This is a genomic window from Caballeronia ptereochthonis, assembly GCF_001545075.1.
Lineage (GTDB): Bacteria > Pseudomonadota > Gammaproteobacteria > Burkholderiales > Burkholderiaceae > Caballeronia > Caballeronia ptereochthonis.
Genome location: NZ_FCOB02000008.1, coordinates 114,779 through 170,978 on the forward strand (window position 1 = coordinate 114,779; position 56,200 = coordinate 170,978).

General features: G+C 65.7%; 52 protein-coding genes and 1 tRNA gene (2 of these 53 cut by a window edge). 18 read left to right on the top strand and 35 right to left on the bottom strand.

Translation table 11 applies throughout. The features are described 5' to 3' along the window. From xdhB to hemN, 5 genes are all read right to left on the bottom strand, one after another. On the bottom strand, positions 1-829 hold the beginning of the coding sequence (gene xdhB / locus AWB83_RS10525) for a xanthine dehydrogenase molybdopterin binding subunit (protein WP_087044975.1). Its footprint begins 1,556 nt before the window's first position; only the first 829 of its 2,385 coding nucleotides appear in the window; its start codon is at positions 827-829; its stop codon lies off the left edge, out of view. Beyond that, positions 826-2,352 carry a xanthine dehydrogenase small subunit gene (xdhA, locus tag AWB83_RS10530; protein ID WP_087044977.1) on the bottom strand — a complete coding sequence of 509 codons (1,527 nt, stop codon included), beginning with the start codon at positions 2,350-2,352 and terminating at the stop codon, positions 826-828. Before xdhA ends, xdhB begins: the two co-directional genes overlap by 4 nt. Positions 2,353-2,649: 297 nt before the next feature. Then, positions 2,650-3,168, bottom strand: coding sequence for a disulfide bond formation protein B (locus AWB83_RS10535; RefSeq protein ID WP_087044979.1), 519 nt, complete (start codon positions 3,166-3,168; stop codon positions 2,650-2,652). A gap of 142 nt (positions 3,169-3,310) precedes the next feature. Further along, positions 3,311-4,690, bottom strand: a complete 1,380-nt coding sequence (locus tag AWB83_RS10540) for an amidase (protein WP_087044982.1) — start codon at positions 4,688-4,690, stop codon at positions 3,311-3,313. A gap of 228 nt (positions 4,691-4,918) precedes the next feature. Then, positions 4,919-6,301, bottom strand: coding sequence for an oxygen-independent coproporphyrinogen III oxidase (hemN, locus tag AWB83_RS10545; RefSeq protein ID WP_087044984.1), 1,383 nt, complete (start codon positions 6,299-6,301; stop codon positions 4,919-4,921). A gap of 155 nt (positions 6,302-6,456) precedes the next feature. Between hemN and AWB83_RS10550 the strand changes: the two genes are divergently transcribed. The 4 genes from AWB83_RS10550 (at position 6,457) to ltrA (ending at position 10,131) form a co-directional block, all read left to right on the top strand. Then, positions 6,457-6,750: a YkgJ family cysteine cluster protein gene (locus AWB83_RS10550; protein ID WP_087044986.1), complete on the top strand. Its 294-nt coding sequence runs from the start codon at positions 6,457-6,459 to the stop codon at positions 6,748-6,750. A gap of 71 nt (positions 6,751-6,821) precedes the next feature. Continuing rightward, complete coding sequence (locus AWB83_RS10555; protein ID WP_087044988.1) at positions 6,822-7,415, top strand: DUF1439 domain-containing protein; 594 nt, start codon at positions 6,822-6,824, stop codon at positions 7,413-7,415. Between the two features lie 62 nt (positions 7,416-7,477). Further along, on the top strand, positions 7,478-8,311 hold the full coding sequence (locus AWB83_RS10560; protein WP_087044990.1) for an undecaprenyl-diphosphate phosphatase: 834 nt from the start codon (positions 7,478-7,480) through the stop codon (positions 8,309-8,311). A gap of 452 nt (positions 8,312-8,763) precedes the next feature. Beyond that, positions 8,764-10,131 carry a group II intron reverse transcriptase/maturase gene (gene ltrA, locus AWB83_RS10570; protein WP_087044992.1) on the top strand — a complete coding sequence of 456 codons (1,368 nt, stop codon included), beginning with the start codon at positions 8,764-8,766 and terminating at the stop codon, positions 10,129-10,131. A 96-nt stretch (positions 10,132-10,227) separates the two neighbouring features. Here the strand turns inward: ltrA and trmB are convergent, their stop codons facing one another. The 3 genes from trmB to AWB83_RS10585 all read right to left on the bottom strand — a co-directional run bounded on the left by trmB (position 10,228) and on the right by AWB83_RS10585 (position 11,752). Next, the gene (trmB, locus tag AWB83_RS10575) at positions 10,228-10,974 is read right to left on the bottom strand and encodes a tRNA (guanosine(46)-N7)-methyltransferase TrmB (protein WP_087044994.1); all 747 of its coding nucleotides are present in this window, start codon (positions 10,972-10,974) and stop codon (positions 10,228-10,230) included. Positions 10,975-11,053: 79 nt separating this feature from the next. Next, positions 11,054-11,128, bottom strand: a tRNA-Gly gene (locus tag AWB83_RS10580). Between the two features lie 63 nt (positions 11,129-11,191). Further along, positions 11,192-11,752, bottom strand: a complete 561-nt coding sequence (locus tag AWB83_RS10585; protein WP_087044995.1) for a YggT family protein — start codon at positions 11,750-11,752, stop codon at positions 11,192-11,194. A gap of 69 nt (positions 11,753-11,821) precedes the next feature. Here AWB83_RS10585 and AWB83_RS36040 point away from each other — a divergent pair, with 69 nt between their 5' ends. From AWB83_RS36040 to AWB83_RS10595, 4 genes are all read left to right on the top strand, one after another. Continuing rightward, positions 11,822-12,121, top strand: a complete 300-nt coding sequence (locus tag AWB83_RS36040; RefSeq protein WP_159463031.1) for a hypothetical protein — start codon at positions 11,822-11,824, stop codon at positions 12,119-12,121. 464 nt (positions 12,122-12,585) lie between these two features. After that, on the top strand, positions 12,586-12,747 hold the full coding sequence (locus AWB83_RS36775; protein WP_167354150.1) for a hypothetical protein: 162 nt from the start codon (positions 12,586-12,588) through the stop codon (positions 12,745-12,747). A 338-nt stretch (positions 12,748-13,085) separates the two neighbouring features. Continuing rightward, a complete protein-coding gene (locus tag AWB83_RS10590) occupies positions 13,086-13,391 on the top strand; it encodes a hypothetical protein (RefSeq protein WP_087044997.1) in 306 nt (101 codons plus the stop codon). Between the two features lie 139 nt (positions 13,392-13,530). Continuing rightward, complete coding sequence (locus AWB83_RS10595; protein WP_087045000.1) at positions 13,531-14,496, top strand: threo-3-hydroxy-L-aspartate ammonia-lyase; 966 nt, start codon at positions 13,531-13,533, stop codon at positions 14,494-14,496. Positions 14,497-14,506: 10 nt separating this feature from the next. Here the strand turns inward: AWB83_RS10595 and AWB83_RS10600 are convergent, their stop codons facing one another. Genes AWB83_RS10600 through AWB83_RS10610 form a run of 3 tightly spaced genes read right to left on the bottom strand, consistent with a single transcriptional unit; the run spans position 14,507 to position 17,775 of the window. Beyond that, positions 14,507-15,175, bottom strand: a complete 669-nt coding sequence (locus AWB83_RS10600; protein ID WP_087045003.1) for a LysE family translocator — start codon at positions 15,173-15,175, stop codon at positions 14,507-14,509. 3 nt (positions 15,176-15,178) lie between these two features. Continuing rightward, positions 15,179-16,177, bottom strand: a complete 999-nt coding sequence (locus tag AWB83_RS10605) for an asparaginase (RefSeq protein ID WP_087045005.1) — start codon at positions 16,175-16,177, stop codon at positions 15,179-15,181. After that, positions 16,174-17,775: a UbiD family decarboxylase gene (locus AWB83_RS10610; RefSeq protein WP_087045007.1), complete on the bottom strand. Its 1,602-nt coding sequence runs from the start codon at positions 17,773-17,775 to the stop codon at positions 16,174-16,176. Before AWB83_RS10610 ends, AWB83_RS10605 begins: the two co-directional genes overlap by 4 nt. A gap of 585 nt (positions 17,776-18,360) precedes the next feature. On the opposite strand from AWB83_RS10610, the gene AWB83_RS10615 reads away from it, so the two are divergent. Next, positions 18,361-19,521 (top strand): lytic transglycosylase domain-containing protein, encoded by a 1,161-nt coding sequence (locus AWB83_RS10615; RefSeq protein ID WP_087045009.1) that lies wholly within the window; start codon positions 18,361-18,363, stop codon positions 19,519-19,521. Between the two features lie 72 nt (positions 19,522-19,593). Here the strand turns inward: AWB83_RS10615 and AWB83_RS10620 are convergent, their stop codons facing one another. From AWB83_RS10620 to AWB83_RS10655, 8 genes are all read right to left on the bottom strand, one after another. Then, a complete protein-coding gene (locus AWB83_RS10620) occupies positions 19,594-20,787 on the bottom strand; it encodes a pyridoxal phosphate-dependent aminotransferase (protein ID WP_087045011.1) in 1,194 nt (397 codons plus the stop codon). After that, positions 20,788-21,225, bottom strand: a complete 438-nt coding sequence (gene nusB / locus AWB83_RS10625) for a transcription antitermination factor NusB (protein WP_087045013.1) — start codon at positions 21,223-21,225, stop codon at positions 20,788-20,790. Next, on the bottom strand, positions 21,222-21,725 hold the full coding sequence (gene ribH, locus AWB83_RS10630; protein ID WP_087045015.1) for a 6,7-dimethyl-8-ribityllumazine synthase: 504 nt from the start codon (positions 21,723-21,725) through the stop codon (positions 21,222-21,224). Before ribH ends, nusB begins: the two co-directional genes overlap by 4 nt. 54 nt (positions 21,726-21,779) lie before the next feature. Continuing rightward, entirely contained in the window at positions 21,780-22,943 is a 1,164-nt protein-coding gene (gene ribBA / locus AWB83_RS10635; protein WP_087045017.1) for a bifunctional 3,4-dihydroxy-2-butanone-4-phosphate synthase/GTP cyclohydrolase II, read from the bottom strand. A gap of 93 nt (positions 22,944-23,036) precedes the next feature. Further along, positions 23,037-23,651: a riboflavin synthase gene (locus AWB83_RS10640; RefSeq protein ID WP_087045019.1), complete on the bottom strand. Its 615-nt coding sequence runs from the start codon at positions 23,649-23,651 to the stop codon at positions 23,037-23,039. Positions 23,652-23,681: 30 nt separating this feature from the next. Beyond that, positions 23,682-24,803 carry a bifunctional diaminohydroxyphosphoribosylaminopyrimidine deaminase/5-amino-6-(5-phosphoribosylamino)uracil reductase RibD gene (gene ribD, locus AWB83_RS10645; RefSeq protein WP_087045021.1) on the bottom strand — a complete coding sequence of 374 codons (1,122 nt, stop codon included), beginning with the start codon at positions 24,801-24,803 and terminating at the stop codon, positions 23,682-23,684. An 18-nt stretch (positions 24,804-24,821) separates the two neighbouring features. Beyond that, positions 24,822-26,105 carry a glutamate-1-semialdehyde 2,1-aminomutase gene (gene hemL, locus AWB83_RS10650; protein ID WP_087045023.1) on the bottom strand — a complete coding sequence of 428 codons (1,284 nt, stop codon included), beginning with the start codon at positions 26,103-26,105 and terminating at the stop codon, positions 24,822-24,824. A gap of 149 nt (positions 26,106-26,254) precedes the next feature. Continuing rightward, complete coding sequence (locus AWB83_RS10655) at positions 26,255-26,788, bottom strand: hypothetical protein (protein WP_087045024.1); 534 nt, start codon at positions 26,786-26,788, stop codon at positions 26,255-26,257. 151 nt (positions 26,789-26,939) lie between these two features. On the opposite strand from AWB83_RS10655, the gene AWB83_RS10660 reads away from it, so the two are divergent. Continuing rightward, complete coding sequence (locus AWB83_RS10660; protein ID WP_087045026.1) at positions 26,940-28,151, top strand: Bcr/CflA family multidrug efflux MFS transporter; 1,212 nt, start codon at positions 26,940-26,942, stop codon at positions 28,149-28,151. A gap of 1 nt (position 28,152) precedes the next feature. On the opposite strand, the gene AWB83_RS10665 is transcribed toward AWB83_RS10660, so the two are convergent. The 5 genes from AWB83_RS10665 to AWB83_RS10685 form a co-directional block, all read right to left on the bottom strand. Then, positions 28,153-30,264, bottom strand: coding sequence for a prolyl oligopeptidase family serine peptidase (locus AWB83_RS10665; RefSeq protein ID WP_087045028.1), 2,112 nt, complete (start codon positions 30,262-30,264; stop codon positions 28,153-28,155). A 108-nt stretch (positions 30,265-30,372) separates the two neighbouring features. Then, positions 30,373-31,491: an ABC transporter ATP-binding protein gene (locus AWB83_RS10670; RefSeq protein WP_087045030.1), complete on the bottom strand. Its 1,119-nt coding sequence runs from the start codon at positions 31,489-31,491 to the stop codon at positions 30,373-30,375. Between the two features lie 35 nt (positions 31,492-31,526). After that, the gene (locus AWB83_RS10675; protein WP_167389097.1) at positions 31,527-32,384 is read right to left on the bottom strand and encodes a carbohydrate ABC transporter permease; all 858 of its coding nucleotides are present in this window, start codon (positions 32,382-32,384) and stop codon (positions 31,527-31,529) included. Continuing rightward, positions 32,374-33,312 carry a carbohydrate ABC transporter permease gene (locus AWB83_RS10680; RefSeq protein ID WP_087045034.1) on the bottom strand — a complete coding sequence of 313 codons (939 nt, stop codon included), beginning with the start codon at positions 33,310-33,312 and terminating at the stop codon, positions 32,374-32,376. Before AWB83_RS10680 ends, AWB83_RS10675 begins: the two co-directional genes overlap by 11 nt. A gap of 208 nt (positions 33,313-33,520) precedes the next feature. Then, positions 33,521-34,774, bottom strand: a complete 1,254-nt coding sequence (locus AWB83_RS10685; protein ID WP_087045036.1) for an ABC transporter substrate-binding protein — start codon at positions 34,772-34,774, stop codon at positions 33,521-33,523. Between the two features lie 619 nt (positions 34,775-35,393). Between AWB83_RS10685 and zwf the strand changes: the two genes are divergently transcribed. The 3 genes from zwf to AWB83_RS10700 all read left to right on the top strand — a co-directional run bounded on the left by zwf (position 35,394) and on the right by AWB83_RS10700 (position 39,601). Next, positions 35,394-36,854 carry a glucose-6-phosphate dehydrogenase gene (gene zwf / locus AWB83_RS10690; protein WP_087045038.1) on the top strand — a complete coding sequence of 487 codons (1,461 nt, stop codon included), beginning with the start codon at positions 35,394-35,396 and terminating at the stop codon, positions 36,852-36,854. 133 nt (positions 36,855-36,987) lie between these two features. Next, on the top strand, positions 36,988-37,698 hold the full coding sequence (gene pgl, locus AWB83_RS10695; protein WP_087045040.1) for a 6-phosphogluconolactonase: 711 nt from the start codon (positions 36,988-36,990) through the stop codon (positions 37,696-37,698). Beyond that, on the top strand, positions 37,679-39,601 hold the full coding sequence (locus tag AWB83_RS10700; RefSeq protein WP_087045042.1) for a bifunctional transcriptional regulator/glucokinase: 1,923 nt from the start codon (positions 37,679-37,681) through the stop codon (positions 39,599-39,601). Before pgl ends, AWB83_RS10700 begins: the two co-directional genes overlap by 20 nt. A gap of 69 nt (positions 39,602-39,670) precedes the next feature. Here AWB83_RS10700 and AWB83_RS10705 read toward each other — a convergent pair whose 3' ends face one another. Together AWB83_RS10705 and AWB83_RS36045 are read right to left on the bottom strand one after the other, a co-directional pair. Continuing rightward, entirely contained in the window at positions 39,671-40,555 is an 885-nt protein-coding gene (locus AWB83_RS10705) for an alpha/beta hydrolase (protein ID WP_087045044.1), read from the bottom strand. After that, positions 40,552-40,737: a hypothetical protein gene (locus AWB83_RS36045; RefSeq protein WP_143750034.1), complete on the bottom strand. Its 186-nt coding sequence runs from the start codon at positions 40,735-40,737 to the stop codon at positions 40,552-40,554. The genes AWB83_RS10705 and AWB83_RS36045 overlap by 4 nt, the downstream gene beginning before the upstream one ends. Positions 40,738-40,976: 239 nt before the next feature. On the opposite strand from AWB83_RS36045, the gene AWB83_RS10710 reads away from it, so the two are divergent. Next, the gene (locus tag AWB83_RS10710; protein ID WP_087045046.1) at positions 40,977-43,247 is read left to right on the top strand and encodes a patatin-like phospholipase family protein; all 2,271 of its coding nucleotides are present in this window, start codon (positions 40,977-40,979) and stop codon (positions 43,245-43,247) included. A 103-nt stretch (positions 43,248-43,350) separates the two neighbouring features. Here the strand turns inward: AWB83_RS10710 and AWB83_RS10715 are convergent, their stop codons facing one another. The 5 genes from AWB83_RS10715 to AWB83_RS10735 form a co-directional block, all read right to left on the bottom strand. After that, positions 43,351-44,469: a porin gene (locus AWB83_RS10715; protein ID WP_087045186.1), complete on the bottom strand. Its 1,119-nt coding sequence runs from the start codon at positions 44,467-44,469 to the stop codon at positions 43,351-43,353. Positions 44,470-44,813: 344 nt separating this feature from the next. Then, on the bottom strand, positions 44,814-45,971 hold the full coding sequence (locus AWB83_RS10720) for a porin (RefSeq protein ID WP_087045188.1): 1,158 nt from the start codon (positions 45,969-45,971) through the stop codon (positions 44,814-44,816). A gap of 555 nt (positions 45,972-46,526) precedes the next feature. Then, complete coding sequence (locus AWB83_RS10725) at positions 46,527-47,306, bottom strand: ABC transporter ATP-binding protein (protein ID WP_087045047.1); 780 nt, start codon at positions 47,304-47,306, stop codon at positions 46,527-46,529. 25 nt (positions 47,307-47,331) lie between these two features. Continuing rightward, complete coding sequence (locus AWB83_RS10730) at positions 47,332-48,045, bottom strand: ABC transporter permease (RefSeq protein ID WP_087045049.1); 714 nt, start codon at positions 48,043-48,045, stop codon at positions 47,332-47,334. A 15-nt stretch (positions 48,046-48,060) separates the two neighbouring features. After that, a complete protein-coding gene (locus AWB83_RS10735; protein ID WP_087045190.1) occupies positions 48,061-48,747 on the bottom strand; it encodes an ABC transporter permease in 687 nt (228 codons plus the stop codon). A gap of 535 nt (positions 48,748-49,282) precedes the next feature. Here AWB83_RS10735 and AWB83_RS10740 point away from each other — a divergent pair. Further along, the gene (locus AWB83_RS10740; RefSeq protein WP_087045051.1) at positions 49,283-49,981 is read left to right on the top strand and encodes a pirin family protein; all 699 of its coding nucleotides are present in this window, start codon (positions 49,283-49,285) and stop codon (positions 49,979-49,981) included. 75 nt (positions 49,982-50,056) lie between these two features. Here the strand turns inward: AWB83_RS10740 and AWB83_RS10745 are convergent, their stop codons facing one another. Beyond that, the gene (locus AWB83_RS10745; RefSeq protein ID WP_087045053.1) at positions 50,057-50,662 is read right to left on the bottom strand and encodes a Spy/CpxP family protein refolding chaperone; all 606 of its coding nucleotides are present in this window, start codon (positions 50,660-50,662) and stop codon (positions 50,057-50,059) included. A 222-nt stretch (positions 50,663-50,884) separates the two neighbouring features. Between AWB83_RS10745 and AWB83_RS10750 the strand changes: the two genes are divergently transcribed. Both AWB83_RS10750 and AWB83_RS10755 read left to right on the top strand, forming a co-directional pair. After that, positions 50,885-51,607 (top strand): response regulator, encoded by a 723-nt coding sequence (locus AWB83_RS10750; protein WP_087045055.1) that lies wholly within the window; start codon positions 50,885-50,887, stop codon positions 51,605-51,607. Beyond that, positions 51,591-52,931 carry an ATP-binding protein gene (locus AWB83_RS10755; protein ID WP_087045057.1) on the top strand — a complete coding sequence of 447 codons (1,341 nt, stop codon included), beginning with the start codon at positions 51,591-51,593 and terminating at the stop codon, positions 52,929-52,931. Before AWB83_RS10750 ends, AWB83_RS10755 begins: the two co-directional genes overlap by 17 nt. A 33-nt stretch (positions 52,932-52,964) precedes the next feature. On the opposite strand, the gene AWB83_RS10760 is transcribed toward AWB83_RS10755, so the two are convergent. The 3 genes from AWB83_RS10760 to AWB83_RS10770 form a co-directional block, all read right to left on the bottom strand. Next, positions 52,965-53,228, bottom strand: a complete 264-nt coding sequence (locus tag AWB83_RS10760) for a hypothetical protein (RefSeq protein ID WP_016344740.1) — start codon at positions 53,226-53,228, stop codon at positions 52,965-52,967. A 134-nt stretch (positions 53,229-53,362) separates the two neighbouring features. Beyond that, positions 53,363-55,048 (bottom strand): sensor domain-containing diguanylate cyclase, encoded by a 1,686-nt coding sequence (locus AWB83_RS10765; protein WP_087045059.1) that lies wholly within the window; start codon positions 55,046-55,048, stop codon positions 53,363-53,365. A gap of 22 nt (positions 55,049-55,070) precedes the next feature. Continuing rightward, positions 55,071-55,262: a hypothetical protein gene (locus tag AWB83_RS10770; protein ID WP_087045061.1), complete on the bottom strand. Its 192-nt coding sequence runs from the start codon at positions 55,260-55,262 to the stop codon at positions 55,071-55,073. A gap of 514 nt (positions 55,263-55,776) precedes the next feature. On the opposite strand from AWB83_RS10770, the gene AWB83_RS10775 reads away from it, so the two are divergent. Continuing rightward, positions 55,777-56,200, top strand: partial view of an ABC transporter permease gene (locus AWB83_RS10775; RefSeq protein ID WP_087045062.1) — the beginning only. Its footprint extends 1,340 nt past the window's final position; the window shows 424 of its 1,764 coding nt (coding positions 1-424); its start codon is at positions 55,777-55,779; its stop codon lies off the right edge, out of view.

The following is a 56,200-nucleotide window of genomic DNA, read 5'->3' on the forward strand; positions in this document are numbered from 1 at the left end:
GATCGGCGCGCAGCTTCACCGGGCGCTTCAGCCTATGCGCCGCGAGCGCCGCCACGCAGGCGAACAGCGCCGATTGCGATTCCTTGCCGCCGAAGCCGCCGCCCATGCGCCGGCATTCGCACAGCACGGCGTGGGTCGGCCAGCCGAGCATGTGCGCGACGACCTGCTGCATCTCGCTCGGATGCTGAGTCGAGCTGTGGACGAGCATGCCGTCCTGCTCCTTCGGCACGGCGTAGGCGACTTGTCCTTCGAGATAGAACTGCTCCTGCCCGCCGACTTCGAATTCTCCCGCGAGGCGATGCTTCGCCGCCGCGATGCGCCCGGCCGGATCGCCGCGCCGCAGATGCAGCGGCGGCAGCACGAACTGGTTGCGCGCCTTCGCTTCGCGCGGTGTGAGCACGGCCTCGAGCGGCTCGTAGCGCACGACATCCTCGCTCTTCGCGAGCGCGGCGGCGCGGCGGGCCAGATCGTGACTCTCGGCGACGACGGCGAACACCGGCTGGCCGAGGTACTGGACTTCGTCGGCGGCGAGGATCGGATCGTCGTGCAGCACGGGGCCGCAATTGTTTTCGCCGGGAATGTCGGCGGCCGTCAGCACCGCGACGACGCCGGGCGCCGCGCGCACCGCATCCAGATCGAGCGAGACGATGCGCGCATGCGCGTGCCGCGACAATCCGAGCGCCGCGTGCAGCGTGCCGCGCAGCTCGGGAAGGTCGTCCGTGTAGACCGCCTCGCCGCTCACGTGCAACGCGGCCGATTCGTGCGGCAGCGCCAGTCCCGCCGCGTCCGCCGCGGGATCGAAGCCGACCGGTTCACTGGCCTTGTTCATGGCTGCTCCTCGGAAGCCGCACGCGCTTCGTACGCGAAGGCGTTCACCTCGGCGAGCGCTAGCGGGGCATCGCGGCGCGTCTCCAGATAGAAGCGCCACAGCACGTTGCGCGCCACCTTGGCGCGATAGGCGCTCGACGCGCGCATGTCGGTGAGCGGCTGAAAATCGGCGTCGAGCGCGGCCATCGCGGCGCGCGCGCCGGCTTCGTTCCATTCGTGGCCCACGAGCGCCGCCTCGGCGTTCGGCGCGCGCTTCGGCGTCGCGGCCATGCCGCCGAACGCGATGCGCGCGCGCGTCACGCGATGCTCGTCGTCGAGCTGGATCGCGAACGCCGCGCACACGGCCGAAATGTCCTGGTCGTAGCGCTTCGCCACCTTGTAGGTGCGAAAGCGCACCGCGGCGACGGGGCGCGGCACGCGGATCGCCGCGACGAATTCGCCCGCTTCGAGCGCGGTCTTCTGATAGCCGAGATAGAACGCATCGAGCGGCATCGTGCGGGTCTTCTCGCCTTTCTGCAGCACCAGCTCCGCGTTCAGCGCGATGAGCGCGGGCATCGAGTCGCCGATCGGCGAGCCGTTCGCCACGTTGCCCCCGAGCGTGCCCGCGTTGCGGATGGGGCGCGAGGCGAAGCGCGTCCAGAGTTCGGCGAGCTCCGGATAGTCGGAAGTGAGTGCGGCGTAGGCGTCTTCGAGCGAAGCCGCCGCGCCGATCGTCAGGTATCGCGCGTCGCGCTCGATTTTCTTCAGCTCGTCGACGTTGCCGATGAACAGGATGTCGCCGAGATCGCGGAACTGCTTGGTGACCCACAGGCCGACGTCGGTGCTGCCCGCGAGCAGACGCGCGTCCGGATGCTCGGCGCGCAGCCGCGCGAACTCGGCGCGCGTGACCGGCGCGCGGAATGCCGGCGTGCCGAAGGCTGCGCCGCGCGCATCGGGCGCGCGGTATTCGAAGGTCTGCGTGCGACGCAGCGCGGCGAGCTTCTGTTTGATCGCGTCGGCGTCGAACGGCGGGCGCGGATAGTCGAACATGCGCTCGGCGGCGTCGAGGATCGGGCGATATCCCGTGCAGCGGCACAGATTGCCCGACAGCGCGGCGGCGATTTCATCGCGCGAAGGCGGCCCCGCGTCGCGCGGATGGTTGTGATAGAGCGCCCACAGCGACATCACGAAGCCCGGCGTGCAGAAGCCGCACTGCGAGCCGTGACAGTCGACGAGCGCCTGCTGCACCGGATGCAGCGCGCCGTCCTCGCCGCGCAGGTCTTCGACGGTGAAGAGCGCGCGGGAATCGAGCGTCGGCAGAAACTGGATGCAGGCGTTGACGGCCGTCAGCCCGAGTGCACCCGAAGCGTCGAGTTCGCCGATCACGACGGTGCATGCGCCGCAATCGCCTTCGGCGCAGCCTTCCTTCGTGCCGGTGCAAAGCGTCGTCTCGCGCAGATGCTGAAGCACCGTGCGCGTGGCGGGCACATCGCCGAACTCGCGCACGGCGCCGTGCTGAAGGAAGCGGATGGTTTGCGTTGTCATGATTCAGGAAGACATTGCGGACCAGGCGCGCGTTACGCGGTTTCCGTCCGCTTCATGGGTTGCCGTGAGAAAAACCTCGAGCTGTCTTTGAGCGGAACGGACTGCGCGCACGTAGATCGCCATCCAGACACGAACATATCACCGCAATATCCCAAAAATATTGTCGGGTACGTATCAAGATTATGCGGATGTGCTGATGCGCGAAAGAAAAAGACGCGTCGGGCGGGGAAAGCGGGAGAAAGCGGGACGGCGCTGAAGTGCCGCCCCGGAAGAACGCCTGATGCGAAGCGGCAGAAACTACCGGGTCGCTGCGCGCAGCTTGCGCTTGAAACGCAGGCTCGCCACGACCAGCACGAAGATCAGCGCGAACGCGATCAGCGACCATTGCGGCAACGAGAGCCCGAGAATCGGCGGATAAGGCGTTTCGCACAGGCCCGCCACCCTGAACACCTGCGGCAGCCAGCTCGCGGGCGGCAGGCCGTCGACGAAGGGCTGCAGCGCATCGAAGCCGCAACTGAAGCCCGGATGCGACTGCACATACACGTGACGCGCGGCCGTGGCGAGGCCGCCGAGCGCCGAGATCGCGACCAGCGTTTCCAGCAGCGCGATGCCGCGCCAGTTATTGAAGCCCGCGCCGAGGAACGCGAAGATCGCGACCAGCACGAAGAAATAGCGCTGGATGATGCACAGCGGGCAAGGGTCCTCGCGATGAAAGAACTGGAGATACAGCGCGCCGCCGACCAAGCCGAGACTGACGAAACCGAGCAGCACGAGCAGTCGTCGCTCGCGGCGCACGGCCCGGTCGCCCTGATGCATGGTGAAGTGATGTAAAGAGTTGTTCATTGTTTCGCAACGATTCGAGAAGGAAGCACCTGAGTTGCGGGATATCGCGGTAAATTCTAGCGCGAACGCCGAATGCGCAAAATCAGCCGCGCATTCGGCGCATGCGCGCGCCGTTTCAGCGCGTCGTTTCCAGCACCGCTTCGACCGCGCGGCCGATCGACAGGAGGGCGTCGTCCGCGTGCGGCGCGCCCGCGAGCATCAGACCGACGGGCGCCTCGCCGCGCGGATGGCAGGGCAGCGACAGGCCGCAGGCGTCGAGGAAGTTGAAGACGGTCGGGTTGCGCAGGATGAGCGCGTTGGTGCGCGTGAAGGCGTCGTCGTCGGCTTCCAGTTCGGCGATGCGCGGCGGCAGCACGGGCACGGTCGGGCAGACGATCGCGTCGAAGCGCTGCCAGAGCGTCGTGCGCGCTTCCTCGATCATCGCGGCGCGCGCCTCGCACAGGTCGATGTAGTCGGCGGCGCTCGCCGCTTCGGCGCGCTTGAGGCGCGCGAACACCCGGGGATCGTATTCGCTCGCGTGCTCGGCCATCAGCTTGCGATGCCACGCGTAGGCTTCGATCGCGACGAGCGGGTAGCGATTGATCTCGGGCAGACGGTCGAGCGGCGCGAAGCGCACGTCTTCCACGAGCGCGCCTGCCGCCGCCAGATGGTTGACCGCAGCGGCCACCGCATTCGCCACCGGCGTCTCGACGCCCTCCGTCACGTAGTTCGTCAGCACGCCGAGGCGCACGCCGTCGAGCGGACGCGTCGCGGGCACGCCGGGATCGCGCCCGGCGAGAATGCGATCGACGAGCGCGCAGCACGCGACCGACACGCCGATCGGCCCGAAGGAATCGAGTGTCTTCGAGAGCGGCACGCCGCCTTGCCTGGGGATGCGGCTCGCGGTCGGCTTGAAGCCGGTGATGCCGCACAGCGCGGCGGGGATGCGGATCGAGCCGCCGGTGTCGGTGCCGAGCGCGACGGCCGACATGCCGTCGGCGACCGAGGCCGCCGCGCCCGACGACGAGCCGCCCGCGATGCGCGCGTCGCCCGCCACGTCCGCGCGCCAGGGCGAGCGCGGCGTGCCGTAGTGCGGGTTGAGGCCGAGACCCGAGAACGCGAACTCGCTCATGTTGGTGCGCCCGACGATCACGGCGCCCGCGCGGCGCAGGCGCGCGACTGCCACGGCATCGGCCTTGGCGGGCGTGGCGTCCTGCAGCGCTTTCGAGCCGGCGCGCGTCACCTGGCCTTCGATATCGAAGAGATCCTTGATCGAGACCGGAATGCCCGCGAGCGGCGAAAGCACGGTGCCGGCGCGGCGCAGCGCATCGTGCGCGTCGGCGGCGGCGCGGGCGTGCTCCGCGTCGACGTGGAGAAAGACGGTCGAGCCCTGGCTCGCTGGGTCCGCGATGCGCTCGAGCGCCGCCTCGACGAGCGCGCGGCTCGTCGTGCGGCCGGAGCGAAGATCGGCGGCGAGTTGGGCGAGAGGGGCGAACTGCGGCGAAGTAGTCGGCATGGCGTCGGGCAGTGACGTGGCCGTTTGCGAAACACCGGGCGCAGGCGCTGCGCTTCGCGAACGGCGGCCCGATGCGAGGCGTGATGCGCCCCGCACCGGCGGTGAATGGGCGGGCGCGTCGTCTGGCGTGTGGCTCGGGCGCCCAGGGTGGCTGTCATTCTAAGCCAGCGCGGTAAGAAATACGCATCGCGCAAGAGGAAGCGCGCACGCGCGCCGATGAAACGCCGCTCAGATCGTCCGCGAGAAGCGTCGCAGGCTGGCCTGCCCGAGATAGCGGTCGAACACGGACGCGACGTTGCGCACCAGCATGCGTCCCGCGGGAAGCACGCGGATCGCGTCGCGCGAGAGGTCGATGAGACCGTCGTCGGCCATCGGCGCGAGGCGCGCGAGCTCTCCCGAGAACGCGGCGGAAAACTCGATGCCGTGTGCTTCCCCGACATCGTCGAAGCGCAGCTCGCCGCCGCACATGAGCCGCATGATGATGTCGCGGCGCAGCGCGTCGTCGGCGGAAAGACGCACGCCGCGCGCGATGGCGAGCTCGCCCGCGTCGATCGCGGCGGCGTAGTCGGCGAGCTCGCGGGCGTTTTGTGCGTAGACGTCGCCGACCTTACCGATCGACGACGCGCCGATGCCGATCAGATCGCAATCCGCATGCGTGCTGTAGCCCTGGAAGTTGCGCTGGAGCGTGCCCGCCTCGAACGCGCGCGCGAGCTCGTCGCCGGGCAGCGCGAAGTGATCCATGCCGATGTACACGTAGCCCGCCTCGCGCATGCGCGCGATCACGCGCTCGAGAATGGCGAGGCGCACGGCCGGCGAGGGCAGCGCGCTTTCGTCGATCTGGCGCTGCATCTTGAAGAGCGTCGGCATGTGCGCGTAGCCAAACACGGAGACGCGATCCGGCGCGAGGTCGATGATCGCGTCGAGCGTGCGCGCGAAGCTCTCGACACTCTGATGCGGCAGGCCGTAGATCAGATCGACGCTCACCGATTTGAAGCCCTGCTTGCGCGCGGCGTCGAGCACGGTCTCGGTCATCGCGCGCGGCTGGATGCGGTTGACCGCGCGCTGCACGCGCTCGTCGAAGTCCTGCACGCCGAGGCTCAGACGGTTGAAGCCGAGCTCGCGCAGCAAGGTGATGGTTTGCGCCGATGCCTCGCGCGGATCGACTTCGATCGAGTATTCCGCGCGCTCGTCGGGAACGAGATTGAAGTGCCTGGCGGTCGCGGACATCAGTTCGGCCATCTCGGCGTGCGAGAGGAAGGTCGGCGTGCCGCCGCCCCAGTGCAGCTGCGTGACGGGTCGCGCCGTGTCGAAGAGCGCGGCCTGCATCGCCAGTTCGCGCTTCATGCGATCGAGGTACGGCCGCGCGTGCGCGCGATTCTTCGTCGCGACCTTGTTGCAGCCGCAATAGAAGCAGACGGTGTCGCAGAACGGGATGTGGAAGTAGAGCGAGAGATCGGCCGTGGCGCCGCCGTTGCGCGCCGCTGCGCGGTAATGCGCGGTGTCGAAGGAATCGGTGAACTGGACGGCGGTCGGATAGGACGTGTAGCGCGGGCCGTGCGCATCGTAGCGCGTGAGCAGGTCGGGACGGAAGAGCGGGGCGGCGGGTGTCATGGCGGGCCTCTGGGGATCGACCGAGTCTAGTGCGACGTTGCGCGCCGGCGTTGCGTGATAAGGTCGCAGCCCGCCCGCTCCGATTTGACGAAGCGCAAAGGCGAGGCATGGGACAATGCGGGTTTGGTCCGTTGTCTCTGCCGTTCAATACCGTCATGCCGATCGATTCCTCGCCTCATGCCTGCCGCGAGGGGTGCGGCGCGTGCTGCATCGCGCCTTCCATCTCGAGCCCGATTCCGGGGATGCCGGATGGAAAGCGCGCGGGCGAGCGCTGCGCGCAGCTTGGCGACGATTGGCGCTGCAGGATTTTTGGCGATCCGCGGCGGCCCGCTTGTTGCAGCGGCTTGCAGCCTTCCGACGATATGTGCGGGGAGACGCGCGAGCATGCGCTGGTGTGGATCGAGCGGCTGGAGATCGAGACGCAGCCGCGCGCGACGCAACTGTCATGACGATCGACGGTCCAAATCCCGAACCGCGCCGCCCGGCGCCGACTTGAAGAAATAGCACTGGAGGATCACGCATGACGGAACCCGTCGCGCCGCTGCGGCGCCGGTTCGTGCTGGCAGGGCTGACGGCGCTGCCAGCACTCGCACTCTCATCGACTGCCCATGCCGCGTCGAACTCGATATTCCCCTTCATTCCGGACCACTACACATTTTCGACGCAGCAGGTGCAGGCCGCGGTCGCCCGCAAGTTCCCGCTGCAACGCACCGCCTCGCAGATCTTCGACGTCGTCCTGAGCAACCCCGTCGTCGGCATGGCGGCGGAGCGCAATCGCGTGACGGTGCGCGTCGATGCGCGCCTCGCGACGCCCTTCATGCCGAATCCCGTGAGCGGCGCATTCACGCTCTCGACGCAACTCGGCTACGACGCGCCGAGCCGCTCGGTCATCCTCGTCTCGCCCACAGTCGACGACGCGCAATTCGCCGGCGACGCCGCCCCGTACAACCAGCAGATCGCTTCGGTCGGCGCGCAACTCGCGGCGCAACTGCTCGATCGCTATCCGATCCACACCTTCAAGCCCGAGGAACTCCAGTTCGCCGGCGTTTCTTACGAACCCGGTACAATCACAGTCCTTACAAACGGCATACGTGTGCAGATCGTCGAGAAGTAACTCGAAATCTCCGCGGGCGGTGCTCCAAAACCAACGGCTACAACGACGAACAAGGGCTGCGGATGGACTGGATACTGATGTTTAAGGCGCTCATTCTGGGCATCGTCGAGGGGTTGACCGAATTTCTGCCGGTCTCGAGCACCGGACATCTGATCGTCGCGGGCAGTCTCCTGAACTTCACCGATGCGCAATCGAAAACGTTCGACGTCGTCATCCAGTTCGGCGCGATCCTCGCGATCTGCTGGGAGTACCGCGCCAAGATCGGCTCGGTGGTCACCGGGCTGCCGGCGCGTGCCGATGCGCGGCGCTTCACGCTGAACGTGATCATCGCGACGATTCCGGCCATCGTGCTCGGGCTGCTGTTCGAAAAAAGCATCAAGACGGTGCTGTTCTCGCCGGTGCCGGTGTCGGTGGCGCTGATCGTCGGCGGCATCGTGATTCTCTGGGCGGAGTCGCGCCAGCGTGATCGCGCCGCGGCGCCGCGCGTGCAATCCGTCGACGACCTTTCCTATTCGGATGCCTTCAAGGTCGGACTCGCGCAATGCTTCGCCCTGATTCCCGGCACGTCGCGCTCCGGCTCCACCATCATCGGCGGCATGATCTTCGGGCTCGAGCGGCGCGTCGCCACGGAGTTCTCCTTCTTCCTCGCCATCCCGATCATCTTCGGCGCGACGCTCTACGAAATGGCGAAGTACTGGCGCACGCTCACCGTGAACGATCTGGGACTCTTCACCATCGGGCTGGTGGCGGCGTTCGTGAGCGCCTTCGTCTGCGTGCGCTGGCTGCTGCGCTACGTCGCCTCGCACGATTTCACCGCGTTCGCGTGGTATCGCATCGGCTTCGGCTTGCTGATCCTGATCGTCGGGTATAGCGGCGGGTTGAGCTGGGCCGACTGATTTGTCGCGCCCCATGACGAAACGCCACGGCTTGCCGTGGCGTTTTCGTTTGTGCGCCCAGCATGGGCGCACTCCTGCGGGTGCAAGTCCCGCCATAAGCTGGTCGCAGCGAATGAAGTGAAGCGCAACTGCATGAGGGCGACCGAGTGTTGGGGAGGAAGCGTGGAGCGTAAATCGCGAGCCGATGAACAAGAACTGCATAGAAGGCGCTGTCAAGCAGGGTGAGCGGGCAAACAACCGCGAAACTCTCGTGACCAAGGCGAGACGGCGTAATTGCGGCGGTTGTGCGATGAAGGAGTGCGTTCTTACCTGGGGAGATCTCGCCTCATGCCTGAAAGGGTGACGGCGTCGAGTCGGAGCGAGAAGTCAGCAGAGGTCGTAGTAGTCACAGGACAGGTCGATGAGACCGGAGCTAGTGACGAAGGGCCGAACGAGAAGGAGTGTCCAGCGTCATGTCGATGCGGCAGGCAATGCGTCAGATGCCCGCGCAAGCGGGGCGAGCGGGAGGCACGCGCGGTGAAGCTGCGTCTACGCCCATGAGCGACGAAGCCTGTTGCCCGCGCCATGAATCCGGGGACACAGGGTCATCGCTGCTGCAAGCGGCGCTGACGAGAGAGAACCTGAAGCAGGCGTTCAAAAGGGTACGGGCTAACAAGGGAGCTGCTGGCGTGGACGGTCTGGATCTTGACCAGACTTCGCGCCATCTGGTGACGGCGTGGCCGGCGATCCGGGAACAGTTGCTGAAGGGGACGTATCGGCCCAGTCCGGTACGGCGGGTGACGATCCCGAAACCTGACGGAGGTGAGCGCGAGCTTGGCATCCCGACGGTGACGGACCGGCTGATCCAGCAGGCGTTGCTGCAGGTGCTGCAACCGGTTCTGGATCCTACCTTCAGCGAGCACAGCTACGGTTTCCGGCCCAGACGGCGTGCGCACGACGCGGTGCTTGCCGCGCAGTCGTACGTGCAGTCGGGTCGGCGAATCGTGGTGGACGTCGATCTCGAGAAGTTCTTCGACCGGGTCAACCACGACATCCTGATCGACCGTCTACAGAAACGTATCGGAGACCCCGGGGTGATCCGGCTGATCCGGACGTATCTGTCGAGCGGCATCAAGGATGGCGGCGCAATCCAGCAGCGCGAACAGGGCACGCCGCAGGGCGGGCCGTTATCGCCGCTGCTGGCCAACGTGTTGCTCGATGAGGTGGACAAGGAACTGGAGCGGCGCGGCCACTGCTTCGTGCGCTATGCCGACGATGCGAACGTCTATGTTCGCAGCCGTCGTGCTGGCGAACGGGTGATGGCGCTGCTGCGTCGTCTGTATGGGCGACTGCGATTGAAGGTCAACGAGACCAAAAGCGCGGTGGCCAGTGTGTTCGGTCGTAAGTTTCTGGGCTACAGCCTGTGGGTAGCGTCCGGCGGTGTGGTCAAACGCAAGGTGGCGGCCAAAGCGCTGCTGGCGTTCAAACACCGGATTCGTGAACTGAGCGGCCGAAGTGGCGGGCGGAGCATGAAGGACGTGGTGGAACGATTACGGCCCTATGTGCTGGGCTGGAAGGCGTACTTCCGATTGGCGCAAACGCCATGGGTCTGGCTCGTTCTCGACAAGTGGATGCGTCACCGGCTGCGTGCCATCCAGCTTAAACAATGGCGCCGCGGTCCGACCATCTACCGGGAACTGCGTGCGCTGGGCGCACCGCCTGCTGTGGCACAACAGGTGGCGGCGAACAGCCGTCGCTGGTGGCGTAACAGCGGCAAGCTTCTGAATAGCGTGCTGAGCCTTGCATACTTCGCTCGGCTGGGCGTACTTCGACTCTCTTAACCTCAACTTCCCGAACCGCCCGGTGCGGACCCGCATGCCGGGTGGTGGGGCAGGGGTACGGTCTCATGGCCGTCCCCTATGCCGATTCCCCCGCGCTCAGCGGCGGCGGAACATCAGGTCCCACACACCGTGTCCGAGCCGCAATCCGCGCTGCTCGAACTTCGTGACCGGACGGAACTCCGGGCGCGGCGCATAGCCGTCGGCGGTGTTTTCCAGCGCGGGCTCCGCCGCGAGCACTTCGAGCATCTGCTCGGCGTAGTTCTGCCAGTCGGTCGCCAGATGGATGTAGCCGCGGGGTCTCATACGCGAAACGAGCAGCGCGACGAACTTCGGCTGAATCAGGCGGCGCTTGTGATGCCGCGACTTGTGCCACGGATCGGGGAAGTAGATGTGCACGCCGTCCAGGCTTTCGGGCGCGATCATGTGCTCGAGCACTTCCACGGCGTCGTGCTGAAGGATGCGGATGTTGCCGAGCCCTCGCTCGCCGATCAGCTTCAGGAGCGCTCCGACGCCCGGCTCATGCACTTCCACGCCGATGAAGTCGTCGCCCGGCCGGGTGGCGGCGATTTCCGCCGTGGTCGCGCCCATGCCGAAGCCGATTTCCAGCACGCGCGGCGCCTGGCGTCCGAACAGCGCGTCCCAGTCGGCGAGCTGCGGGGCGTAGGGCACGACATAGCGCGGACCGAGTTCGTCGATGGCGCGCTGCTGGCCCACCGAGACGCGGCCCGCGCGCGTGACGAAGCTGCGGATACGGCGATGGTGCAGCATGGATGCTTCACTTTCGGCGGGGTGGCCGACGGGGTCGTTGGTGTCGGCGGCGTCGTCCTGGGAATCGTGGTTCATGGCGAGGCGATGCGGGAAACTAATGCGGGAAACTAAAAAGCCGCCCAAGCGTGACTTAGGGCGGCTTTCGCGGTGATTCTGGAGCGGGCGATGGGAATCGAACCCACGTCAGTAGCTTGGGAAGCTACGGTAATAGCCATTATACGACGCCCGCGTGAGCCGCATATTGTAAGCGCAACGCGCCCGGGGGCGCAATTGCGCGCCTGTCATCGGGTCTTCAGATTCCGAACAAGGTCATCGACACCGCGACGCGCGTCACCACCATCAACAGCACCTGCACGATCACGAAGAGCAGGATCGGCGAAAGATCGATGCCGCCGAGGCGCGGCAGAATGCGCCGCAGCGGATCGAGGAACGGCGCGGTGATCTGATAGAGCAGCGGCATCGCCGGCGATTGCGGATTGAGCCACGAGAGCAGCGCCATCAGGATCGTCATCCAGATGATGAGGTTGAGCGCCCATTTGACGACGGTCAGCACCGCGACGAGCGCGAGCATCGGCAGCATGAGCGTCGGATCGACGCCCGCGAGCACGACCATCAGCGTGACATAGGCGGCCGCCGCGATGAGTGCGGCGAGGATGCTCGCCCAGTCGATCTTCGCTCCGGGCAGGATCTTGCGCAGCGGCAGCACGATCCAGTTGGTCGCCTGCATCACGGCGTTGGAAACGGGGTTGTACGGCGGCATGCGCACGACCTGAATCCAGGCGCGCAGCAGGAGCGCCGCGCCGAACAGAGTGAAAACGGTGCTGAGCAGAAAACGGGCGATATCGCCGAACATCTCGGGGCCTCTGGAATGCGTGCGCAGCGTCGCGGCTGCGCCGGGTCGAATAACGGAAGATTGAAGCGGATGGCGGCAGGGCTAGCGGCCGAAGGGTCGCGCTCGTTCGGGCCGGCCGTCACGGGCGAAGTCGAGGCGCTCGCCTGCGCGGCGCGAATCGTAAATGCTGACCTTGATCATTGTTCGTTCTCTGGACTGGAGTACCTTGCCGAAGGCATCGCGGCGCGCGCGGCGAACCGTACCGATTCGCCCGACTGCATTCACGCCTATCGATGGAGCTTCGCGATTCCTGTTTTTGCGGCGGCCTGGATTCCCCGCCCACCGGGGCTGCTCGGTGGGGCGCCGGTCGTCACCATAACACGGCTTTAAGCCGGCTTGGGGACGCCGTCGCACGCCGCGCGAGCGTTTGGCGCGATCCCGCTCCGCAAGGCGCGTGAAAGTCGTGTGTAAGGGACGTTTTCGTGAAAAAAGCCAGCATCGGAAAACCCTAGTGTTGTCATTTTGAGACGACCTCGAAAAGCGCAATTCCCGCAAAACTGGCAGGATATAAATACGGAAAGCGAAAGAGCGAGTCTGCGTGAATCCGTCTTTTGGGCGATGCGCAGCAACTCGGAGTTACCAGGAGGGTTACCTCTGAAGCGAGCTTTCCGGACCAAAAACGGCATGGTTTCTGCTGAACGTGGTTCAACACACACGGATGCCGAAATTTGGTTCCTTTGCGTACAAAGATGAGCGAACAGGGCGCGAAATACTAAAGAGAAGACGGATTCAGCGGAAGAGGCCGATCTTTCGGCCTTTTCATGGGGTTTCATTCGCTACGTTCGGAGGTCGCCATGAGCATTTTCTCTTATCGAAAGCATTTGCGATTCTTAAGCCAGGCCCAGCGTCGCCGCTGGTGGGACCAGAAAAAGCGCCTGACGCCACGGGTCGTGATCGGCGCGGCGTACGTGCCGCCGAATGTCACGCGAGAGTTTGCCTACGTGAAGGTGGGCTGAGCGCGAATCGTCGAAAATCTCCGGCAAAACATGAAAAGCCCCGCCGCGCAGGCCGCCCGGCGGGGCTTTTCAGTTCAATTGTAAATAGACGTTACGCGTCTCTCATGATTGCCCGATGTCTGCAAGTCGCTACTTTCTCTCAGGTCCGCCGAATGGTCGTTCGGAGCATGTCGGCGGGCGCCGGTTTGCTTTCACATTCGAAGCCACGTTAAGGAACTTGCAATTTGCAACAAATGGCCCCTGCGACCGACGCGCTTTTTCGTTAAATTGATCCCATACCGTCGCGCATGGGGTGCCGTGTGGACCGGCATCAGTGCCAAGCGGCGAGGAGAACGAAAGTGAAAAAGCTCGGTGGTTTGTTGGTCGCTGGCGCGCTCGGCGTCGGCTTTGTCGGCGCGGCGCAAGCGCATGTTTCCGTCGGCGTCGGTATCGGGGTGCCGGCTTATCCGGTCTACGCCGCGCCGCCCGCTCCGGTTTATGTGGCGCCGCCGCAGCCGGTGTATGTGGCGCCGCCTCCGCCTGTCGTCTATGCGCCGCCGCCCGCGGTGGTCGTCGGCGGGTATGGGGGGTACGGCTACTATGGCCGTCCGTACTGGCGGCACCACGGCTATTACCGTCACGGCCCGGGCTACTGGCGTCACTGACCGGCACTGCCGGCAAGTCCAGAAGGCGATGCAGGCATGCATCGCCTTTTTCATTCAGGCGCCGCCGATGCGGTGCTTTTGAATTCCGCTCCGGAACTTGGGAAAATGGCGGTTCACTCCACCTCACGCTCCGATTCCGATGTCCTCACTTCCCGCCCCGACTTTCGATGACGTCGCCGATGCCGCAAGGCGCATCGAAGGCGTCGCACACCGCACGCCCGTCCTCACGTCCCGCACCGCCGACGAAATCGCCGGCGCGTCGCTCTTCTTCAAGAGCGAGAACTTCCAGCGCATGGGCGCGTTCAAGTTCCGCGGCGCCTACAACGCGATTTCCCACTTCGACGATCGCCAGCGCGCGGCGGGCGTCATCACCTACTCGTCGGGCAATCACGCGCAGGCGATCGCGCTGTCCGCGAAGCTCGCCGGCATCCGCGCGACGATCGTCATGCCCGAGGACGCGCCAGCCGCGAAGGTGGCCGCGACGCGTGGCTACGGCGGCGAAGTGATCACCTACGACCGCTACACGCAGAACCGCGAGGAAATCGGCCGCAAGCTCGCCGAGGAGCGCGGCATGACGCTGATTCCGCCTTACGACCATCCGCATGTGATCGCGGGGCAGGGCACGGCTGCGAAGGAGCTGATCGAGGAAACCGGTCCGCTCGATTATCTCTTCGTGTGCCTGGGTGGCGGCGGGCTCATCGGCGGATGCGCGCTCGCGGCTGCCGCGCTGTCGCCGGACTGCAAGGTGATCGGCGTCGAGCCGGAAGCGGGCAACGACGCGCAGCAGTCGCTCGCGCGCGGCGAGATCGTGCATATCGAGGTGCCGCGCACCATCGCCGACGGCGCCGCGTCCACGCACGTCGGCGAATACAACTTCCCGATCATCCAGCGTCACGTGGACCAGATCGTCACCGTGAGCGATGCGCAGCTCATCGAGACGCTGCGCTTCTTCGCGCAGCGCATGAAGATGGTGGTCGAGCCGACCGGCTGCCTCGCGGCGGCGGCGGTGCTGCAGAAGGTCGTGCCGGTCGAGGGCAAGCGCGTCGGCGTGATCGTGTCCGGCGGCAACGTCGATCTGGCGAAGCTGGCTCAGTTCGTCGCGTGAAATCCGGTCGTCACGACGCCGCGTTCACGATCAGATCGCGGTAGCCGTTGACGATCACGCTATACGAGAAGTACGCGAACAGCACCGCGGACATCACATGGCAGGCGCGCAGGAGCGTCGTTCCGGCGCGCTTCCTGCCGTGACTCGCGAGCGTGCAGATGAAGATCGTCCAGCCGAGTCCGCCGCAGAAAAAACCGGTCAAGAACACGGACGCGCTCACGGGGCTCGTCGCGCCGGCTTTTGCGATGAGCGCGCCGCCCACCGCGGCAAACCACAGGATCGCGCTCGGCGACGATACCGCGAGCAGGCATCCGCGCAGGAAGCTCTTCCAGTGATTCGGGCGCGGCGTGCCGAAATCCGCTTCGCCTTCGACGGGCGGCGCCGAGGCCGGATAGAGCGCCTCGCGCGCCATCTTCCAGGTCAGCAGGAGCAAAACGATCGCACCGCCGATCCACACGACCCAGCGCACGGCGGAAAACTGCAGCAGCGCCGACATGCCCGCGAGCGCGAGCGCCGCATAGAACAGATCGCCGAAACAGGTGCCCAGGCCGAGCACGAGGCCAGGCCTGAAGCCGTGCGACAGCGCGAGCGAGATGATCGCCACGTTGGCGATCCCGATATCAAGACACAGCGACAGCGACAGAAAAAAACCGTCCGACAGCAACGACCACGAGTGCATTTTTTATTGTTGATGGTTGTGTAGCGTGAAGCGCACGTCGAGGTGGCCGGTCGGCACGCCCATCGTGTTGCGCACGACCGGGTTGCGGAAGGCCGCGAGCGCGTCGCGCTGCTGTTGCGTGCCGATGCCGAGCAGATCGAGCACGTGAACGACGACCGCGTTGAGCACGGCCGTGTTGCCGTCCTCGACTTTCACCGCGATGCCGAGCGCGCCTTGCTCGTGCCGCACGCCGATCCCATAGCTCGCATCCGCGCCGGTCTTGCCGACGAGCGCGCCGCCGAACGCCTGCATCAGCAGCGTGCAGAAGCGTCCTTCGCCCGCGACGAGCCCGGGATGCGACGTCATCGCGCGATGGATGCGCGCGAGCGCCGAGCCTTCCTGCGCGGCGGCGATCTTCACGTAGAGCCGTGCGAGACGCTCGAGCGCGAAGGCGGGCGTCGGCAGGTTGCAGCCGTCGATGGCCCATTGCACGGCATCGTCGGGGAGGTCGAGCGCGTGGGCAAGCGTGCGCTTCACGTGCGCCTGCAGCGGATGCCCGGGCAGGTGATAGCCGTCGAGCGACGTGCCCATCGCGCGAGCGCCCGCGAGCATGCCGGCGTGCTTGCCCGAGCAGTTGCTGCACACGGCGGTCGGCGTGAAATCGCGCTTGATCCAGTCGCGATGGACCGCGTCCGAGATCGGCGGATGGCCGCCGCAGCGCAGATCGCTTTCGCTTGCCTGCGCCTTCGCGAGCATCGCGCGGGCGCGTTCGATGTGACGCGGCTCGCTGCTGTGCGAGCCGCACATGAGCGCGAGATCTTCCTCGCTGAAGCCAAAGCGCTCGAGCGCGCCGGTCTCGATGACGGCGAGCGCCTGCGCGGGCTTCGCCGCCGAGCGCGGCAGCGTCACGCGATGCGGATCGCCGAAGGCATGCACGAGGCGCCCATGCGCATCGACGACGGCGACATGCGCCGCGTGCGTGTTCTCGACGACATCGCCTCGATAGAGCGTGGCCGCGATCATGATGTCCTGTCTAGTCCGATTTCGGTCCACAGCGCGTCGACGCGACGCTTGACCGCTTCATCCATCACGATGGGGCGGCCCCATTCGCGGTTCGTCTCGCCGGGCCACTTGTTGGTCGCGTCCAGCCCCATCTTCGAGCCGAGGCCCGCCACCGGCGAGGCGAAGTCGAGATAGTCGATGGGCGTGTTGTCGACCATCACCGTGTCGCGCATCGGATCGACGCGCGTCGTGATCGCCCAGATGACTTCCTTCCAGTCGCGCACGTTCACGTCTTCATCCACGACGACGATGAACTTCGTATACATGAACTGCCGCAGGAAGCTCCACACGCCGAACATCACGCGCTTCGCGTGGCCCGGGTAGCTCTTCTTCATCTGCACGATCGCCATGCGATAGCTGCAGCCTTCGGGCGGCAGATAGAAATCGGTGATCTCGGTGAACTGCTTCTGCAGAAGCGGCACGAACACCTCGTTCAGCGCGACGCCCAGCACGGCGGGCTCGTCGGGCGGTTTGCCCGTGTAGGTGGAATGGAAGAGGGCGTCGCGGCGCATCGTGATCTTCTCGACCGTGAAGACCGGAAACCATTCCTGCTCGTTGTAATAGCCGGTGTGATCGCCGTATGGCCCCTCGAGCGCGTGCTCGTACTTCGCGGCGGCGGAGGCCGACGGACGCGGCGGCGCGCCTGCGGGCGCGGGCGGCACGTTGCCGTCGTGCGGATGGATGAAGCCCTCGAGCACGATCTCCGCGCGCGCGGGGACTTGCAGCGTATCGACGCCCGGCGTCAGGCATTTGGCGAGTTCGGTACGCGAGCCGCGCAGCAGTCCGGCGAACTGATATTCCGAGAGCGAATCCGGCACCGGCGTCACGGCGCCGAGGATGGTCGCCGGATCCGCGCCGAGCACGACCGCCACCGGATACGGCTTGCCCGGATTGGCGAGCGCGAACTCGCGGAAATCGAGCGCGCCGCCGCGATGCGCGAGCCAGCGCATGATGAGCTTGTTGCGCCCGATGAGCTGCTGCCGATAGATGCCGAGATTCTGCCGCGGCTTGTTCGGTCCGCGCGTGACGGTGAGGCCCCAGGTGAGGAGCGGTGCGGCATCGCCCGGCCAGCACGTCTGGATCGGCAGCCGATGGAGATCGACGTCCTTGCCTTCCCACACGACTTCCTGGCAAGGCGGCGCGCTCACCGATTTCGGCGCCATGTCCCACACGGCCTTGACGAGCGAGAGCAGCTTGCCCGCATCCTTCAGGCCTTTGGGCGGCTCGGGTTCCTTGAGCGCGGACAGCAGCCGGCCGACATCGCGCAGCGAACCCAGCGCGGCGACGTCGCTGCCGAGGCTGACATCGGCGCCGCTCTGCGCCTCCGTTTCGATGCCCATGCCGAGCGCGACGCGCCGCGTCGTGCCGAACAGGTTCGCGAGCACGGGCATCGTGTGGCCGGTGGGCGCTTCGAAGAGCAGAGCCGGTCCGCCCGCGCGCAATACGCGATCGGAGATTTCGGTGATTTCGAGAACGGGAGAGACGGGCTGTCGAATGCGGCGCAGTTCACCGAGCGCCTCGAGGCGGGCGGTGAAGTCGCGCAGATCTTTGTATTTCATCGATGGTCGGATTTGGACTCGAAGGCGCCCGGAGCGCAAGACGCGGGGGCGGGACAGCTGCGCGCCAAGCGATTGTCGATTTTACCTGCGTCCGCGTCCGTGCGTTTGGGGACATTCAGCAAAATCCGCTGGGAACGGCCCATGAGACGTGCTTTCCGAGCACTGAACACCGTTCAATATAACTAAAAGTAATTGAAACAAAGGTCTATAGCATTGACGCCTCATTAAACCCTGTTAGAATCCGTTTGCATCTATTGCAGGTTTTGAAACTTTTTACCTCTGCCTCAGGTCTTTCAAGACGCAATGCGTCGCCTGCGCCGTTCCTGCCCGGCGACTCATGGCTGTTGGTTGTCACTGCCGGCGTATCTCACGCCGGTTTTTCGCGTGGAAGGCCATCTGCGCACCCAGGGCATGCAGTTCGTGCCGCGCAACCGGCGTTTTTTGCCGGATCGGCTTTCCAGACGGCGCATGCCGTATCCCCGATGCCGCTTATGCTTGCCGAGAGCGAGCGGTGTCTGATTTGCGTTCCGAATATGGGCTTTATTCGTATTCATCTGCGCAAATCATGCAACATTGGGAGCATCGATGAACGCTTCGGTTTGGTGGGGTTCCGACACCCGCGCCGCGCAGATCGTGCGCAATGCGCTGCGTCGCGGACGCCGTTTGAGTCACCATCTCTTCAGCCTGGTTGGCTGCGTGGCCGTCGTCACGGCCCTTGCCCTCTGGCTGCTGCCTTCGTGGCGCACCATTTTCGCGGCGAGGATCATGCCGTTCGTGTCCGCCGCGGTTCAGGCAGGACCCGCCCGTCTCCTCGCGGGCCAGCCGCTGCCGCCGTTCTCGGCGGTGCATCGCCCGTCCAGCGATTCCGCGCTGCCCGTGAGTCTCGCGGCGAACGTGTCCGATGCGCCTGCGTCGGCCAGTTCCAGGGCGCCCGGCGCGAGCGTGCCGTCGCTCGGCGCGGCCGCGAGCGATGACAGCAGCACCCGTCAGCTCACCGGCGGCATCAGTCTCGCCGTATCGCCCAACGGGCTCGATCCGCGCACGATGCCGTCCGTCGGCATGCTGGCGAGCATGATTCCCGCACAGCGCGTCGTCGCCGATGCGCGTGACGATCGCGTGCTCATCTCCACGCGCGAGCAGAAGCTCGTCGCGAACTTCATTGCGCGACGCTATCGCGTGGCGGAAGAGCCTGTCAGCGAGCTCGTGCGCGCCGCATTCGACACGGGCCGCGAAGTCGGTCTGGATCCGCTGCTGCTGCTCTCCGTGATGGCGATCGAGTCGGGCTTCAACCCTTACGCCGAAAGCGGCGTCGGCGCGCAGGGCCTGATGCAGGTGATGTCGAAGGTTCATTCCGACAAATTCCAGTACTTCGGCGGCTCGCACGCGGCGCTCGATCCGCTCGCGAACATCAAGGTCGGCGCGCTCGTGCTGAAGGACTGCATCGCGCGCGGCGGCTCGGTGGCGGGCGGCCTGCGCTACTACGTCGGCTCGACGACACAGGACGACGGCGGCTACGGCGCGAAGGTGCTGGCCGAGCGCTCGCGCCTGCGCGATGTCGCGCGCGGCCGCAACGTGCCGGTCAACGCACCGCAGGCGCCGGTCCAGGCCGCGCCGAAGCAGGTGCTGGCGTCGACCTCGGAGGAAAAGCGCGTGCACGTGACGATCGATTCGTCGAAGAAGTCGGCATCGCAGGACGATGCCGACAGCGAACCGAAGCACGTGGCTTCAGCGGAATTCGGCGCCTGAGACGGCGCGAAACGTCAGACGCAATGACAAAAAGGGCACCTTCGGGTGCCCTTTGTTTTTACCGCGCGCATCTTATCGCCTGAACAGAGTGCCCAGCCGCTGAACCGCTTCCTCCAGCTTCGAGTAGGCCGTTGCGTACGAAAGACGGATATAGCGCTCCGGCGCATGGAAACCGAAATCCGCGCCCGGCACGAGCACGACGCCCGCATCGTGGAGCATGGAATGCGTGAGCGCCTCGCTGTCGCCGGCCGCGGGATGATGCACGGTCGTCGTGTCCGCATAGACGTAGAACGCGCCGTCGGGAACGACCGGCACGCCAAAGCCGAGCGAGCGCAGCGCCGGCACGATGAAATCGCGCCGCCGCTTGAATTCGAGCCGGCGCGCTTCGTAGATCGCGAGCGTCCCGGGCTCGAAGCAGGCGAGCGCCGCGTGCTGCGCGAGCGCCGACGCGCAGATGAACAGATTCTGCGAGAGCTTCTCGACCGCGCTCACCATCGCGTGCGGCACGACGAGCCAGCCGAGCCGCCAGCCGGTCATGTTGAAATATTTCGAGAAGCTGTTCACCGTGACGACATCGTCGCCGTAGGAGAGGGCGGAGACGGGCTTCGCGTCGTAGCTCAAGCCCTGATAGATCTCGTCGACGATCGTGAAGCCGCCGCGTGCGCGAACCGTCTCGACGATGCGCCGCAACTCCTCCGGCTCGATCGACGTGCCCGTCGGGTTCGACGGCGACGCGAGCAGCACGCCGCGCGTGGCCGGTCCCCAATGCTCCTCGACGTGCGCGGCCGTGAGCTGAAAACGCTCGGCCGGACCGCTCGCGATGAGCACCGGCTTGCCGTCGGTTGCCGACACGAAGTGCCGGTTGCACGGATAGCACGGATCGGGCATCAGGACTTCGTCGCCCTGATCGACGAGCGCCATGCAGGCGAGCAGCAGCGCCGCCGACGCGCCCGCCGTCACGACGATGCGCTCCGGATCGACCGTCAGGCCGAACGCATCGCGATAATGCTGCGCGATCGCCTCGCGCAGCGCGTGGATGCCGAGCGCGTTGGTGTACTGGGTGACGCCGCGCTTCAATGCATCGGCGGCGGCATGGGTCACGGGCTCCGGCGCGGTGAAATCCGGCTCGCCGATGCTCATGTGGATGATGTCGCGGCCCGCGCGCTCGAGCGCCTGCGCCTGCTTCATCAGCTCCATCACATAAAAGGGCTCGATCGCATCGACCCGCGAGGCGAGGCGGACGAGCGGTTCCGCAGCGTGGTTCATTTACGCTCCGCGCCCGCGCGCCTGCGCTTCGGCGGGACGCATCGCGACGGCGAGCTTGTCGAGCACGCCGTTCACGTACTTGTAGCCGTCCGAGCCGCCGAAGGTTTTCGTCAGTTCGACCGCTTCGTTGATGACCACGCGATACGGCACGTCGATGTGATGCTTGAACTCGAACGCGGCGACGAGCAGCACCGCGCGCTCGACCGGCGACAACTGCTCGATCGGGCGGTCGAGGCACGGCTGCAACTGCGCGGACAGCGCATCGGATTCCTTGATCACGCCGTGCAAAATTGCATCGAGATGCGCGTGATCGGCCTTGTCGAAGCCTTGCGCGGAGCGCAATTGCGCGTCGATCTCGCCGGCGGGCGCGCCCGACAGCAGCCATTGATACAGCCCTTGCGTCGCGAGTTCGCGCGAACGGCGTCGTGCGCTCTTCATGCGCGGTCCTCGTCTTCTTCGTCTTCTTCATCGCCGCCGAGCTGCTCGAGCGCGACGGACAGATTCGCCATCTCGACCGCCACGCGCGCGGCGTCGCGGCCTTTCTCGGTCATGCGGGCAACGGCCTGCTCGTCGTTTTCGGTCGTCAACACGGCGTTGGCCACCGGAATGCCGAAGTCGAGCGCGATGCGCGAGATGCCCGAGCCGCTTTCGTTCGAAACCAGTTCGAAGTGGTACGTTTCGCCGCGCACGACGGCGCCGAGCGCGATCAGCGCGTCGAACTGGCCGGATTCCGCGAGCTTTTGCAGCGCGAGCGGGATCTCCAGTGCGCCCGGCACGGTGACGAGCAGCACGTCCTGGCCGATCACGCCGAGACGCTCCAGCTCCTCGATGCAGGCGTCGGCGAGGCCGTTGCACACCGGTTCGTTGAAGCGCGACTGCACGATGCCGATGCGCAAGCCGTCACCGTCGAGGTTCGGCTGGTATTGTCCGATTTCCATGAATTGGGTCCTTGGATTGGAATTGTCTGGAATTGGGTTGAGCGGCCGGCGGTCTCAGGCCGAGCGCAGCTGGGTGACGGCGGGCTCGATCGGCGCGGCGGTGGCGGGGCAGCCGGGCATCGGCACGAAGCCCGTCACTTCGAGTCCGTAGCCCGACATGCTGCCGAGCTTGCGCGGGTTCGCGAGCACCTGCATCTTGCCGACGCCCAGATCGCGCAGAATCTGCGCGCCGATGCCGTAAGTCTTGAAGTCGATCGGGCGGCGCTGCAGCTCGACCGCCTTTTCCTTCTGGTCGAACGCGCGGAACACGTCGACGAGATGTTCCTTCGTGTCGCCGCAATTGAGCATGACGATCGCGCCGAGATCGCGCGCGGCGATTTCCTTCATCGCGGCGTCGATGGTCCAGGAGTGCGTGGACGAATCGATTTCGAGCAGATCGAGCACCGACAGCGGCTCGTGCACGCGCACCGGCGTCTCGTGCTCGGGGCGCGGCGTGCCGCGCACCAGCGCGATGTGCGGCGAATGCGTCGGTTCGTCGCGATACAGCACCGCGCGGAACGGGCCGTGCGCGGTCTGCATCGTGCGCTCGCAAACCTTCTCGATGATCGACTCGGTGCGGCTGCGGTAGTGGATCAGGTCGGCGATCGTGCCTATCTTGATGCCGTGCTGCTGGCTGAATTCGATGAGATCGGGCAGACGCGCCATTTCGCCGTCGTCCTTGATGATCTCGCAGATCACCGCGGCGGGCGTCAAGCCCGCGAGCGCCGTGAAATCGCAGCCTGCTTCGGTGTGGCCCGCGCGCACGAGCACGCCGCCCGGCTGAGCCATGATCGGGAACACGTGGCCCGGCTGCACGATGTGCTCGGCACGCGCATCGTGCGCGACCGCCGTGGCGATCGTCTTTGCGCGGTCGGCGGCCGAGATGCCGGTGGTCACGCCTTCGGCCGCCTCGATGCTCACGGTGAAGGCCGTGCCGTACTGCGTGCCGTTGCGATGCGTCATGAGCGGCAGGTTCAGCTGCCTGCAGCGCTCCTGCGTGAGCGTGAGGCAGACGAGGCCGCGGCCGTATTTCGCCATGAAATTGATGGCTTCCGGCGTGACGAACTCGGCGGCGATGACGAGATCGCCTTCATTTTCGCGGTCTTCTTCGTCGACGAGGATCACCATCCGGCCGGCTTTCAATTCAGCGATGATCTCAAGAGTGGAGGCGAGCGACATGATGACGTCCCGTGCGGGGTCCGGTTTGGGGAAAGCGCGTATTTTACGCCACCGCCGATGGACAATTGCTGAAATCGCCGCGCTCGGGGCGCGTCATGACGCGCTCATCATCCGCTCGACATACCGCGCAATCAGATCGATCTCCAGATTGACCTTCGAGCCGGCCTCGAGCGCCTTGAGCGTCGTCACTTCTATCGTATGCGGAATGAGGTTGATGGAGAACTCGCAGCCGTCGGGGCGGTCGCTGACGGCGTTCACGGTGAGACTGACGCCGTTCACCGTCACCGAGCCCTTGTAGGCCAGATACTTGCCGATCTCCTTCGGCGCGACGATGCGCAGTTCATGCGATTCGCCCACCGGCTCGAACTTCGAGACGACGCCCAAGCCGTCGACGTGACCCGAGACGAGATGCCCGCCCAGCCGGTCGTGCGCGCGCAGCGCCTTCTCCAGATTCACGGCCGCGCCGGCGTCGCCGAGGCCGACGGTCTTGTTCAGGCTTTCCCGCGAAACGTCGACATCGAATGCATTCGCGGACTTCCGGATCACCGTCATGCACGCGCCCTGAATGGCGATGCTGTCGCCGAGCTCGACATCGGCGAGATCGAGGCCGCCCGCGGCGACCGTCAGACGAACGCCCGCGTCCGGGTTCGATCCGAGCGGCGTGACTTTTTCGATGCGGCCCACCGCCGCGACAATTCCGGTAAACATCTCGAGCCTTCCTCCAGGTTCAGGCGTCAATCAGAGCAATTCACTGACGACGTTCGTCTCGGCGAAGCGCGCGAGAATGCGCAGATCGTCGCCCAGACGGTCGATGCGATGAAACTTCAGATGCGGCCGCGCGTCGAGCGTCTCGGGCGGCGCGAAGTCGAACATGCCCGGCGCGCTGCCGAGCAGGCTCGGCGCGAGATACACCAGCAGTTCGTCGACGCAGCCTTCGCGCAGGAGCGAGCCGTTCAGCTTGTGGCCCGCTTCCACGTGCAGTTCGTTGATGCCGCGATCGGCGAGCGTCGTGAGCATCGCGGGAAGATCGACCTTGCCGCTTTCGTTCGAGCGTTCGATCAGATCCGCCCCTTTTTCGCGCAATGCATCGATGCGCGCCGGATCCGCGTCGGCGGCGTGGAAGATCCACGGCGGCGCGCCGTCGAGAATGCGCGCGTGCAGCGGCACGTCGAGCCGGCTGTCGATCAGCACGCGCTGCGGCTGGCGCGGCGTGTCGACCGCGCGCACGGTCAGTTGCGGATCGTCCTCGCGGACCGTGCCGATGCCCGTCAGGATCGCGCAGGCGCGGGCGCGCCACGCGTGGCCGTCGGCGCGCGCGTCTTCGCCCGTGATCCACTGGCTTTCGCCCGTAGGCAGGCCCGTGCGGCCGTCGAGCGTCGCGGCGACCTTCATGCGCACCCACGGACGGCGGCGCGTCATGCGCGACACGAAACCGATGTTCATCTCGTGCGCCTCGTTCGCGAGCAGGCCGCAGCGCACGTCGATGCCCGCGTCGCGCAGCATCGCGAGACCGCGTCCGGACACGGCCGGGTTCGGATCTTCCATCGCGGCGATCACCTTCTCGACGCGCGCGTCGATGAGCGCATGCGCGCACGGCGGCGTGCGCCCGAAATGGCTGCACGGCTCGAGCGTCACATACGCGGTCGCCCCGCGCGGGTCCTTGCCGCGCGAGCGCGCGTCCTTCAGCGCGCGCACTTCGGCGTGATCCTGTCCGGCGGGCTGCGTGAAGCCCATGCCGATCACCTCGCCGTTCTTGACGAGCACGCAGCCGACGCGCGGATTCGGCGTCGTCGTGTACATGCCGCGCGAGGCCAGCGCCAGCGCGCGTTCCATATGAGTGAAGTCGATTTGCGAGAACATCGCCGCGGCCCGCAAGCGTCAGGCGGCGAGCGACGCGAACGCGCCGCGCGCGGCATCGAGCGTCGCGTCGATCACGGCGTCGTCGTGCGCGCTCGACACGAAGCCCGCTTCGAACGCGGACGGCGCGAAGTACACGCCCGCATCGAGCATCGCGTGGAAGAACGCGTTGAAGCGCCTGGTGTCGCCTTGCGTGACCTGCGCGAAGCTCGCGGGCACCTGTTCGGCGAAGTAGAGGCCGAACATGCCGCCGAGCGAATCGGCGGAGAAGGGCACCTTCGCATCGCGCGCGGCCGCCGTGAGGCCGTCGACGAGCTTGCGCGTCTGCTTCGCCAGGCCATCGTAGAAACCGGGGCGTTGAATGAGTTGCAGCGTCTTGAGCCCGGCGGCCACCGCGATCGGATTGCCGGAGAGCGTGCCCGCCTGATAGACGCCGCCCAGCGGCGCGAGATGCGCCATGATGTCGCGCCGGCCGCCGAATGCCGCCGCCGGCATGCCGCCGCCGATGACCTTGCCGAGACACGTGAGATCCGGCTTGATGCCGTAGACCGCCTGCGCGCCGCCGAGCGCGACGCGAAAGCCGCACATCACTTCGTCGAAGATCAGCACCGCGCCGTATTCGGTGCAGCGATCGCGCAGCGCCTGCAGGAACTCGGGCGTCGCGCGCACGAGGTTCATGTTGCCCGCGACGGGCTCGACGATCACCGACGCGATCTCCGCGCCGAACGCCTTGAACGCTTCGTTCAGTTGCTCGACGTTGTTGTACTCGAGCACCGTGGTGTGCTTCGCGATATCCGCCGGCACGCCCGCCGAAGTCGGATTGCCGAAAGTGAGCAGGCCGGAGCCGGCCTTCACGAGCAGGCTGTCGGCGTGGCCGTGATAGCAGCCCTCGAACTTGACGATGCGGCTGCGGTTCGTGAAGCCGCGCGCGAGGCGCAGCGCGCTCATCGTCGCTTCGGTGCCGCTCGACACCATGCGCACCTGCTCGATCGACGGCACGAGCTTGCAGATTTCCTCGGCGATCTCGATCTCGGCTTCCGTCGGCGCGCCGAAGGAGAAGCCGTGGGCGAGCACGCGCTGCACGGCCTCGAGCACCTCGGGGTGAACGTGGCCGAGGATCATCGGACCCCACGAGCCGATGTAGTCGATATAGCGCTTGCCTTCGGCGTCCCAGAAATACGGGCCTTCCGCGCGCTCGATGAAGCGCGGCGTGCCGCCGACCGAGCGGAACGCCCGCACCGGCGAATTCACGCCGCCGGGAATGGTTCGCTGCGCGCGTTCGAAGAGAGCTTGATTCTTGGACATGGATTGGGGCCTGCGCTGAAAGTGGATGCGGAAGTCGCGAGGGACCGGCCGGTCGCGCGGCGACACGCGCGGCGCGCAAGACGCACGGTCCGACGCGAAAAACGTTGCTGAAATTGTACCGGAGTCGTTGCGAACGGGCCGTGTCGCGCCTAGGTCGAGTTCGTGCGCTTGACGGCTTTGCGCGCGGCGTGCGCGCTCGCCTTGCTGGGCGTGGCACCGCCGGAAAGAGGGGTGGCGGGTCGCGAGCGCCGTCCGGTGCGCTCGGTCCAAAGCTTTTCCAGCGCGCCTTCGACCATCGGCTTGATGAGGGTGCCCGACATCTGCGCGTCCCAGGTCTGCACCGAAAACGGATGCGCCCGCAGTTCGTCGCGCGTGACGGCGACTTCCTCGTGCGCGTCGACGAGCCAGTCGTATACGAAGTCGATGCACAGCCGGTAGCCGCGTTTGCTGTTCGAGTCGGGCACCTCGTACGGCGCGCGCGTCACCCAGCCCGACGCGAACACGCCCTTGGGCTCCTGCGACACGCGATGCACGAACACGCGGTCGCCCGGCATGAGCCCGCGCGCGGTGCCGCATCCCCACACATCGGCGACGGCTTCCCCCGCGGCCACGCGCCGCGCGACATCGGGCAGTTCGGGCCAGGGCCACTTTTTGGGGCTCCAGATCAGCAGAAAGGCGGTCATCGGATCGGCGCAGCAGCACGTGAAAGAGCGATGAGCTTAGCGCAACGCGGCGGTCAGGGTCGGATCACGACGAGGCCTCGCGTACAATGGTCGCTCGCTTACGCCGCCGAAAGGCCGTGTGGCGCCCACCCATCCCCGTCTTGCGAACTCCATGCCCGATTCCACCCGGCGCCGGCCCGATGGCCGGCTGATCCTGTTGCTCGGCGCGCTCGCCGCGTGCGGCCCGCTGTCGATCGACATGTATCTGCCGAGCCTTCCTTCGCTCGCGGCTGCGTTCGGCACGAGCCCGGCCGCCGCGCAAAGCACGCTCACGAGCTTCATGTTCGGCTTCTCGTTCGGCATGCTGCTCTACGGCCCGCTCTCCGATGCCTACGGCCGCCGGCCGGTTCTGCTCGGCGGCATTGCGCTGTACGCGCTCGCGAGCATCGGCTGCGCGGTGGCGTTCTCCATCGACGCGCTCGTCTTCGTGCGCTTCCTGCAGGCGCTCGGCGCGGGCGCGGCGTCGGTGCTCGCGCGCGCCATCGCCCGCGACGCCCACGAGCCGACGGACGCCGCCCGCGTGCTGTCGATGCTCTCCATCGTCACGTCGATCGGCCCGCTGCTCGCGCCGTTGATCGGCGGCCAACTGCTCCTGCTGGGCGGCTGGCGCGTGGTGTTCGTCGCGCTGACGCTCTTCGGCCTGACCTGCGCGGCGACCGCCTTCCTGCGCGTGCCGGAGACGTGGCCGAAGGAAAAGCGCGCGAGCGCGGCCCTCGGCAAATCGTTCGCCGCGTACGGGCATCTGCTGACCGATCCCGTCACCTGGGGCCATATGATGTGCGGCGGCATGGCCTTCGCGTCGATGTTCGCGTACATCACCGCCACGCCGTTCGTCTACATCGACTACTTCCACGTGAAGCCGCAGTACTACGGGCTGCTGTTCGGGCTGAACATCGTCGGCATCATCGCGGGCAATGTGCTGAACACGAAGCTCGTCGGGCATCTCGGCGCGATGAAGATGATTTCCGCCGCGTCCTTCGTGAGCGTCGTGGCGGCGCTGGCGGTCGCGCTCATGTCGCTGACGGGCTGGGGCGGATTGTGGTCGATCGTCGTGTGCCTGTTCTTCGTGGTCGGCGTGGTCGGTTTGCTGTCGGCCAATTGCACGACCGAGCTGATGCATCGCTATCCGCGCAATGCCGGCGCGGCGGCCGCCGTTTTCGGCGCGATGCAGCTCGGGCTCGGCGCGCTGTCGAGTCTCGCGGTGGGCTTTTTCCACGACGTCTCGCCGCACGGCATGGGCATCGTGATCGGCGTCTGCGGCGTGCTGACCTTCGCCGGGCGCACGCTGGTGCTGCGCTCGCATGCGGCGCCCGTGAAGGTCTGAATCAGGCGAGCGGCCCGATCGTCGAAGCCAGGAAGGTGAACGCCGCCGCTTCCGCCTGTGCGACCGCTTCCGGCTCGACGCCCGCGCCGTGCCCACCCTCGCCGGTTTCCTGATACCAGACGTTTTCATGGCCTTGCGCCTGCATCTTCGCGGCCATCTTGCGCGCGTGGCCGGGATGCACGCGGTCGTCGCTCGTCGATGACGTGAACAGCGCCGGCGGATATGCGACACCCGCCTTCACATTCTGATAGGGCGAGTAGCTCATGAGATGGCGCAGATCGTCGGCATTGTCGGGGTCGCCGTATTCGTCGATCCACGATGCGCCCTGCAGCAGCGTGTGAAAGCGCGCCATGTCCAGCAACGGCACCTCCGACAGCACCGCGCCGAAGAGCTCCGGCCGCTGCACCATGCACACGCCCGCGAGCAGGCCGCCGTTGCTGCCGCCGCGAATCGCGAGGTGCTTCGGCGTGGTGACGCCGGTGTCGACCAGCGCTTGCGCCACCGCGATGAAATCGTCGAAGGAAACCTGGCGATTCTCGCGCAGCGCCGCCTGATGCCACGCTGGCCCGAACTCGCCGCCGCCGCGGATGTTCGCGATCGCGTAAAGCCCGCCTCGTTCGAGCCAGGCGATGCCGGTGGTCGCGTCGTAGCCGGGATCGAGCGCGACTTCGAAGCCGCCGTAGCCGTAGAGCAGGCAAGGGCGTGCATCCGTGCTCGTTTCGAGATCTCGTCCGATCAGCCAGTAGGGAATGCGCTCGCCGTCCGGCGCGACCGCGTGGCGGCGCACGGCGGTCAGCCCCGTCGCGTCGAACTGCGCGGGCAGGCGCGCGAGCAGCTTCCAGGGCGCGTCGTCGGCGAGATCGGCGTGATAGAGCGACGGCGGCAGCAGAAAATGCTCGACGTGGACGAGCACGGTGTCGTCGCGCTCGCTGTCGATCGAATCGACATACGACTGGCTCGCCTCGGGCAGCGCGAATTCGCGAGACTCCCATGCGGCGTTCCCGATCGCGGGCGGACGCAGCAACATGACGCGCGGCACGCCGTCGTCCATCTGCGAGACGATCAGCCAGTGCTTCGTGAAGTCGATGCCCGCGAGCACAAGACGCTCCGACGGCGTGAAGAGCGCGGTGAAATCACGCGAGCCTTCGAGAAACGCGTCGCGCCGGATGACGGTCAGCGTGCCGGGCGCATGGCGGCGGCCGCCCGCGTTCCAGTGCTTGCGCGGCGTGACGAAGAGCCAGCCGTTCCAGTGCTCGAGCTCCGCATGCGACGGCAGATCGTACTGGCGCCATTCGTTCGCGCTCTCATCGAGCCAGTAGTTGAGCGTGTCGTAGAACGTCACCGCGCGCGAGGCGAGATGCAGCTTCTCGATCGGATCGTAGTCCGCGCCCGCCGACACGTCGCGCCGATTGCCCTCGAACACGACCGGCGCGCGTTCGAGCGGCGTGCCGCGCTTCCAGCGCCGTGCCTGGCGCGGAAAGCCGGAGGTCGTGAGCGCGGCGCGCGGGTTCGTCTTGCTGTCGTCCCAGCCGACGTAGACGGTATCGCGATCGATCCACGAGATATCGTGCTTGCCGACCTCGGGCAGCGCGAAGCCGTCGACGACGAAGCTTTTCGATGCGATATCGAACTCGCGCACGATGCACGCGTCCGAGCCGCCCGGCGACAGGCTCACCAGCGCGCGATCGTAATCGGGGTAGAGCATGTCGAAGTCGGCGAGCGCCCAGCGGGTGTCGTCATCTTCACGCGTGTTGAGGTCGAGCGCGTCGACGTCGAGGACCGTTTCCCATTCGGGTGTGCCCGCGAGCCAGGCGCTCCAGGGCGCGCGGCGCACGATGCCGAGCGGATGCGCGTCGTCCTGCCAGGTGTTGTAGGCCCAGTCGCGATAACGCGAGCAGGTGACGATGCGGTCCTTCGACGTATAAGCCGCCTCCAGCCGCGCGGCGAGCGCACGTGCTTCGGACGTCTCGCCGAACGCGGCTGAGGTACGGCGGTTCTGGGCATCGACCCAGGCTTGCGCGTGCGGGTCGTCGAGTGCTTCGAGACCGATGAAGGGATCGGGACCGTCCGACGGGGTCCAGGCGAGTTCGGGATGCGAGGAGAGAAGGGTCATGCGGCGCCAGGCGAATCCAAATGCAAAACGCCGATTGTGCCTGTAATGGAGCCGCAATGAAAAAGCCGCGCATCGGGCGCGGCTTTCGAGGTCAGTCGAAGGGCAGGATCAGGCCAGCCGTTCTTCCGTCTGCGGATCGAACAGCACGGCTTTCGACACGTCGAAAAGCAGCGTCGACGTCGACGTCGGCTGCGGATTCGACGCCGGGTGCACGCGCGAAACGATGCGCTTGCCGTTCACCTGCGCGAACACGAGCGTGTCCGGGCCGGTCGGCTCGATCACGTCGACGCGCACGTCGACCGCTTGCAGGCTCGAATCCGACACATCGTGCGCGCTGCGCGAATCGGTGATGCGTTCCGGGCGCAGGCCGAGAATCACGTCCTGGCCGACCTTGCCGCGCAGACGGCCCGCGTCGAACGGCAGGTTCAGCACCTTCTGCCCGACGCCGGTATCCAGCTGCAGGCCGACACCCGCGCCCGACTCGACCAGCTTGCCGCTGATGAAGTTCATCGGCGGCGCGCCGATGAAGCCCGCGACGAACAGGTTCGCCGGCGAATCGTAGATTTCCTGCGGCGCGCCGAACTGCTGCACGATGCCGTCCTTCATCACCGCGATGCGATCGCCGAGCGTCATCGCTTCGATCTGATCGTGCGTCACGTAGACGATCGTCGTGCCGAGGCGCTGATGCAGCAGCTTGATCTCCGAGCGCATCTCGATGCGCAGCTTCGCGTCGAGGTTGGAGAGCGGCTCGTCGAACAGGAACATCACCGGATCGCGCGCGAGCGCACGGCCCATCGCGACGCGCTGACGCTGGCCGCCCGAGAGCTGCCCCGGCTTGCGGTCGAGCAGGTGACCGATCTGCAGCGTTTCCGACACGCGGTCGACGATTTTCTTTTGCTCGTCCTTCGGCACCTTGCGGATGTTGAGGCCGAACGAGATGTTGTCGCGCACGCTCATGGAGGGGTAGAGCGCGTAGGACTGGAACACCATCGCGATGTCGCGGTCCTTCGGCGAGAGATCGTTGACGGTCTTGCCGTCGATCATGATCTGGCCTTTGGTCACGGTTTCGAGCCCCGCGATCATGTTGAGCAAGGTCGACTTGCCGCAGCCCGAGCCGCCGACGAGGATCAGGAACTGACCGTCCTCGATGTCGATGTTGACGCCCTTGAGAACCGGCACCCCGTTCGGGTAGGTCTTGTACACGTCACGGATGGAAAGGCTTGCCATGTGAATCCTCTATATCTCTATCGGGTGATGTCCGATTAACCCTTCACCGCGCCGGCCGTCAGCCCGCGCACGAAATAGCGTCCCGCGATCATGTAGACGAGAATGGTCGGCAATGCGGCGATGATCGCGCCCGCCATGTCGACGTTGTATTCCTTCACGCCCGTCGACGTGTTCACGAGGTTGTTCAGCGCGACCGTGATCGGCATGGAATCCACGCCCGAGAACACGATACCGAACAGGAAGTCATTCCAGATCTGCGTGAACTGCCAGATCAGGCACACCATGAAGATCGGCAGCGACACGGGCAGCAGGATCTTCGTGAAGATCGTGAAGAAGCCCGCGCCGTCGATGCGCGCCGCCTTCACGAGCTCGGCCGGAATGCTCACGTAGAAGTTGCGGAAGAACATCGTCGTGAACGCGATGCCGTAGATCACGTGCACGAGCACGAGGCCGGTCGTCGTGTTCGAGAGGCCGAGGAAGCCTTGCAGGCGCGCCATCGGCAGCAGGATCGCCTGGAAGGGGATGAAGCAGCCGACCAGCAGCATGGTGAAGAACGCATCCGCGCCGCGAAAGCGCCAGTGCGTGAGCACGTAGCCGTTGAACGCGCCGACGAACGAGGAAATCAGCACGGCCGGAATCACCATGCGCACCGAGTTCATGAAGAACGGCTGCATGCCGTCGCAGCGCACGCCGGTACACGCTTCCTGCCATGCCTTCACCCAGGGCGCGAACGTCCAGTGCACGGGTGGCGTGAGCAGGTTGCCCGTGCGAAGCTGGTCGAGGTCCTTGAACGACGTCGACAGCATCACGTAGATCGGGAACAGGAAGTAAAGGGCGAAAAGAATCAGCACCGCGTAAATGACGGCGCGGCTGATCGTCATGTTAGGCTGCATTGCGGGTGCTCCTCGATTCCAGATACATGAGCGGCACGAGCACCGCGACGACCGTGGCGAGCATCATCATCGACGACGCGGCGCCGACACCCAGCTGGCCCCGGTTGAACGAGAACGTGTACATGAAGATCGCCGGCAGCGACGAGGAGGTGCCCGGGCCGCCCGCCGTCAGCGCTACGACGAGGTCGAAGGTCTTGATCGTGATGTGGCAGAGAATCAGCAGCACGGAGAAGAACACCGGGCGCATGCTCGGAATCACGATCTTGCGGTAGATGGTCGGCAGGGTCGCGCCGTCCACTTGCGCGGCCTTGAAGATTTCGCTGTCTACGCCGCGCAGGCCCGCGAGGAACAGCGCCATCACGAAGCCGGTCGACTGCCACACCGCTGCGATCACCACGCAGAAGATCGCCTTGTCCGGGTCGCCCAGCCAGTTGAACGAAAAGCTCGTCCAGCCCCAGTCGTGGAACACCTTTTCGAGGCCGAGGCCCGGGTTCAGGATCCACTGCCATGCGGTGCCCGTCACGATGAAGGAAAGCGCCATCGGATAGAGGAAGATCGCGCGCAGTGCGCCTTCGTTGCGAATCTTCTGGTCGAGCAGGATCGCAAGGAACAGCCCGAGGACGACGCAGATCCCGATGAACGGAATGCCGAACCAGCCGAGATTGGCGGCGGAAGTCCACCAGACGTCGTTGGCGAAGAGCTGCCGGTAACGGTCGAAGCCCGCGAAATCGTAGCGCGGCATCAGCCGTGATTCGGAGAGCGAGAGATAACCGGTAATGGCGATGAAGCCGTACACGAAGATGAGCGCGATCACGATGCTGGGCGCGAGCACCAGCTTCGGAATCCAGCGATCGGCGAGTGCCGACGTCGGCGAGGCGCGACGGGGCGGATTTTGCGGTTTCTTGTCCGCGGTGACGGAGGCAGTCACGACTCGACTCCTGGAAGATGCGCCGGCGCTTTCGTGCGTCTGATTGCACTGACTTGCGCGCTTGCGGCGGGTAGCCGTGCTCTGAGCGTAGCCGGCGCTTGATGATGCGAAGTTGCTGTTGCGGTCTTGCGGCCCGCGCGGCGCGCCCTGGAGGCGCGCCGCGCGATGTGGCCTTGCTTCACGGCCCTGACGCGGCCGTTTTGCTGCCTTACTTCGTCTTGGCGGCGTTCGCGAGCGCCTGCACCGCGCTCTTCGAATCCTGCGACGAATTCATGAACTTCGTCACGACGTCGGTCATGGCGCCTGCGACCGCGTCGCCCTGAGCCATGCCGTGCGCGAGCGACGGAACGTAGCCGCCCGATTTGATCGCCGTCTGTTCATCAGAGTAGGACTTCTTCGCGCAGTCGTCGAACTTCTCCATCGGGACGCCGAGACGGACCGGGATCGAGCCCTTGTACAGGCTGAACTGCTCCTGGAATTCCGGCGACATGATGGTCTTCGCGAGCGCGAGCTGGCCCGGCGTCGCGGCCTTCTGGCCCTTCTGCTGGAAGAACACGAACGAGTCGACGTTGAACGTGTAGGCCTTTTCCGTGCCCGGCACCGGCGCGCAGATGTAGTCCGTGCCCGCCTTCTTGTTCGCGCCGGCGAATTCGCCCTTCGCCCAGTCGCCCATGAACTGCATGCCGGCCTTGCCCTGGATGACCATGGCGGTGGCGAGGTTCCAGTCACGGCCCGTGCGTCCGCTGTCGAAGTAGCCCTGGATCTTGCGCACCGTATCGAACACCTGAACCATCTTGTCCGAGGTCAGGGTCTTCTGGTCGAGATCGACGATCGCCTTCTTGTAGAAATCCGCGCCTTGCGAGAGCACGACGTCTTCCCACAGCGTCAGGTCCTGCCACGGCTGGCCGCCCATCGCGATCGGCATGATGCCCGCGGCCTTCATCTTGTCGGCGACCTGGAAGAACTCGTTCCAGTTGGTCGGTACCTTGCCGCCCGCCTTGTCGAGCGCCGCCTTGTTGATGTACAGCCAGTTCACGCGATGCACCGAGAAGGGCGCCGCGACGTAGTGGCCGTCCGCGTGGATGATCTTGTCGATTTCCGGCGGCAGGTTCTTCTTCCAGTCGCCGGCGACGGAATCGATCGGCACGAGCACGCCTTGCTCCGCCCATTCCTGGATCAGCGGGCCCTTGATCTGCGCCGCCGACGGCGCGTTGCCAGAGATCACCTGGGTCTTGAGCGCGGTCATCGCGGCCGCGCCCGCGCCGCCCGCGACGGCGAAGTCCTTCCAGGTATAGCCCTGCTTGGTCATGTCGTCCTTGAGCACGCCGACCGCTTTCGATTCGCCGCCGGACGTCCACCAGTGCAGCACGGAAACGGCTTCGGCAGCCTGCACCGCCGACGCCGTCGCGCCGCACAGAAGACCTGCGGCGCACAGCGCGCCCATGAGCTTACGGACTTTCATTGTTTATCTCCTCCAGACACCTGAACAAGAAACGATTGGCTCCCGATGCCGCCAGAAGCATTGTTAAGAAGCGGTGGTCAAAAACGGCAAACCTGGATGGCCGGAAATCGGCGGTGTCGGCGGGAAGCGGCAGGCGCGGGACGCGTTGAACGCGGCGCGCGTGCGTGGCCGTCAGACCGAAATACGGCCGCACGGCTCTCAAGAGATGAGTGGGTTGAATCGCAACTGCTGTCTCCTCTTTTGATTTTTGCCCGGTCCGGCGCGCCTTGCCTGAAAGGCGGGGCGCATCGGGCGGCGAGCGCGAGGCTGTGCGCATGTGGGTCGCAAGACACGCCCGCCGTAAAAAGCGGTGCGCCGCGGGCTCCGTTAACATGCGCTCAGCAGGTCACCTCGGGAAACTGCCGCGTGCCATTCGATCGATCCCGACTGATCCGATTGACAGCGCTATTTTTCCTTCGATGACATTTCCTCTTGATTTGGATTGTAGTTAAACTACAATTCAGTGTCAAAAAAATTTTTATCGGACTACGGCGCGTCGCTCGACTGGCCGATTCATGGTCCGGTGGGCGGTACGGCCCGATTCGATTCACCTTCAGCTCTGGAACCCACGTTCAGACTCATGCAAAGCGACTCGAACTTCATCTTCGTACTCTTCGGTGGCACCGGCGACCTCTCCATGCGCAAGATTCTTCCGGCGCTGTTCGAGGCCCATCGCGCGGGCATGCTCGATCCGGCGGGCAGGATCGTCTGCGTCGCGCGCGAGGCGCTGGATCAAAGCGAATATCGCGCGTGGGTGGAGGAGCACGTCAAGCCGCACGTGTCGAAGAACGGCGTCGACGAGCCCGCGTGGCGCAGCTTTCTGGAGCGCATCCAGTACGTCGGGCTGGACCTCGGCCGCGCGGAAGACTTCGTCGTGTTGCGCGACGCGCTCGCGCCATACGGCGGAACACGTGTCTTCTATCTGGCAACGGGACCGTCGCTGTTCGTGCCGATCTGCCGCGCGCTCTCGGACGTCGGCCTGAACCAGAACGCGCGCATCGTGCTGGAGAAGCCGCTCGGCTACGACCTCGAGTCGTCGAACGCGATCAACGACGCCGTCGGCGAGATCTTCCAGGAAGACCAGATCTACCGGATCGATCACTATCTCGGAAAGGAGCCGGTGCAGAACCTGCTCGCGCTGCGCTTCTCCAACGTGCTGTTCGAGCCGTTGTGGCGGCGCGAATGGGTCGAGAGCATCCAGATCACGATCGCGGAAGAACTGGGCGTGGAAGCGCGGGGCGACTTCTACGACAATACGGGCGCGCTGCGCGACATGGTCCAGAACCACTTGCTGCAGCTGCTTTCCATTGTGACGATGGAGCCGCCGCACTCGATGGATTCCGACTCCGTGCGCGACGAGAAGCTGCGCGTGCTGCGGGCGCTGAAGCCGATCGACGAGCGCGACATCAGCCGCGTCGCGGTGCGCGGGCAATATCATGCGGGGGTGATCCGCGGCGCGTCGGTGCCCGCGTACGCCACGGAGCCGGGCGTGCGCACCGACAGCACGACGGAAACCTTCGTCGCGCTGAAGGTGGAGATCGAGAACTGGCGCTGGGCGGGCGTGCCGTTCTTCCTGCGCACGGGCAAGCGCCTCGCGGACCGCGTCGCCGAGATCGTCGTGAACTTCCGGGCGGTGCCGCATTCGGCGCTCGGCTCGAGCGCGCTGCGCGCGGGCACGAATCGTCTGGTGATCCGGCTGCAGCCCAACGAGTTCATTCGCCTGTATTGCCTGGCGAAGCAGCCCGGCGAGGGCATGAATCTCGCGAGCGTGCATCTGGATCTCGCGTTCGATCAGTTCTTCAAGGAAGCGCAGATGGAGGCGTATCAGCGGCTCCTGCTGGATGTGATCCACGGCCGGCTCGCGCTCTTCGTGCGGCGCGACGAGCAGGAAGCGGCGTGGCGCTGGGTCGAGCCGATCCTGAACGCATGGGCGGCCTCGACCAGCAAGCCGAAGCCGTACGCGGCGGGCACCTGGGGACCGGCGGCGTCCAGCGCGATGCTGGCCCAGCACGGCACATGCTGGCTCGAAGAGGAAAATTGAGCGCGCGTCGCCGAGGCCGCCTGCGGGAGGGCGCGGCGAGCACGAGAATACGAGAGACCGCTTCGCACGTCGCCTTGCGATGTCGTGACAAGAAAGCGGGTCGATGAACCAGGACAAAGAGGATGGAGGAGCAGTGATCGAGCTTCGCACTTTCGACGACCCGCGCGCCCACTCGGATGCGCTGGCGAAAGCCGTGGGAGACGCGCTGAAGGCGTCGCTCGCGGCGAGGGGCGCGGCGTCTGCCGACGCCGCGGGACAAACCGCTCACGCCACGCTCGCGGTATCGGGCGGCACGAGCCCGAAGCCGTTCTTGCAGGCGCTTTCTCGTGCGCCGCTCGACTGGGCGCATATCGACGTGACGCTCGTCGACGACCGCTGGGTGCCCGAAACCGATCCGGCGAGCAATGCGCAGCTCGTGCGCGATACGCTGCTGCAGAACGCGGGCGCGGCGGCCTACTTCCTGCCGCTCGTCGATACGGGCAAGCCGCTGGAGGCGCACATCGCCGAACTCAACGCCGATGCGCGCCGCCGTCTGCCGGACGTCGCCGTGCTCGGCATGGGCGAGGACGGCCACACGGCCTCGATCTTTGCCGACGCGCCCGAATGGGAGTTCGCGATTTCGACGCCGGAGCGCTTCATCGCCGTGCATCCCGGCGCGGCGCCGCATGCGCGCGTGAGCCTGTCGATGTCGGCGCTGAAGCAGGTGGGGCAGCTGTATCTCTTCATCGCCGGCCAGAAGAAACTCGACGTATTGAACGCGGCGCTCGCCGCGCCGCAAAAGAACGCCATCTCGACGCTGGCCCACGCTGAAGGAGTGAAGCTCGATGTCTACTGGTGTGCATAGCAAGGCCGCGGCGGCGGCCAATCAGCACGCCGACGGGCCGCGGCTTCTCGCCGATATCGGCGGCACGAACGCACGCTTCGCGCTGGAGACGGCGCCCGGCGAGATCGGGCAGATCCGCGTGTATCCGGGGGCCGATTACCCCGGCATCGCGGAGGTCATGCAGCAGTATCTGAAGGACACCAAGGTCGGCCGCGTGAATCATGCGGCGATCGCCATCGCGAATCCGGTCGACGGCGATCACGTGAAAATGACCAACCACGACTGGAGCTTTTCGATCGAAGCGACGCGCCGCGCGCTCGGCTTCGACACCCTGCTCGTCGTCAACGACTTCACCGCGCTGGCAATGGCGCTGCCCGGTCTCACCGATGCGCAGCGCGTGCAGGTCGGCGGCGGCTCGCGGCGGCAGAACAGCGTGATCGGCTTGCTCGGGCCGGGCACGGGTTTGGGCGTGTCGGGCCTGATCCCGGCGGATGACCGCTGGATCGCGCTCGGCAGCGAAGGCGGCCACGCGACGTTCTCGCCTTTCGACGAGCGCGAAGACCTCGTGATGCGCTATGCGCGCCGCAAGTTTGCGCATGTGTCGTTCGAGCGCGTGTGCGCCGGGCCGGGGCTCGAACTGATCTACCGCGCGTTCGCCGAGCGCGACGGCGTGACGGTCGCGGAGCACTTCAACAGCGCCGATGTGACCAACCGCGCGCACGAAGGCGAAGCGCTCGCGCTCGAAGCGGTGAACTGCTTCTGCGCGATCCTCGGCACGTTCTCCGCCAACATCGCGGTGACGCTCGGCGCGCTCGGCGGCATCTATATCGGCGGCGGCGTCGTGCTGAAGCTGGGCGAGCTGTTCCACAAGTCGCCGTTTCGCGAGCGTTTCGAGGCGAAAGGGCGCTTTCAGCAATATCTCGCAGGAATTCCAACCTACATCATCACGGCCGAATATCCCGCGTTTCTCGGCGTGTCGGCGATTCTCTCGGAGCAGTTGTCGAACCGCGCGAACAGCGGCTCGTCGGCGGTGTTCGAGCGCATCCGCCAGATGCGCGATGCGCTCACGCCCGCCGAGCGGCGCGTGGCCGATCTCGCGCTGAACCACCCGCGCTCGATCATCAACGATCCGATCATCGACATCGCGCGCAAGGCGGACGTGAGCCAGCCCACCGTGATCCGCTTCTGCCGCTCGCTCGGCTGCCAGGGCTTGTCCGACTTCAAGCTGAAGCTCGCGACGGGCCTGACCGGCACGATTCCGGTGAGCCATAGCCAGGTTCATCTCGGCGACACGGCCACCGACTTCGGCGCGAAGGTGCTCGACAACACCGTGTCCGCGATTCTGCAATTGCGCGAGCATCTGAACTTCGAGAACGTCGAGCGCGCCATTGATATTCTGAACGGCGCGCGGCGCATCGAGTTCTACGGGCTCGGCAACTCGAACATCGTCGCGCAGGATGCGCATTACAAGTTCTTCCGCTTCGGCATCCCGACCATCGCTTATGGCGACCTGTACATGCAGGCGGCCTCCGCCGCCTTGCTCGGCAAGGGCGACGTGATCGTGGCCGTGTCGAAGTCGGGCCGGGCGCCGGAGCTTCTGCGCGTGCTCGAAGTGGCGATGCAGCAGGGCGCGACGGTCATCGCGATCACGTCGAGCAACACGCCGCTCGCCAGGCGCGCGACGGTGGCGCTGGAGACTGATCACATCGAGATTCGCGAATCGCAGCTGTCGATGATCTCGCGGATCCTGCATCTGTCGATCATCGACATTCTCGCGGTCGGCGTGGCGATCCGCCGGGCCGCGCCGACGCCCGGCGCGAACATCAGCGATACGGTGTCGAAGGCGCGCGATTCGGCCGACGAGGATGCCGCCGCCGTGCTCGACTGGTTGAGTCACGGCGCATCGGGCATCGCGGGCGACTGACGCGCGAAGAGAAGCGGACCGCGAGTGATCGCCGGTCCTCTTTTTCACGCGCGGTCCGCCGCCGCGCCGTTACCGGACGACACCCGACGCGCACAGCGGCAGCACGGCCTCGACGCGCTGGCCGGCCATCCCGTCGGGATGGCGTCGCGCAAGGTCGCGTACTTCACTGTCCGGGGCGGCGGCGCCGTCCGCGGCCAGACCGAGAAAATCCAGCACGCTCTTCGCGACGAGTTCGCGATCGTTGTCGACGCAGATCAGGTGATAGCTGTTCTCGAGCACGACCAGCTCCATGCGCTCGATGCGCTCGCGCAGGAACCAGGCCGAGCGGAGGCTCGTCAGTTCGTCCTCGCGCGCGTGCAGCACGAGCGTGTCGCAACGCAGCGTCGACACCGCGCGCATGGCCATCCGGCGCAGCCGGTCGACCTGGCGCAGGCACGCGAGCGGCACCCAGCGATAGTGGAAGTTGTCGCCGCGCTCGAACTTCGCCTTGACGATCGAGCGCATCAGCGCGTTCTTGATGCCGAATGGCTCGTCCTCCTCCACGCGCATGCGTTGCGGCACGAGCGGCACCCAGTAGAGCAGATGACGCGCGAACGTGTACCAGGGCGTCGCCCAGCCGTCGATGAAGATCGGCGGCGCGAGCGTGACGAGCTTGCCGCGCTCATGGCGCTCGTTCGCGCAGAGCGCGAGCGCGAGCAGCGAGCCCATGCACATGCCGATCACGTGGACGACGTCGTACTGCCGCATCACTTCGCGATACCTGGCGCGCACGGCGTGCAGCCACTCTTCCGCGCTCACGTCAACGAGATCCTCGGGCGTGCCGCCGTGCCCCGGCAGCGTGAGCGAATGCGTGTCGATGCCGGCGCGCTTCAGGATCCTGTTCATCGAGCCCAGATCGAACGGGGTGCCGCCGAGTCCGTGGATCAGCAGCGCGGCGGTGCGCTTCGCGCTCACGCCGCCTCCTTCGCGGCGGCACCCGTGCGGCTGATGTCGCCGAACGACGACGCGCCGACGAAAGGCGACATGACCGCAACCCGGCCGCGCGGGCGCGTGAGCACGAACTCGGCGGACGTCCACGCGGCGAATAAATAGGGAGTCGCCCAGAGTAGGCTGCTTGGGTCGCCTTGCCGACGCATGAGATTCACTCGCTGAAAAATTGAGCAGGCGAGGCTAATGGGCGGCTCTATTCGCGGAAATAGGAAAACTCGTATTTGGTCCGTTCGGGCACGATTCGCGCGCATAGGCGTGCCGAACGCGACACGCCGGCGAAACATTTTGTCATGCTGATCGATTCACCGCGGCGAGGTCCCTAGAATCCGGGTGGCCATCACTTTCCCGCTTTTGCCGCGAGCTCCGGTTCGTGCATTGACGTTTCATGCGCGCCTTCGTTTCCTTCGTGCTGGCTCTGCGCCTGCTGTTCATCCTTCCTCAAGCCATCGCGCAGAGCGGCCCGCCCGGCGCAATCGCGCACGCGCCTCGCCCGAAGATCGCCCTTGTCCTGTCGGGCGGCGGCGCGCGTGGTTATTCGCACATCGGCGTGCTGAAGGTGCTCGAGGAGCTGCGCGTGCCCGTCGACGTCGTGGTCGGCACGAGCATGGGCGCGGTCATCGGAGGGCTCTATGCGACCGGTTATTCCGCCGACGATCTGGATCGCAAGGTGTCGTCCGTCAATCTCGGCGACGTGGCCTTCGATCGTCTTGCGCGCCCCGCGCTGCCGCAGACGAGGCGCGAGGACGAGCTCGACTATCCGATCGCGCTGCCCTTCGGTTTCGACGATTCCGGCAAGACCCGTTTGCCGCGCGGCTTCGTGGGCGCCAACAGCTTTCTGGCGCTTTTGCAGGCGTGGACCGCGAGCGTGCCGCCGAACCGTTTCTTCGATCAGTTGCCGTTGCCGTTCCGCGCGGTCGCGACCGATCTCGAAAACGGAGAGCGCGTGGTGTTCGATCACGGTTCGCTGCCGCTCGCCATCCGCGCGAGCATGGCCGCGCCGGGTCTTTTTTCGCCGATCGAGGTGGACGGCCGTATGCTGATCGATGGCGGCATCGTCGACAATCTGCCGGTGGATGTGGCGCGCGCGCTGGGCGTGGATGTCGTCATCGCGGTGCACATCGGCACACCGCTCAGGAAGGGCGTCGACATCAATTCGCCCGCGGACGTCGCTCAGCAGATGGTGGGCATTCTCATCGGCCAGAACGTCAAGACGCAGAAGGATTCGCTGAGCGCGAAGGACGTGCTGATCAGCCCCGATCTCGGCGATATCAAGTTTACTGATTTCACGCGCGCGCGCGAAGCGATCGAATGCGGCGAGCGGGCGGCGCACGCGCTGAGCGACCGGCTCGCGGTCTTTTCGGCGTCGCCGGCGGACTATGAAACGTATCGCGCGGAGCATCGCACGGCCGTGACGCACAAGGCGACGCGCATCGACGAGATCCAGGTCGACAGCACCGGCAAGATTCCGCCCGAGTTCGTGCGGGGCTATCTGAACCTCAAGGACGGCGACAGCTACGACGCGCCGCTCGTCAACAGCAGCCTCGCGAAGCTGCAGGCGACCGGATACTTCGAGGCGGTGTCGCATGAGTTCATCGACGGGGACGGCGCGAATCGTCTGCGCGTGCGCGCGAGGGAGAAAAGCTGGGGACCGAACTTCCTGCTGTTCGGCATTGGCCTGTCGACGGACTTCGAGGGCGGCGGGGGCTTCGAGATCAACATCGGACATCGCCGGCCGTGGATCACGGCGTCCGGCCTGGAGTGGCGCAACGACCTCAAGCTCGGCGACGAGCAGCAGCGCTTCCATACCGAGTTGCGGCAGCCCGTGTTCGGCGGCTACGGGTTCTATGTCGCGCCGTACGCGGAGGTATCGCAGAAGCGCCAGAGTTATTTCGGCGATTCCGACGACACATCGCCGGCCTCCCATCCGATGGTGCGGACTTGGCGAAGGGAGGCGAAGGCGGGACTCGATTTCGCGATGCCGCTCTCGCATCTGGGCGAGATCCGCATCGGCGCGGCGACCTCGCGCGTCCGCGAGACGCCCGATCAGGACGTGATGTACCTGACCGAAGACGGAGCGTTCGGCGCCGCGAGCGTCGGCTCGGTTTCGTGGTCGCAGTCTTATGGGCGGGCGCAACTGATCATCGATCAACTCGACGACGCGCTGTTCCCGCGTTCGGGCTACCTGATTCGTGTCGACGCGCAGTCGTCATTCGGCGGCGACAGCGACAATGCCTATCGCTATCTTCATGCGCGCGCCACGGGCGCGGCGAGCACGGCACGGCACAGCTTCATCGCGACGGCGGAAGTCGGGGCGTCGAAATACTCGGGCGCGCCGTTTTCGCTCGGCGGCTTCCGGCATCTCGCGGCGTATGGCGTGGATCAGTTTTCGGGCAACTATCTGCTCTATGGGCAACTGACGTATCAGTTCCGCGTGGCGTCGCCCAATGGCCAGTTCGTGCGCGATCTGTATCTCGGCACGACCGCCGAGGCGGGCAATGCGACGCTGCAGCGTCAAGCGATCAACCTCGGAAATCTGAAGAAGAGCTTCAGCGTGTTCCTCGGTGGGACGACGGCCTTCGGTCCGGCTTACCTCGGATTTGCGATGGCGCCAGGCGGTATTCAGAGCATCTATCTGCAGTTCGGCGCCGACTTCTGATTCGTGGCCTTGAAAAAACGGTGCGATACGGATCGGTCGTATCGCACCGCACGTGCCGCTCGCAGCGGCGCGAAAAAGCTTGAAAGGCTGAAAGTTGAAAGGCTCAGAACGAATGCTGGATGCCCGCGTACACGCCCGTCTGGCTGTGGCCGGGGATCGGGTTGTCCGTCGCCGCGCCCGTGCCGAAGTTATTGGCGTTCAGGCCGTAGTTCGCGGATTTGCTGTTCTGCACCGTGGCGACCTGCAGGTCGAGCAGGGTGCGCTTGGAGAGGTTGTATGAACCGCCGACCGTGTAGATGGTCGCGTTACCCGCGCCGTTGTTGCCGTTCACGTGGTAGACCGCCGCGATCAGCGCCGCCGCCGGCGTGGCCTGCCACGTCACGCCGCCCCACTCGTGATCGAGCGTGGTCGGCTGGCCGGGCAACTGGCCGGTCATGCCCGATGTGCGGATGGCCTGATAGCCGCCCTGAACCTTGAACTGGCCGAGGAACACGTTGAGCATCGCGGTGTATTCGCGCGAGTACGCGTAGGCGCCGTTGCCGCCATCGCTGTACGTGCCGCCGAGCGAGCCGTTCGCCGGATTGCGAATCTCGTCGTAGATGCCGCGGATCTGGAACACCGGCGCGGTATAGGTGACCTGCGCGCCCGCCTGACGGCCCTGCGGGGTCGTGCCGTTGCCGTTCCAGTTCGTCGCGTTGGAGAGCGCGTACTGACCGTAGAAGTCGAAGCCCGCGATCTTCGGCGACTGGTACGAAATGTTGTTGCTCGATTGCGGCCAGTTGCGGCCACGCACCAGCGATGCCGACGACCAGTTCGACTGGCCGAACGGATCGAAGTCCCACACGCCGTTTGCGATGAAGAGCTCACGGCCCAACAGCAGCGTGCCGAACTGGTTGTTCGCCATACCGACCGTCGCCCAGCGATTGAAGAGACCGCCGCCGCCCGGGCCCTGGCCCGTCATGGTGTTGAAGCTGCCTTCCAGCTGGAACACGGCGCGATAGCCGCCGCCCAGATCCTCGACGCCCTTCATGCCCCACAGGCTCGTGCCCCAGTCGCCGCTTTCGGCGCGGAAGCGATGCGTGCTGCCGTTGGCGCCGGCGGGCACGCCGTTCATGTATTCGAGACCCGCGTCCAGGCGGCCATACAGCGTCACGCTGCTCTGAGCCTGCGCCACCGCGCTGAATGTCAGCAGCGCTGCTGCCGCAAGCAAAGCTTTTTTCATCATCTCCACCAACCCCGTCAAAGGATTCAAGTTCAACACGCGGGTGCATCGGCCGATGCATCCGCCGAGCGATCGTCAGGAAGAAACGCGCGCGCAGGCGCTACCGAGATCCGTTGCGGATCGGCCGGTCGTTTCTTCTTGGGATTCCTGCGGAATTGTGGAGGAGAACCGTTTCTCCAAGAGGCCGCATTTCGTCTTTTTATGTGGCAATCGGCCACATTTGGTGGCGGTGACCGAAGATCCAATAAAAAACGGTGCGATACCCTTTCGGGCACCGCACCGATACGCGCCTCTCGCAGCAGCGTGAAAACTCTATGAAGCTATTTTCTGTTCAGCCTCGCCGATCAGAACGAGTGCTGGATACCTGCGTACACGCCCGTCTGGCTGTGGCCGGGGAACGGGTTGTCCGTCGAAGCAGCAGAGCCGAAGTTGTTGGCGTTCAGACCGTAGTTCGCGGTCTTGCTGTTCTGCACCGTCGCGACCTGCAGGTCGAGCAGGGTGCGCTTGGAGAGGTTGTACGAACCGCCGACCGTGTAGATGGTCGCGTTACCCGCGCCGTTGTTGCCGTTCACGTGGTAGACCGCCGCGATCAGCGCCGCCGCCGGCGTGGCTTGCCACGTCACGCCGCCCCACTCGTGATCGAGCGTGGTCGGCTGGCCGGGCAACTGGCCCGTCATGCCGGAGCTGCGGATCGCCTGATACGCGCCCTGGACCTTGAACTGGCCGAGGAACAGGTTGAACATCGCCGAGTATTCGCGCGAGTACCCATAGACACCGTTGACCGTACCTGAGTTGGCTGCGTTGATCGGATCGTAGACACCGCCGAGCGTACCGTTGGCGGGGTTGCGGATTTCATCGTACATGCCGCGGATCTGGAAGAGCGACGACGTGTAGGTGATGGCTGCGCCGCCTTCGCGGCCCTGCGGAGTCGTGCCGTTACCGTTCCAGTTCGTCGCGTTGGAGAGCGCGTACTGACCGTAGAAGTCGAAGCCCGCGATCTTCGGCGACTGGTACGAAATGTTGTTGCTCGATTGCGGCCAGTTGCGGCCACGCACCAGCGATGCCGACGACCAGTTCGACTGACCGAACGGATCGAAGTCCCATACCTGGTTGGAGATGAAGAGCTCGCGGCCCAACAGCAGCGTGCCGAACTGGTTGTTCGCCATACCGACCGTCGCCCAGCGATTGAAGAGACCGCCGCCGCCCGGGCCTTGACCCGTCATGGTGTTGAAGCTGCCTTCCAACTGGAACACGGCGCGATAGCCGCCGCCCAGGTCTTCGACGCCCTTCATACCCCACAAGCTCGTGCCCCAGTCGCCGCTTTCTGCCTTGAAGCGGTGCGAGGAACCTGTGGCTGCGCCGTTAGCGCCAACGCCTGTCGGCACGCCGTTCATGTATTCGAGCCCCGCGTCCAGGCGGCCATACAGCGTCACGCTGCTTTGAGCGTGCGCCACCGCGCTGAACGTCAGCAGTGCTGCCGACGCGAGCAAAGCTTTCTTCATCATCTCCTCCAACCCTGTCAAGAAATAGAACCCAAGTGCTGCTGTGTGGTTCGATGCGAGCGCACCCAACCGAAAGTCGTTTTCAGAGGAAGGACACGCGCGGGCTGTAGTGCTTGTACCGATTCACGCGTCGTGGGCGCGAACCTGACGCCGATCGTTCGATCAGTGTCGTTCCTCAGTTTCTTTTGGACTTTTGAAGTAAAACTACTTTTTGCGAACTTCGTTTTGGTACTTTGGTTACCAATTTAACAAATTACGTTATAGCCGCCAAAGGAAATTGAAGATCCGCGTTTATCTGTGTCAAAAATGCAATGCCCATGTGGTAAGCACGCTACCCACAGGATGGGAAACACCCCGCAAAGCCTTATGGCATCAGCCCTTTAGCGCAATGTAAGTTTCAGGGTCAGGTTTGTCGCCTATTGACGTGGGCGTGTCATGGCGCTAGGTCGGAGAAGGGCGGGGAACAGGTCGGTACGACGACGCCCGGGCGCAAAAAAAGCGCCTCGCGGGCGCCTTTTCTGGAGTGGAAGGTTGCTTCGGCAGCCGCCCCTGCGGCTACTTGAGGCTGCCCGAGAGGAATTGCTTCAGTCGCTCGCTCTTCGTATTGCCGAACACCGTATCGGGGTGACCTTCCTCCTCGATGCGCCCCTGATGCAGAAAAACCACGTGATTCGACACGTTGCGCGCGAACGCCATCTCGTGCGTGACGACGATCATCGTGCGCCCTTCCTCGGCGAGCGTCTGCATTACCTTCAGCACTTCGCCGACGAGCTCCGGGTCGAGCGCGGAGGTCGGTTCGTCGAAGAGCATGACATCGGGATGCATCGCGAGCGCGCGCGCAATGGCTACGCGCTGCTGCTGACCGCCCGACAGATGCGACGGATACTGCTTCTCCACGCGCGGCGCGAGGCCGACCTTCTCGAGATAAGTGCGCGCGCGCTCCTCGGCTTCCTTCTTCGAGAGCCCGAGCACGTTGACGGGCGCCTCGATCACGTTCTCCAGCACGTTCATGTGCGACCACAGGTTGAAGTGCTGGAACACCATCGACAGCCTGGAGCGCATCTGCCGCAGCTGCTTCGGGTCCGCCACCTTCAGTGCGCCGGTCTTGTCCTTCATCGTGCGGACTTCGTCGCCGTCGACGAAGATGCGCCCCCGGTTCGGCTGCTCCAGGAAGTTGATACAGCGCAGCATCGTGCTCTTGCCCGAGCCGGACGAGCCGATGATGCTGATCACGTCGCCGGCTTTCGCCTTGAGCGAGACGCCTTTCAGAACTTCGTTGCTGCCGTACTGCTTGTGAATGTCGTCGACGAAAAGCTTGTGCTTCTGGGAATTCATGAACGGTCCTTGGGCTGCGATGGACTTATTTGCCTTGCGGCCGCAAGTACGCCAGCCAGCGATGCTCGGCGCGGCGGAACAGCCACACGAGCGCGAACGAAATGCAGAGATAGAGCAGGGCGGCGATGCCGAACGCCTGGAACGACTGATATGTCGCCGAGTTCACGTCGCGCGCGATCTTGAGGATGTCCGGCACGGTCGCCGTGAACGCGACGGTCGTGGCGTGCAGCATCAGAATGACTTCATTGCTGTAGTACGGCAGCGCGCGGCGCAGCGCCGAAGGCAGGATCACCCGGCGATACAGCGTGAAGGCGGACATGCCGTACGCGCGCGCGGCTTCGATCTCGCCGTAGGGGGTCGCCTTGATCGCGCCGGCGAAGATTTCGGTGGTGTACGCGCAAGTGTTCAGCGTGAACGCGAGCAGTGTGCAGTTCATGCCGTTGCGGAAGAATTCGTTCAGCAGCATGTGATCGCGCACGACTTGCAAACTGTACAGACCCGTATAGCAAAGCAGCAGCTGCACGTAGAGCGGTGTGCCCCGGAACACATAGGTATAGAGCCAGACGGCGCGCGAAAGCAGCCTGTTCTTCGACACGCGCGCCACCGCGAGCGGCACCGACAGACAAAAGCCCAGGCCGATGGAGACGACCAGCAGCCACATCGTGATCGCGAGACCGGTGATGCGGTAGCCGTCGGTGAAGAGGTAGTTCTTCCAGTATTCCTGGATGATTTCGATCATGAGTTCCGCCGCTCGTTATAGGTCAGCCTTGCGCACGCCGATGGAATAGCGCCGCTCCAGCCAGATCAGCACGAGATTCGAGATCGTGGTGATCGCGAGATAGATCGCGCCCGCGAGAAGCGTGAAGAAGAAGAAACGCAGCGTGCCCTTGCCCGCGTCCTGCGAGGCCTTGACCACGTCCGCGAGGCCGATGATCGAGACGAGCGCCGTCGCCTTGACCATCACCTGCCAGTTGTTGCCGATGCCCGGCAGCGCGAAGCGCATCATCTGCGGGAACATGATTCGCGAGAAGGTCTGCCAGGGCGTCATGCCGTAGGCCGCGCCCGCTTCGAGCTGGCCGCGCGGTACCGAGAGGAACGCGCCGCGGAACGTCTCGGTGAAGTACGCGCCGTAGATGAAGCCCAGCACGAGAATGCCGGCGAGGAAGGGGTCGATGTCGATCTGATCCAGATTGAGCAGATCGGTCAGCTGGTTGAGCCAGATTTGTATGCTGTAAAAGAGCAGCAGCATCAGCACGAGGTCGGGCACGCCGCGGATGAGCGTCGTGTAGACGGTGCCGACACCCGACGCCAGGCGGTTTTTCGACAGCTTCGCCGCCGCGCCGAGGAGGCCGATCACGAAGGCGAACGCGAGCGACAGCACCGCCAGCTTGACGGTCTGCCAGGTGCCCGCAAGGATCAGCGGACCGTAGCCTTGCAACATGGTGATTCCTTGATAAGGTGCCGAATGTGCGACGAACGCGGCGCGCGGCGGTCGTTCGCGCAAGATGTTCCGCCAGTCCATGCCCGGACGGCCGCGCCCGTGGATGACGGCGCCGCGCGCGATGCGAATGGTCTCATGTCTCTCCTCAGCCGGTTGCGCCTTGCCCCGCGCGATCGGCTGTCCCGCCCCGGCCGTCTCCGGCTTCATGGCCGGCGGTCGGTATTCTAGATGGCCAAAATTGCGGGCCGCCGTTGCTGCTAACCCTGCTGCCGCGCGACTCCCGTGTCGCCGCAGCCCGGTTTTGCCGGCTTCCCCCGGCGCCACGACGCGCCGTGCAACGCAACGGCCGGCGATCGCCGCCCCGAAAAGCGCGGTATTTTACCCGAACGCAGCCTGCGCGCGGGCGACAAGCCGGAAGCGTCCGATTACACGCATGGGCGGAACGATGTAGTGCCGCGGCGCGCGTTGTTCCAGAGGGGCCGCGCCCTTACATTGTGTCCATAGCAAATCAACGCCTTGGGCGGGAGCAAACATCATGTTCGAAATTCGCCGCAGCAAAGAACGGGGTCACGCCAACCACGGCTGGCTCGATTCGTACCACACCTTTTCCTTCGCGGACTACTACGATCCGGAGCACATGCACTTCGGCGCGCTGCGCGTCATCAACGAAGACCGCGTGGCGGGCGGCCAGGGCTTCGGCGCGCACGGTCACCGCGACATGGAAATCGTGAGCTACGTGCTCGAAGGCGCGCTCGCGCACCGCGACAGCATGGGCAACGGCTCGACGATCCGTCCCGGCGACGTGCAGCGCATGAGCGCGGGCACCGGCGTGCGTCACAGCGAGTTCAACGGATCGCCGACGGAAACCGCGCATTTCCTGCAGATCTGGATCATTCCGGATGCGCCGGGCGGCGCGCCGGGCTACGAGGAAAAGCGCTTCACGCCCGAGGATAAGCGCGGCCGCCTGCGCCTGATCGCTTCGCCCGGGGGCGACGAAGGATCGGTGAAGATCGGCGCGAACGCGCGTATCTTCGCGGGTCTCTTCGACGGCGGCGAGCGCGCGGACTTCGACGTGCCGGCGGGCCGTCGCGTCTACGTGCACGTGGCGCGCGGCGCGGTGAGCGTAAACGGCGAGGCGCTCGGCGCCGGCGACGCCGCGAAGATCGAGGACGTGTCGAAGGTCACGCTCGAGAAGGGCGACAACGCGGAAGTGCTGTTGTTCGACCTCGCGTAAGCCGTAAGGCTCAAGCATGAAAAAGCCGCGGAGCTGATGGCTCCGCGGCTTTTTCTTTTGCCCAAACCCCGCCGCTTACGGCTTCGCGGTGGCCGACGCGCCCGCCGCCGCGCCCGGCGCAGCATTCGCGCCGTCCGCAGCGCCATGGTGCTTGCCCCAGCGTTCATGCATCCGGTGCTCGTGCTCGCGCATCGTCGCGAAGTGCTTCTTGAGCGCGGTGCTGACCGTCGTCTTCTGCTGGTCGTTCAGCGCGTTGTAGAAGTTGAGCCACGCGGTCGCGGTCTGCTCGCGCAGTTGCGCGTTCTGCTCCTCGAGCTTCTGGTGCGCGGCGTGCATCGCGTTCAGATCGAGGATCGGCTGGCTCTCCATCGACTTGAACTGCTCGCGCATCTGCTCGTGGCTCTCGCGCATCGCCTGATGGTTCTGCTTCATCGTGGTGAGCGCCGTCTGCCAGAGCTTCTCCTGATCCGCGTTGAGCTTCAGCTGGCCGTGCAGCTGGTCCAGTTGCTTCTGCATGCGCATTTCCATACGATGCCCGCCCGGACCGCCGTGGCCGCCCATCATGGCCGGGCTGCCCGCGGGCGGCGGAGGCGGCGCGTCGTTCGTGGCGGCGTGCGCGGCGCCGAAGGTAAGCGCGATCGCGGCAGCGGCGGCGGTGAGAATGCGGTATTGCTTGGACATCTTGGTACTCCCTTATTGATTGTCGAAGCCGAAACGCGAGGCTCGTGGTGGTCTTGCGCTTGTCGGTGAGACACAGCGTAGAGGCTCCGGAAGCCGCCCGTGTTACGGCATGCGCGATGCTTGTTACGCCGGTTTACGTGCCGCTTTCGTCGTAACACCCGGTAACCCTTTGCGGAGCGGATGCCGCCAATCCCGCCTGACTCACGCGCTAAACTCCATCCCATGACTACGCAAATACTTGTCGTCGACGACGACGCCGAACTGCGCGACCTTCTGCGCGACTATCTGGTCCGGCAGGGCATCGAGGTATCGGTGCTGCATGACGCCGGTGGACTCGAACGCCGCATCGAACGCGAGCGTCCCGACCTGATCGTGCTCGATCTGATGATGCCGGGCGTCGACGGCCTGACCGCGCTCAAGCAACTGCGCGCATCCGGCGACGACATCCCCGTCATCATGCTGACCGCACGCGCCGACGACGTGGACCGCATCGTCGGGCTGGAGCTGGGTGCGGACGATTACCTCGGCAAGCCGTTCAACCCGCGCGAGCTGCTCGCGCGCGTGCAGGCCGTGCTGCGCCGCCGCCGCACGATTCCGTCCGCCGCGCCCGAGCAGCGCGAGCCGTATGCGTTCGGCCGCTTCCGGCTGGATTTCCAGTCGCGCACGCTGCAGCACGACGACAAACCCCTCACGCTCTCCGGCAGCGAGTTCGCGCTGCTCAAGATCTTCGTGAACAACCCGATGCGCACACTCACGCGCGAGCGCCTGCTCGAACTGCTGCACGGCCCGGAATACGACGGCACCGACCGCGGCATCGACGTGCAGGTGTGGCGCCTGCGGCGCATCCTGGAGACCGATCCGTCGGCGCCGCGCTTCATTCAGACGGTGCGGGGGCGCGGGTATGTGTTCGTGCCGGACGGCGAGCAAAATGCGCCGGGCAATTGATACGCTGTTCGGGCGGCTGGTCGTCATCGTCATCGGCATGCTGGTGCTGTCGCATGTCGCGTGGTTCGCCATCATCCGCTTCGAGCGCGACAGCGTGCAGACGCGCTTCGCCGTCGAGGAAGCCATCTTTCTCGTCGAGGCGGTGCGCCAGCACATCACCAATACGCCGGATCAACCCCTGCCGCCGCGCGTGCGCGTCGTCGCCCTGGACAGCACCGAAGTGCCCAGGCCGCCCGACGAGAACACGCCGCCGCCGCTGCAGCGCTTCGTCGAGGACCTGAAGGACCGCCTGCCCGACGGCACCGACGTGCGCCTGAACGAGCCCGGCGGGCCGCCGAGCGTGTGGGTGCACGGCGCGAAGGACACCGGCTGGATCGTCGTGCCGGTGCAGCCGCTGCGGCCGCCGCGCTCGCGCGACCGCATGCTCGTATGGCTCGCGCTGATCTTCTCCACCGCCGTGCTCGCCGCGCTGTTCGGCGCGTGGCAGCTGCAATCTCCGCTGCGCGCGCTGGCGCAGGCGGTGCAGCGCTTCGGACGCGGACAGCCCACGCCGGTCGTGCCCGAGCGCGGCCCGCGCGAGCTGCGGCAGCTGACCCACGGCTTCAATCAGATGGTGCGCGAAGTCGCGCAGACGGAGAACGACCGCGCCGTGATGCTCGCGGGCGTCGCGCACGACCTGAAGACGCCGCTCGCGCGCCTGCGCCTGCGCGCCGAGATGATGGACGACGACAAGATGCGCGACGGCGTCGTGCGCGACGTCGGTTCGATGGCGCATATCGTCGATCAATTCCTGGTGTTCGCGCACGATCGTCCGGACGGCAGCGAGCCCGTCGCGGTGGATCAGCAGTGCGAGCGCGTCGCGCGGGCGTACCGGGCGGTGTCGCCCGCGGCCGAGCCGGTGCGCCTGAGTCTCGAGGCCGGCCCGACCTTCGCGTTGCCTGCGGCGACGCTGGACCGCATTCTGTCGAACCTGCTCGACAACGCGCATGCATACGGCGCGCCGCCGGTCGTCATCGAGACGCGGCGCGGCGCCAGCGGCTGGGTGTTGCGGGTGTCGGACCACGGCAAGGGCATCGCGCCGGACGATCTCATCAAGGCGAGCCGGCCGTTCGTGCGGCTCGACCCGGCGCGCGGCGGCAGCGGCCATAGCGGGCTGGGGCTCGCGATCGTCGAGCGCCTCGCGCGGCGCGCGGGCGGCGAGTGCGAGGTCCGCAATCGCCCCGACGGCGGCCTGCAGGTCGAGATGACCTTTCCCTTCGACATCGCCACGCGGCCGACCGCCGAACGGCGCGCCGGCCCGCAGCAGGAAGAGCGCGCCCTGTAGCGGCGCGCTTTTTTGCTGGAAGCGCGGCGGCGCTCAGTCGAACAGTGTTTCGAGCGCCGACGCCGCTTCGCTGTCCACCGTGTTGTACGTCACTGTCGATGCCTCGAAGATGTAATGCGTCGTGTACTTCCCGAGACGCGAGAGGATCTCGTCCTGGATCACCTCGGGGGCGAGGTCGATCTTCAGGAACCACGTCGTCGACGAGAGCCGCGTCTGGAACGAGCCATACTCGGCGAGCAGGTGGTCGAACGTTTCAGCGTCCTGATCGCGGCACACGATGACCAGATTTCCCTTCATGCAATCCTCCGATTGAGGCCAGCGGCATTCGATATCGAACATCGATGATACCTGCGGGATGCCCTCGCGTCGCGACATGCGCATGACCGTGCCGTGACGTGGCGCAATGATGAAGGGCGATGACTGCCGCGGCCTTATCTGCCCGCGAGCGAGTTTTCCGGATACCGCGTGGGCGGCGCCGGATCGGCGGGGCGCACTTCGCTGCGGTCGCGCCCGCGCGATTTCGCCTCGTAGAGCGCCAGGTCGGCGCGGGAGAGGATCCACTCGAGCGCGTCGTCGGGCGCGAGCTCGGTGATGCCGATGCTGACCGACAGCGCCGCGTCCTCGGGCAGATGCGCGCAGTGCTCGTGGTGAAAGCGCTTGCGCAGGCGCTCCAGTACGGCTTGCGCATCGGCGAGCGCGGTCTGCGGCAGGAGGATGCCGAACTCCTCGCCGCCGAGCCGGCCGATCGCATCGCTCGGACGCAGCTGCGCGCGGCACACCTCGACGAAATGCTCGAGCGCCCGGTCGCCGGACGCATGGCCGAAGCGGTCGTTGATCTGCTTGAAGTGATCGAGATCGGCGATGGCGACGGAAAGCGGCGTGCCGACCGAACGCGCGAGCTCCACTTCGTGGCGCAGCGTGTCGAGGAAGTAGCGCCGCGACAGGGCGCCCGTCAGCGCATCGTGGCGCGCCTCGGCCGAGAGCAGCGTGTTGGCCGATTGCAGCTGTTCGGCGAGATCGCGCGTCGCGCGGTGCAGACGCCGCTCGCGCGAGTACGACGTCGCGATCACGATGGCGAGCGTCACGACGCCCAGCATCGTCAGGAACACGAGGAAGCGGTCGCGGCTATGGTTGCGGCTGATCTCCGGCCAGCTCGTGAGCGGGTGGACGATATGCGCCGAGAGTCCCGAGTTCAGACCGGTGCGCTCGTCATACAGCGAGGGCACGTTGCTGCCGTTTGCGGCGTAGAAGGTCTGCGCGAGCGCGGGCGCGAGCCAGTGCTCGGAGGCGCGCATCTGCTCGCCGATGTGCGATATGCGCAGCTGCGGAAACGACTCGCGCCGGTAATGCTCGACGCGCTCGCGCTCCGTCATGCGCGCGACGGGCGCATCGGGCATCGCCTGGTATTCGAGCCGGCCGTCGTGCGCCATCACGACGACGCCGTTCTCGTCGGTCACGAAGGTGCCGGCGCGCGACACCCAGTGCCGCAGCCGGTCGATGCTCACCTTGGCGATCACCGCGCCGACGAGAAAGCCGTCCTGATAGGCGGGCGCCGCGATGAAGATGCCCGGCTCGGCCGAGAGCCGTCCCACGCCGTACATCTCGACGAAGCCGCCGAGCAGCGCCCGCGCGACGTAGGCGCGCCCGCTCATGTCGTAGCCGATGAAGCTGTTCGCGTCATTGGCGTTGCTCGACGCAATGCAGTAGCCCTTGTCGTTGACGAGCCAGATCGAGTCGAGGCCGGAGAAGCCCTGGGCGTCGTGCAGGAAGTGATTCACCCTTTCGAGCGCGGGGCGCGAACTCCACTTGGTGCGCCTTTCGAGTTCCGTCGCGTCCGGCTTCGAGGCATAATTCCGCGACTCCGCCAGGGCGCGCTGCGTGAGGTCCATCTGCGCGAGCGTGGCGGGAATGGCGCGCGACATCGCGAGATCGCTCGCGATGATCTGCGCCATGTTGTCGACGATCGACGCCGCCATCTGGCGCTCGGTGCGCACCGTCGCCGTCATCTCCTGTTGTACCATGCGGTCCGACAGCAAGCCGGCGGCAAACCAGCACGTGAACGCCAGCACCGCGAGGCCGAGCGTCGCGATCACACGGTGCAGGATGAGCTTGTTCATCGGTCTCGGGCAGGGTTGAAAGTCACGCCGCACGCGAGCGGCGTGCGCCGCTCCAGTCATGCGAACCCGTTTGACCGAACCATGCAAGGCAGGCGCGCGGCTTGCAGCGCGTGATGCCTGCCGCCGCGCGGCTCACCCGCGCACCGGGGCGGCGGACATGGCACAGACGGTCTTCCGGCTCGGATCTGGCGTCACGCATCGCATCGGCGCTCATTTTATTGTTCGTGATAAGCCAAGATTGGACGATGTTTTTTGCCGCCTATCAAGCGCCTTGTTGCGGCGGACGACGTGCTTCCAACACAAGCGACGCACGACGCCGACCGCGCCGTTCGCCTCGCCGCATGGCCCGGTCGTACTGAAGCCAAACTGAAAGGGATCGAACGCGCGCGGGTGCCGATCACACTCGACGCGGGGCGCCCCTTCATTTTGCCTTTGCCGTGCCGAAGAGCAACAGAAACATCGCACGAATGGGGCGCGTCGGCGCATGGAGGTTGTGCCTGTCACATTGGTTGGTGTAGTGTCGCTCGGTTCAGCGCGGGGATCCTCTAGTGCGGCGACTGCCTGGCGCCGTTATCGGGCTGAACGTGTCGTCGTTTTGACGGCGGCGTGCGTTGAGCATGTGGCCGCACCGGGCAAAGGCTTCTTGCCCGCCGGACGGCGCGCTTGCCGTCTCAAGCAATATCCCGCGCTCGCGCGGTCGGAACAGAGCCTTACGGGGAGGGCCTTGCATGGAATTTGGTTTCAATCTGAATCGCACGGCGAATGCGTCGGCCTGGCGGATCCTGCCCAATCGCTGGGACTTCGTCGCGTTCCCGATGATCATCTGCATGATCGCGCTCGCCGCCGTCGGTTTTCACGAGACGCTGGCGCCGATCTCGACATTGCAGTCGCAGGCGATCTCGCTCGACCCCGCGAATCTCCCCGAATACGCGTTGCGCACGACGCTGCGCATGCTGGCCGCGATGGTCGCGTCGCTCGCCTTCACGCTGATCTACGGCACGCTCGCGGCGAAGAGCCGGCGCGCGTCGATCGTGCTCGTGCCGATCCTCGACATCCTCCAGTCGGTGCCGGTGCTCGGCTACATCTCCTTTACGGTCACCTTCTTTCTCGCGCTGTTCCCCGGGCGCGTGATCGGCGCGGAGTGCGCCGCGA

Coding starts and splice junctions, on each gene's coding strand:
- AWB83_RS10730 (WP_087045049.1), bottom strand. CDS start 48,045: ATGATCGAAATCATCCAGGAATACTGGAAGAACTACCTCTTCACCGAC.
- AWB83_RS36045 (WP_143750034.1), bottom strand. CDS start 40,737: ATGCGTCGGCAAGGCGACCCAAGCAGCCTACTCTGGGCGACTCCCTAT.
- AWB83_RS10735 (WP_087045190.1), bottom strand. CDS start 48,747: ATGTTGCAAGGCTACGGTCCGCTGATCCTTGCGGGCACCTGGCAGACC.
- AWB83_RS10620 (WP_087045011.1), bottom strand. CDS start 20,787: ATGAACCACGCTGCGGAACCGCTCGTCCGCCTCGCCTCGCGGGTCGAT.
- AWB83_RS10765 (WP_087045059.1), bottom strand. CDS start 55,048: ATGAACAAGCTCATCCTGCACCGTGTGATCGCGACGCTCGGCCTCGCG.
- hemL (WP_087045023.1), bottom strand. CDS start 26,105: ATGTCCAAGAATCAAGCTCTCTTCGAACGCGCGCAGCGAACCATTCCC.
- AWB83_RS10610 (WP_087045007.1), bottom strand. CDS start 17,775: ATGAAATACAAAGATCTGCGCGACTTCACCGCCCGCCTCGAGGCGCTC.
- AWB83_RS36775 (WP_167354150.1), top strand. CDS start 12,586: ATGAGCATTTTCTCTTATCGAAAGCATTTGCGATTCTTAAGCCAGGCC.
- AWB83_RS10595 (WP_087045000.1), top strand. CDS start 13,531: ATGTCCTCACTTCCCGCCCCGACTTTCGATGACGTCGCCGATGCCGCA.
- AWB83_RS10665 (WP_087045028.1), bottom strand. CDS start 30,264: ATGACCCTTCTCTCCTCGCATCCCGAACTCGCCTGGACCCCGTCGGAC.
- AWB83_RS10755 (WP_087045057.1), top strand. CDS start 51,591: ATGCGCCGGGCAATTGATACGCTGTTCGGGCGGCTGGTCGTCATCGTC.
- ribBA (WP_087045017.1), bottom strand. CDS start 22,943: ATGTCGCTCGCCTCCACTCTTGAGATCATCGCTGAATTGAAAGCCGGC.
- ribH (WP_087045015.1), bottom strand. CDS start 21,725: ATGGAAATCGGACAATACCAGCCGAACCTCGACGGTGACGGCTTGCGC.
- AWB83_RS10605 (WP_087045005.1), bottom strand. CDS start 16,177: ATGATCGCGGCCACGCTCTATCGAGGCGATGTCGTCGAGAACACGCAC.
- trmB (WP_087044994.1), bottom strand. CDS start 10,974: ATGAACCACGATTCCCAGGACGACGCCGCCGACACCAACGACCCCGTC.
- AWB83_RS10600 (WP_087045003.1), bottom strand. CDS start 15,175: ATGCACTCGTGGTCGTTGCTGTCGGACGGTTTTTTTCTGTCGCTGTCG.
- hemN (WP_087044984.1), bottom strand. CDS start 6,301: ATGACACCCGCCGCCCCGCTCTTCCGTCCCGACCTGCTCACGCGCTAC.
- AWB83_RS10535 (WP_087044979.1), bottom strand. CDS start 3,168: ATGCATCAGGGCGACCGGGCCGTGCGCCGCGAGCGACGACTGCTCGTG.
- AWB83_RS10715 (WP_087045186.1), bottom strand. CDS start 44,469: ATGAAAAAAGCTTTGCTTGCGGCAGCAGCGCTGCTGACATTCAGCGCG.
- AWB83_RS10725 (WP_087045047.1), bottom strand. CDS start 47,306: ATGAATTCCCAGAAGCACAAGCTTTTCGTCGACGACATTCACAAGCAG.
- AWB83_RS10640 (WP_087045019.1), bottom strand. CDS start 23,651: ATGTTTACCGGAATTGTCGCGGCGGTGGGCCGCATCGAAAAAGTCACG.
- AWB83_RS10585 (WP_087044995.1), bottom strand. CDS start 11,752: ATGTTCGGCGATATCGCCCGTTTTCTGCTCAGCACCGTTTTCACTCTG.
- AWB83_RS10560 (WP_087044990.1), top strand. CDS start 7,478: ATGGACTGGATACTGATGTTTAAGGCGCTCATTCTGGGCATCGTCGAG.
- ltrA (WP_087044992.1), top strand. CDS start 8,764: ATGTCGATGCGGCAGGCAATGCGTCAGATGCCCGCGCAAGCGGGGCGA.
- AWB83_RS10750 (WP_087045055.1), top strand. CDS start 50,885: ATGACTACGCAAATACTTGTCGTCGACGACGACGCCGAACTGCGCGAC.
- AWB83_RS10740 (WP_087045051.1), top strand. CDS start 49,283: ATGTTCGAAATTCGCCGCAGCAAAGAACGGGGTCACGCCAACCACGGC.
- nusB (WP_087045013.1), bottom strand. CDS start 21,225: ATGAAGAGCGCACGACGCCGTTCGCGCGAACTCGCGACGCAAGGGCTG.
- xdhA (WP_087044977.1), bottom strand. CDS start 2,352: ATGACAACGCAAACCATCCGCTTCCTTCAGCACGGCGCCGTGCGCGAG.
- AWB83_RS36040 (WP_159463031.1), top strand. CDS start 11,822: ATGGCGGCAGGGCTAGCGGCCGAAGGGTCGCGCTCGTTCGGGCCGGCC.
- AWB83_RS10720 (WP_087045188.1), bottom strand. CDS start 45,971: ATGAAGAAAGCTTTGCTCGCGTCGGCAGCACTGCTGACGTTCAGCGCG.
- AWB83_RS10540 (WP_087044982.1), bottom strand. CDS start 4,690: ATGCCGACTACTTCGCCGCAGTTCGCCCCTCTCGCCCAACTCGCCGCC.
- AWB83_RS10745 (WP_087045053.1), bottom strand. CDS start 50,662: ATGTCCAAGCAATACCGCATTCTCACCGCCGCCGCTGCCGCGATCGCG.
- AWB83_RS10710 (WP_087045046.1), top strand. CDS start 40,977: ATGCGCGCCTTCGTTTCCTTCGTGCTGGCTCTGCGCCTGCTGTTCATC.
- AWB83_RS10770 (WP_087045061.1), bottom strand. CDS start 55,262: ATGAGCGCCGATGCGATGCGTGACGCCAGATCCGAGCCGGAAGACCGT.
- AWB83_RS10685 (WP_087045036.1), bottom strand. CDS start 34,774: ATGAAAGTCCGTAAGCTCATGGGCGCGCTGTGCGCCGCAGGTCTTCTG.
- AWB83_RS10670 (WP_087045030.1), bottom strand. CDS start 31,491: ATGGCAAGCCTTTCCATCCGTGACGTGTACAAGACCTACCCGAACGGG.
- AWB83_RS10700 (WP_087045042.1), top strand. CDS start 37,679: ATGTCTACTGGTGTGCATAGCAAGGCCGCGGCGGCGGCCAATCAGCAC.
- AWB83_RS10760 (WP_016344740.1), bottom strand. CDS start 53,228: ATGAAGGGAAATCTGGTCATCGTGTGCCGCGATCAGGACGCTGAAACG.
- zwf (WP_087045038.1), top strand. CDS start 35,394: ATGCAAAGCGACTCGAACTTCATCTTCGTACTCTTCGGTGGCACCGGC.
- AWB83_RS10555 (WP_087044988.1), top strand. CDS start 6,822: ATGACGGAACCCGTCGCGCCGCTGCGGCGCCGGTTCGTGCTGGCAGGG.
- AWB83_RS10615 (WP_087045009.1), top strand. CDS start 18,361: ATGAACGCTTCGGTTTGGTGGGGTTCCGACACCCGCGCCGCGCAGATC.
- AWB83_RS10675 (WP_167389097.1), bottom strand. CDS start 32,384: ATGCAGCCTAACATGACGATCAGCCGCGCCGTCATTTACGCGGTGCTG.
- ribD (WP_087045021.1), bottom strand. CDS start 24,803: ATGTTCTCGCAAATCGACTTCACTCATATGGAACGCGCGCTGGCGCTG.
- AWB83_RS10550 (WP_087044986.1), top strand. CDS start 6,457: ATGCCGATCGATTCCTCGCCTCATGCCTGCCGCGAGGGGTGCGGCGCG.
- AWB83_RS10655 (WP_087045024.1), bottom strand. CDS start 26,788: ATGACCGCCTTTCTGCTGATCTGGAGCCCCAAAAAGTGGCCCTGGCCC.
- AWB83_RS10660 (WP_087045026.1), top strand. CDS start 26,940: ATGCCCGATTCCACCCGGCGCCGGCCCGATGGCCGGCTGATCCTGTTG.